Annotated in this window: 41 protein-coding genes, 2 tRNA genes and 2 pseudogenes; 14 read left to right on the top strand and 31 right to left on the bottom strand. The window is 71.6% G+C overall.

The window, feature by feature from the left end; translation table 11 throughout:
* The 13 genes and pseudogenes from ACZ514_RS30380 to folC all read right to left on the bottom strand — a co-directional run.
* A pseudogene (locus ACZ514_RS30380) lies at positions 1–489 on the bottom strand (hypothetical protein); the annotation flags it as partial.
* Between the two features lie 232 nt (positions 490–721).
* The gene (locus ACZ514_RS30375) at positions 722–1,501 is read right to left on the bottom strand and encodes a TIGR03936 family radical SAM-associated protein (protein WP_468172344.1); all 780 of its coding nucleotides are present in this window, start codon (positions 1,499–1,501) and stop codon (positions 722–724) included.
* Positions 1,502–1,610: 109 nt separating this feature from the next.
* Positions 1,611–2,105, bottom strand: a complete 495-nt coding sequence (locus ACZ514_RS30370; RefSeq protein WP_469126173.1) for a hypothetical protein — start codon at positions 2,103–2,105, stop codon at positions 1,611–1,613.
* A gap of 704 nt (positions 2,106–2,809) precedes the next feature.
* Positions 2,810–4,735, bottom strand: coding sequence for a TIGR03960 family B12-binding radical SAM protein (locus ACZ514_RS30365; RefSeq protein WP_388938936.1), 1,926 nt, complete (start codon positions 4,733–4,735; stop codon positions 2,810–2,812).
* A 120-nt stretch (positions 4,736–4,855) separates the two neighbouring features.
* Entirely contained in the window at positions 4,856–6,538 is a 1,683-nt protein-coding gene (locus ACZ514_RS30360; protein WP_469126172.1) for a CYTH and CHAD domain-containing protein, read from the bottom strand.
* An 80-nt stretch (positions 6,539–6,618) separates the two neighbouring features.
* Positions 6,619–7,818, bottom strand: a complete 1,200-nt coding sequence (gene rodA, locus ACZ514_RS30355) for a rod shape-determining protein RodA (RefSeq protein ID WP_468172451.1) — start codon at positions 7,816–7,818, stop codon at positions 6,619–6,621.
* Positions 7,819–7,827: 9 nt separating this feature from the next.
* Positions 7,828–9,993, bottom strand: a complete 2,166-nt coding sequence (gene mrdA, locus ACZ514_RS30350; RefSeq protein WP_468172353.1) for a penicillin-binding protein 2 — start codon at positions 9,991–9,993, stop codon at positions 7,828–7,830.
* A 16-nt stretch (positions 9,994–10,009) separates the two neighbouring features.
* Positions 10,010–10,705: a rod shape-determining protein MreD gene (gene mreD / locus ACZ514_RS30345; RefSeq protein ID WP_468172356.1), complete on the bottom strand. Its 696-nt coding sequence runs from the start codon at positions 10,703–10,705 to the stop codon at positions 10,010–10,012.
* Positions 10,706–10,708: 3 nt separating this feature from the next.
* Positions 10,709–11,659, bottom strand: coding sequence for a rod shape-determining protein MreC (mreC, locus tag ACZ514_RS30340; protein WP_468172359.1), 951 nt, complete (start codon positions 11,657–11,659; stop codon positions 10,709–10,711).
* 167 nt (positions 11,660–11,826) lie between these two features.
* Complete coding sequence (locus ACZ514_RS30335) at positions 11,827–12,846, bottom strand: rod shape-determining protein (RefSeq protein ID WP_030008578.1); 1,020 nt, start codon at positions 12,844–12,846, stop codon at positions 11,827–11,829.
* Positions 12,847–13,151: 305 nt separating this feature from the next.
* Positions 13,152–13,562 (bottom strand): nucleoside-diphosphate kinase, encoded by a 411-nt coding sequence (gene ndk / locus ACZ514_RS30330; protein ID WP_468172362.1) that lies wholly within the window; start codon positions 13,560–13,562, stop codon positions 13,152–13,154.
* A 64-nt stretch (positions 13,563–13,626) separates the two neighbouring features.
* Positions 13,627–13,986, bottom strand: a complete 360-nt coding sequence (locus ACZ514_RS30325) for a DUF4233 domain-containing protein (RefSeq protein ID WP_468172365.1) — start codon at positions 13,984–13,986, stop codon at positions 13,627–13,629.
* Between the two features lie 7 nt (positions 13,987–13,993).
* Positions 13,994–15,520 (bottom strand): bifunctional tetrahydrofolate synthase/dihydrofolate synthase, encoded by a 1,527-nt coding sequence (folC, locus tag ACZ514_RS30320; protein WP_468172368.1) that lies wholly within the window; start codon positions 15,518–15,520, stop codon positions 13,994–13,996.
* A gap of 117 nt (positions 15,521–15,637) precedes the next feature.
* On the opposite strand from folC, the pseudogene ACZ514_RS30315 reads away from it, so the two are divergent.
* A pseudogene (locus ACZ514_RS30315) lies at positions 15,638–15,931 on the top strand (rod shape-determining protein); the annotation flags it as partial.
* A 30-nt stretch (positions 15,932–15,961) separates the two neighbouring features.
* Here the strand turns inward: ACZ514_RS30315 and ACZ514_RS30310 are convergent.
* Both ACZ514_RS30310 and ACZ514_RS30305 read right to left on the bottom strand, forming a co-directional pair.
* Positions 15,962–17,110, bottom strand: a complete 1,149-nt coding sequence (locus ACZ514_RS30310; RefSeq protein ID WP_469126171.1) for a sensor histidine kinase — start codon at positions 17,108–17,110, stop codon at positions 15,962–15,964.
* 159 nt (positions 17,111–17,269) lie between these two features.
* On the bottom strand, positions 17,270–19,918 hold the full coding sequence (locus ACZ514_RS30305; protein ID WP_468701528.1) for a valine--tRNA ligase: 2,649 nt from the start codon (positions 19,916–19,918) through the stop codon (positions 17,270–17,272).
* Positions 19,919–20,045: 127 nt separating this feature from the next.
* On the opposite strand from ACZ514_RS30305, the gene ACZ514_RS30300 reads away from it, so the two are divergent.
* Entirely contained in the window at positions 20,046–21,002 is a 957-nt protein-coding gene (locus ACZ514_RS30300) for a hypothetical protein (protein ID WP_469126170.1), read from the top strand.
* A 66-nt stretch (positions 21,003–21,068) separates the two neighbouring features.
* Here the strand turns inward: ACZ514_RS30300 and clpX are convergent, their stop codons facing one another.
* The 5 genes from clpX to ACZ514_RS30275 all read right to left on the bottom strand — a co-directional run bounded on the left by clpX (position 21,069) and on the right by ACZ514_RS30275 (position 25,815).
* A complete protein-coding gene (gene clpX, locus ACZ514_RS30295; RefSeq protein WP_388938919.1) occupies positions 21,069–22,355 on the bottom strand; it encodes an ATP-dependent Clp protease ATP-binding subunit ClpX in 1,287 nt (428 codons plus the stop codon).
* Positions 22,356–22,508: 153 nt separating this feature from the next.
* A complete protein-coding gene (locus ACZ514_RS30290) occupies positions 22,509–23,162 on the bottom strand; it encodes an ATP-dependent Clp protease proteolytic subunit (RefSeq protein ID WP_361601710.1) in 654 nt (217 codons plus the stop codon).
* A gap of 103 nt (positions 23,163–23,265) precedes the next feature.
* Positions 23,266–23,883 carry an ATP-dependent Clp protease proteolytic subunit gene (locus ACZ514_RS30285; protein WP_388938917.1) on the bottom strand — a complete coding sequence of 206 codons (618 nt, stop codon included), beginning with the start codon at positions 23,881–23,883 and terminating at the stop codon, positions 23,266–23,268.
* Between the two features lie 285 nt (positions 23,884–24,168).
* Positions 24,169–25,563: a trigger factor gene (tig, locus tag ACZ514_RS30280; protein ID WP_468172383.1), complete on the bottom strand. Its 1,395-nt coding sequence runs from the start codon at positions 25,561–25,563 to the stop codon at positions 24,169–24,171.
* A 175-nt stretch (positions 25,564–25,738) separates the two neighbouring features.
* A tRNA-Pro gene (locus ACZ514_RS30275) sits at positions 25,739–25,815 on the bottom strand.
* Positions 25,816–25,992: 177 nt separating this feature from the next.
* Here ACZ514_RS30275 and ACZ514_RS30270 point away from each other — a divergent pair.
* A tRNA-Gly gene (locus ACZ514_RS30270) sits at positions 25,993–26,063 on the top strand.
* A gap of 100 nt (positions 26,064–26,163) precedes the next feature.
* Here the strand turns inward: ACZ514_RS30270 and ACZ514_RS30265 are convergent.
* The 5 genes from ACZ514_RS30265 to ACZ514_RS30245 form a co-directional block, all read right to left on the bottom strand.
* Positions 26,164–26,358: a hypothetical protein gene (locus ACZ514_RS30265; protein ID WP_388938914.1), complete on the bottom strand. Its 195-nt coding sequence runs from the start codon at positions 26,356–26,358 to the stop codon at positions 26,164–26,166.
* 185 nt (positions 26,359–26,543) lie between these two features.
* Complete coding sequence (locus ACZ514_RS30260) at positions 26,544–26,999, bottom strand: HD domain-containing protein (RefSeq protein WP_468172385.1); 456 nt, start codon at positions 26,997–26,999, stop codon at positions 26,544–26,546.
* Positions 26,996–28,381 carry a pyridoxal phosphate-dependent decarboxylase family protein gene (locus ACZ514_RS30255; RefSeq protein WP_468172388.1) on the bottom strand — a complete coding sequence of 462 codons (1,386 nt, stop codon included), beginning with the start codon at positions 28,379–28,381 and terminating at the stop codon, positions 26,996–26,998. Before ACZ514_RS30255 ends, ACZ514_RS30260 begins: the two co-directional genes overlap by 4 nt.
* A 255-nt stretch (positions 28,382–28,636) precedes the next feature.
* Positions 28,637–29,419: an ABC transporter ATP-binding protein gene (locus ACZ514_RS30250; RefSeq protein WP_469126169.1), complete on the bottom strand. Its 783-nt coding sequence runs from the start codon at positions 29,417–29,419 to the stop codon at positions 28,637–28,639.
* A gap of 114 nt (positions 29,420–29,533) precedes the next feature.
* Positions 29,534–30,676 (bottom strand): SpoIIE family protein phosphatase, encoded by a 1,143-nt coding sequence (locus tag ACZ514_RS30245; protein WP_468172394.1) that lies wholly within the window; start codon positions 30,674–30,676, stop codon positions 29,534–29,536.
* Positions 30,677–30,793: 117 nt separating this feature from the next.
* On the opposite strand from ACZ514_RS30245, the gene ACZ514_RS30240 reads away from it, so the two are divergent.
* Positions 30,794–32,029, top strand: coding sequence for a GNAT family N-acetyltransferase (locus ACZ514_RS30240; protein WP_469126168.1), 1,236 nt, complete (start codon positions 30,794–30,796; stop codon positions 32,027–32,029).
* A gap of 14 nt (positions 32,030–32,043) precedes the next feature.
* Here the strand turns inward: ACZ514_RS30240 and ACZ514_RS30235 are convergent, their stop codons facing one another.
* Complete coding sequence (locus ACZ514_RS30235) at positions 32,044–32,850, bottom strand: Fpg/Nei family DNA glycosylase (RefSeq protein WP_468172400.1); 807 nt, start codon at positions 32,848–32,850, stop codon at positions 32,044–32,046.
* Between the two features lie 58 nt (positions 32,851–32,908).
* Positions 32,909–33,397: a ribose-5-phosphate isomerase gene (locus tag ACZ514_RS30230; RefSeq protein ID WP_468172403.1), complete on the bottom strand. Its 489-nt coding sequence runs from the start codon at positions 33,395–33,397 to the stop codon at positions 32,909–32,911.
* A 219-nt stretch (positions 33,398–33,616) separates the two neighbouring features.
* On the opposite strand from ACZ514_RS30230, the gene ACZ514_RS30225 reads away from it, so the two are divergent.
* Positions 33,617–35,050, top strand: a complete 1,434-nt coding sequence (locus ACZ514_RS30225) for an amino acid permease (protein ID WP_468172406.1) — start codon at positions 33,617–33,619, stop codon at positions 35,048–35,050.
* A 74-nt stretch (positions 35,051–35,124) separates the two neighbouring features.
* Here ACZ514_RS30225 and ACZ514_RS30220 read toward each other — a convergent pair whose 3' ends face one another.
* Positions 35,125–35,709 carry a biotin transporter BioY gene (locus tag ACZ514_RS30220; RefSeq protein ID WP_468172409.1) on the bottom strand — a complete coding sequence of 195 codons (585 nt, stop codon included), beginning with the start codon at positions 35,707–35,709 and terminating at the stop codon, positions 35,125–35,127.
* A gap of 314 nt (positions 35,710–36,023) precedes the next feature.
* Between ACZ514_RS30220 and ACZ514_RS30215 the strand changes: the two genes are divergently transcribed.
* The 3 genes from ACZ514_RS30215 (at position 36,024) to ACZ514_RS30205 (ending at position 39,827) form a co-directional block, all read left to right on the top strand.
* A complete protein-coding gene (locus tag ACZ514_RS30215; RefSeq protein ID WP_469126167.1) occupies positions 36,024–37,412 on the top strand; it encodes an amino acid permease in 1,389 nt (462 codons plus the stop codon).
* A gap of 145 nt (positions 37,413–37,557) precedes the next feature.
* Entirely contained in the window at positions 37,558–38,985 is a 1,428-nt protein-coding gene (locus tag ACZ514_RS30210) for an amino acid permease (RefSeq protein WP_469126166.1), read from the top strand.
* A gap of 185 nt (positions 38,986–39,170) precedes the next feature.
* Positions 39,171–39,827, top strand: a complete 657-nt coding sequence (locus ACZ514_RS30205) for a superoxide dismutase (protein ID WP_125597991.1) — start codon at positions 39,171–39,173, stop codon at positions 39,825–39,827.
* A gap of 145 nt (positions 39,828–39,972) precedes the next feature.
* Here ACZ514_RS30205 and ACZ514_RS30200 read toward each other — a convergent pair whose 3' ends face one another.
* Complete coding sequence (locus ACZ514_RS30200) at positions 39,973–40,620, bottom strand: mycothiol-dependent nitroreductase Rv2466c family protein (protein ID WP_469126165.1); 648 nt, start codon at positions 40,618–40,620, stop codon at positions 39,973–39,975.
* Positions 40,621–40,743: 123 nt separating this feature from the next.
* Between ACZ514_RS30200 and pepN (ACZ514_RS30195) the strand changes: the two genes are divergently transcribed.
* Complete coding sequence (gene pepN, locus ACZ514_RS30195) at positions 40,744–43,299, top strand: aminopeptidase N (protein WP_468172421.1); 2,556 nt, start codon at positions 40,744–40,746, stop codon at positions 43,297–43,299.
* Positions 43,300–43,527: 228 nt separating this feature from the next.
* Positions 43,528–44,490, top strand: a complete 963-nt coding sequence (locus tag ACZ514_RS30190) for a hypothetical protein (protein ID WP_468172424.1) — start codon at positions 43,528–43,530, stop codon at positions 44,488–44,490.
* Here ACZ514_RS30190 and ACZ514_RS30185 read toward each other — a convergent pair.
* Positions 44,466–45,362: a pyridoxamine 5'-phosphate oxidase family protein gene (locus ACZ514_RS30185; protein ID WP_468701542.1), complete on the bottom strand. Its 897-nt coding sequence runs from the start codon at positions 45,360–45,362 to the stop codon at positions 44,466–44,468. The two genes, ACZ514_RS30190 and ACZ514_RS30185, sit on opposite strands and share 25 nt — an antisense overlap.
* Before the next feature lie 67 nt (positions 45,363–45,429).
* Positions 45,430–45,888 (bottom strand): VOC family protein, encoded by a 459-nt coding sequence (locus ACZ514_RS30180; RefSeq protein ID WP_468172430.1) that lies wholly within the window; start codon positions 45,886–45,888, stop codon positions 45,430–45,432.
* A gap of 127 nt (positions 45,889–46,015) precedes the next feature.
* Here ACZ514_RS30180 and ACZ514_RS30175 point away from each other — a divergent pair, with 127 nt between their 5' ends.
* The 4 genes from ACZ514_RS30175 to pepN (ACZ514_RS30160) all read left to right on the top strand — a co-directional run bounded on the left by ACZ514_RS30175 (position 46,016) and on the right by pepN (ACZ514_RS30160) (position 54,254).
* Positions 46,016–46,582 carry a CGNR zinc finger domain-containing protein gene (locus tag ACZ514_RS30175; RefSeq protein WP_468701544.1) on the top strand — a complete coding sequence of 189 codons (567 nt, stop codon included), beginning with the start codon at positions 46,016–46,018 and terminating at the stop codon, positions 46,580–46,582.
* Positions 46,583–46,856: 274 nt separating this feature from the next.
* Complete coding sequence (locus tag ACZ514_RS30170; RefSeq protein WP_468172436.1) at positions 46,857–50,195, top strand: S8 family serine peptidase; 3,339 nt, start codon at positions 46,857–46,859, stop codon at positions 50,193–50,195.
* A 293-nt stretch (positions 50,196–50,488) separates the two neighbouring features.
* A complete protein-coding gene (locus ACZ514_RS30165; RefSeq protein ID WP_468172439.1) occupies positions 50,489–51,517 on the top strand; it encodes an aspartate-semialdehyde dehydrogenase in 1,029 nt (342 codons plus the stop codon).
* Between the two features lie 145 nt (positions 51,518–51,662).
* Positions 51,663–54,254: an aminopeptidase N gene (pepN, locus tag ACZ514_RS30160; protein WP_468172442.1), complete on the top strand. Its 2,592-nt coding sequence runs from the start codon at positions 51,663–51,665 to the stop codon at positions 54,252–54,254.
* Positions 54,255–54,424 lie beyond the last annotated feature (170 nt).

The following is a 54,424-nucleotide window of genomic DNA, read 5'->3' as shown; positions in this document are numbered from 1 at the left end:
GGCGGGCGCGGCCACGGCGCGGGTCGCACGGCGACGGGCACGCGGCGCCGGAGCGGCCGGAGCCTCCTCGACGGCCGGAGCCGGAGCGGCGGCGGGAGCGGTCTCGGCGGCGGCCTCCGGAGCGGCCTCGGCGACCGGAGCGGTGGTGGCGCGGGTGGCACGGCGGCGGGTGCGCGGGGCCGGGGCGGCCACGGGCTCCTCGGTGACCGGCGCCGGAGCCGCCGGCTCCACGACGACCTCGGCGGCTTCGGCGGCGGGCGCGGCCACGGCGCGGGTCGCACGGCGACGGGCACGCGGCGCCGGAGCGGCCGGAGCCTCCTCGACGGCCGGAGCCGGAGCGGCGGCGGCCTCCACGGGTGTTTCGGCGGCGACGCCGCCGGGCGGGCCGGCCGGCCGGGAAGCCGCGCGGCGACGCCTGCGCGGGGGCAGGTTGTCGCTGGGGCTGCCACTGTCGGCGGCGGGGGTGTTCTCGGTTTCGTTGTTGAGCATGCGGGGTTCTCCCGTCACGCTCCCGGGCGCCGCGGCTGACGTCCGGTCCGGCGCGGCTCCGCGCGAAGGGCGCGGAGCCGGCCTCCGGGGCGCGTTCGCCACACGGGAGCTGTAGTCCATGGCCGCCGGTTCCGTACGTCTTGTCCGTACGGCCTGGCGGAAGTCTTCAGGTCTGTGCGCTGCCCGACCCAGGTGGCTCCCGAGTGCCAGGGCGGCGCGACGACGACGTTCCTTACGCGGCGGGACCTTCCGGCGCCTTCGCGTCGGCATTCACGGCGGCCGTGGGTGGGGCGGCCGTGACGGCTTCGCGGTCGGGCGCGAGCGGGTCGGTCACCGTGCCGGACTCCTCGTCGAAGAGCCCCTGCGCCAGCCTGGTCACCGCTGCGGGGACCGGCGGCGCCAGGTCGGCCACAGCGTGGAGACCGGACAGGACGTCGTCGGGTCGCACGGCAGGTGTCAAATGCCGAACAACCAGCCGCAGTATCGCACAGGCATTGTCCAGCGGCCTATCAGCCGGGGCGGGAAGGGCCTCCAGACTGACGACGGCGCCTCGGGTGTCGAAGGTCCGCATGCCGTTCTTGGTCCGGCGCTGCACCTCGACCGTCTCGGCGGCGAGGAAGCCCTCCACCGCCCGCGCCGCGTCCGCGGGCTCCACGCCCTCCAGGCGCAGCTCCCAGACGGAGGCCGTCAGACGGTCCGCGAGCCCGGAGGTGCGGGCCTCGACGGCGTCGACGATGTCGAGGCCGGCCGGCATGGACTCGTCGAGCAGCTCGCGGAGCTTCTCGGGGTCACGGGCCTCGGCGAGGCCGATCTCGAGGTACTCGGCCTCGCTGCCGGTCCCGGTGGGGGCGGCGTTCGCGTACGAGACACGGGGGTGGGGGGTGAAGCCGGCCGAGTACGCCATGGGCACCTCGGCGCGGCGCAGGGCGCGCTCGAAGGCGCGCTGGAAGTCTCGGTGGCTGGTGAACCGGAGGCGGCCACGCTTGGTGTAGCGCAGTCGGATGCGCTGCACCACCGGTGCGGGAGGCGGGCCTTCGGGCTGTCGCTTGCCCAGTGGTTCTTCTCCTTGTGCGGGGCGGCGCGGCTCGCGCGCCGCCCTGAGGTCTGTCGACCCGTCCGGCTCACCCCCGCCGTTCGCGCAGGGAGATCTCGGGAGCGGGTGCCGCGTCGGCGGCTGTCGTACTACCCAGAGTACGCGCCCGTGACCTCGCCGGTTCCCGGGGCGGTCCCCCGAACAGCGCGCGCCGGACCTCGGCCCGCGCCTCGCGCACCGCGGCACGGGAGGTGCGCCACACCTCGCGCAGGGCGTGGCCGAGGGGTGTGGCCACCTGCCGGTACACCCACGCGGCGGGCCGGGCGACCCAGCCGCGCCACAGCCGCCGCAGGCCGCGGCCGAGTGCGCGGGTGATCCGCCCGGCGAGGTGCCAGGCGCTGACGAGGAGGCGCCCGAGGGGGGCGAGCAGGTACCGGTAGAGGAGGGAGAGCGGCGGCAGGAGCACGTACCGCCCGGCCCAGGCCAGCCCGTGGCCGGCCGGCTGGAGGACGTACCGCCACAGCCCCACCCAAGGCCACACGAACAACAGCCGCCAGAACCAGCCCACCAGCCCACCAGCCACCGCAGCCCGTGGCCGGCCGGCTGGAGGACGTACCGCCACAACCCCACCCAGGGCCACACGAACAACAGCCGCCAGAGCCCGCGCCCCAGCCACCGCAGCCCGTGGCCGATCGGCGTGAGCACCTCGCGGTAGAGCCGGCCGGACGGCAGCACCACCCCGTGCCGCACCACCCAGGCGATCCCGGTCCCGAGCGGCACCAGCACGTACCGCCCGAAGGAGAGGCACAGCCAGGCGGTGCCCAGCCCGAGGGGGCGCAGCAGCCAGGTGTACGCGGCGCCGGAGACGGGCACGACCAGGTAGCGCCACAGTCCGGCCCAGGGCCAGTAGAAGAGGAGGAGCAGCAGCGGCCTCAGCGCGTACCGCCACACCCGCGCGAGCACCCACCCGGCGGCCCGCCCCAGCGGCGCCAGCACGCGGCGCCGCGCGGCCCGCGCGCCGAGCACGAGCAGGTCCCACACGGCCCGCACCGGCAGCACCACCAGCACGGCCACGATCTTCACCGGCACCCTGACCACCCCGGTCAGGCACCCGTCCGCACCCGGCGCCGCCTGCTGCTTTTCCATCCGCATGCCGCTAAGGACACCAGAACCCGCGGTTCCGTTCCGACCCGGCTCCGAAGCCCGGACGGCCGGCGCACGAACGCGCCGTGCCCCCGCCGTCGGACGGCGGGGGCACGGCGCGGGAGGCTCAGCCGCAGGCCGGGGTCACTTCACGACCGACAGGGGCAGCAGCTTCTTGCCGGTCGGGCCGATCTGGATCTCCGTCTGCATCTGGGGGCACACGCCGCAGTCGAAGCAGGGCGTCCAGCGGCAGTCCTCGACCTCGGTCTCGTCGAGGGCGTCCTGCCAGTCCTCCCAGAGCCAGTCCTTGTCCAGGCCGGAGTCCAGGTGGTCCCAGGGCAGCACTTCCTCGTACGTGCGCTCACGGGTCGTGTACCAGGCCACGTCCACGCCGTACGCCGGCAGGGTCTTCTCCGCCGCCCGCATCCAGCGGTCGTACGAGAAGTGCTCGCGCCAGCCGTCGAAGCGGCCGCCGTCCTCGTAGACCGCTCGGATGACGTCGCCGACGCGGCGGTCGCCGCGCGAGAGGAGGCCCTCGACGATGCCGGGCTTGCCGTCGTGGTAGCGGAAGCCGATGGAGCGGCCGTACTTCTTGTCGCCGCGGATCTTGTCACGGAGCTTGCCGAGGCGGGCGTCCGTCTCCTCGGCCGACAGCTGCGGGGCCCACTGGAAGGGGGTGTGCGGCTTGGGCACGAACCCGCCGATGGACACGGTGCAGCGGATGTCGTTCTGGCCGGAGACCTCGCGGCCCTTGGCGATGACGTTGACGGCCATGTCGCCGATCTGGAGGACGTCCTCGTCGGTCTCGGTCGGCAGGCCGCACATGAAGTACAGCTTCACCTGGCGCCAGCCGTTGCCGTAGGCGGTGGCGACGGTGCGGATCAGGTCCTCTTCCGAGACCATCTTGTTGATGACCTTGCGCATGCGCTCGGAGCCGCCCTCGGGGGCGAAGGTCAGGCCCGAGCGGCGGCCGTTGCGGGTCAGCTCGTTCGCCAGGTCCACGTTGAAGGCGTCCACGCGGGTGGACGGCAGCGACAGGCCGACCTTGTCGTCGCTGTAGCGGTCGGCGAGGCCCTTGGCGATGTCGGCGATCTCGGTGTGGTCCGCGGAGGACAGGGAGAGGAGGCCGACCTCCTCGAAGCCCGTCGCCTTGAGGCCCTTTTCGACCATCTCGCCGATGCCGGTGATGCTTCGCTCCCGCACGGGGCGCGTGATCATGCCGGCCTGGCAGAAACGGCAGCCGCGGGTGCAGCCGCGGAAGATCTCCACCGACATGCGCTCGTGGACGGTCTCGGCGAGCGGGACCAGGGGCTGCTTGGGGTACGGCCACTCGTCGAGGTCCATGACGGTGTGCTTGGAGACGCGCCACGGCACGCCCGAGCGGTTCGGGACGACACGGCCGATGCGGCCGTCCTCGAGGTACTCGACGTCGTAGAAGCCCGGCACGTACACGTTGCCGGTCTTCGCGAGGCGCAGCAGGACCTCCTCGCGTCCGCCCGGGCGGCCCTCGGCCTTCCAGGTGCGGATGATCTCGGTCATGTCGAGGACGGCCTGCTCGCCGTCGCCGATGACCGCGCAGTCGATGAACTCCGCGATCGGCTCTGGGTTGAAGGCCGCGTGCCCGCCCGCGAGGACGATGGGGTGGTCGACCGTCCGGTCCTTGGACTCCAGCGGGATGCCGGCGAGGTCCAGCGCCGTGAGCATGTTGGTGTAGCCCAGCTCCGTGGAGAAGGACAGGCCGAACACGTCGAAGGCGGAGACGGGGCGGTGGCTGTCCACGGTGAACTGGGGCACCTGGTGCTCGCGCATCAGGGCTTCCAGGTCGGGCCACACCGAGTACGTGCGCTCGGCGAGGACGCCCTCGCGCTCGTTCAGCACCTCGTAGAGGATCATGACGCCCTGGTTGGGCAGACCCACCTCGTAGGCGTCCGGGTACATGAGTGCCCAGCGGACGTCACAGGCGTCCCAGTCCTTGACGGTGGAGTTCAGCTCACCACCGACGTACTGGATCGGCTTCTGAACGTGCGGAAGCAGGGCCTCGAGCTGAGGGAAGACTGACTCGGCGGGCATAGCAACCTTCGTGAGCGGGCAGGGGGGCGACTCTCAAGCGTAACCCCCTCGGGGCCGCCCCCTGAATCCCAGCGGACATCAGGGCGGGGAACACCGCACCGGACGTCGTCCGCCCCGCGGTCACAGGGAGGAGCGGAGCTGCGGTTCCGACGCCCGGGCCCAGACGGCCGGGAGGTCGCGTGCGGCGCGTTCGGCCCTGGCCTCCTCACGGCCGTGCAGGAGGCCCCAGGTGAAGGAGGGCTCGCCGGCGCCGTGGGCCTGGTGGGCCAGGTCGCGCAGGACGGTGCGGGTGACCACGCTGTCCTGGTGTTCGCCGAGCACGTCCTGGACCGCTTCCATGGCCCGGGCGAACTTCCTGGCGGGCTTCCCGAGGGCGGGTTCGGCGGCCTCGGCGCCGTAGCGGGCGCGTTTGGCCGCCTTGCGGGCCTCGTGGAGGGCGCGGTCGCGTTCCGGGCCGGGGTCGAGGGAGAGGGCGCGGTCGACCCGCCGGGCGAGCCTGCGGTAGTCGCGCAGGATCGCCTTCGGAAGGGCCTTGGCCGCGGGTTTCGCGGCCCCGGGCAGCAGCGGCGGCTCGGCGAGCAGGGCCTCCAGGGTGTCGAGGAGGGTGAGGTGCCGGGCGTGGTCGAGGGCGGCGAGGGCGCGGCCGCGCGTCACGGAGCGGCTGGTGCCGTTCCAGGTGCGCAGCCGCTTGTGGACGGGGCCGGCGAGGAGGGGGTGGGGGAGGCCGGCGACCGCTTCCCGGAGGTGGTCGTGGAGGACCTCCCGGTCGCGGTCGGCGCCGAGTTCCGTGCCGAGCCGGCGCAGCTCTTCGCCGATGGGGTCGGTGACCTCGCGGTCGAGGATCTTGCGGTAGGTCTTGAACGCGCTGCGCAGGCGCCGGGAGGCGACCCGCATCCGGTGCACGGAGTCGGGCTGGTCGCGCCGTACGGCCGGGTCGTTGCTGATGAGGGTGTCGACCTGCCGGCGCAGGTACGCGAGGACGTACGCGCCGGCGGTTCCGTCGGCCGGGCCGGGCGCGGGGCGGGCGGGGGCCCCGCTGCCGGTCTCGGCGAGGGCGCGGGCGAGTTTCGAGGGGGCGTCGGAGACCTTCAGCCCGGCCTTGCGGAAGGTCCGTTCGACGGCGTCGAGGAGCGCGGGTCCGGTGCCGTCGGCGAGTTCGACCTCGACCTCGGTCCAGTGGGCGGTGGCCCCGTCCCGTTCTGCGTGGACGGTGTCGGTGCTGAGCTGTGCGAGGAGGGTGCCGCCGGCGTCGAGGAGGTCGCTGGTGCGGCGTTCGGAGCGCAGCCGGACCTGGGGTTCGAGCCGGTGGTCGCGCACCCGGGAGCGGACCAGGGCGGCGAGGGCGGGCGGGACGGTGTCGGCGAGGGGGGCGTGGACCTCGTCGCGGACCCCGGGGGCGACGGGGAGTTTGAGGTGCCAGCCGGAGTCCCCGCCGCCGGTGCGGCGGCGCAGGGTGAGGCCGTCGGCGGCGAGCCGCTGGTCGGGGGTGTCGTAGTAGACGGCGTCGAGGTGGTCGGTGCCCCGGTCGTGGACGGCCGCGATGGCGGCGGTGCCGGTGAGGTCGGGGAGTTCGGGGAGTTCGGGGAGGTCGTTCCGGGCGCCGGGCCGGGGTCCGTCGCGCCGGGCGGCCTTGCCGTGCCCGGCCGCGTCGCCGCCCGCACCGGCTTTCGCCGCCCGGCCGGTGTCTCCGGTGTTCCCGGTCGTGCCGGCGCCGCCTTCGGTGTCACCGGTGGTGCCGGAGCGCTTCCCGCCGGATCGCGGGAACTCGAATTTCCGCTCGATCTCGCGCTTGGTGTCCGCCATGAACCGAATCTAGTCCCGATCGGAGCACGGCGGGAGAGGGCCTCGGCGTTCGGCGGAACGGCCCCCTCCGCACGTGTGGCTCAGGCCGACAGGGGGCGTTGCACGCGGATGGACTGGAGCAGTCCGACGGCCACCCAGACGGCGAACATCGACGATCCCCCGTAGGACACGAAGGGCAGCGGCAGGCCGGCCACCGGCATGATGCCCAGGTTCATCCCGATGTTCTCGAAGGCCTGGAAGGCGAACCAGGCGATGATCCCGGCGGCCACGATGGTCCCGTACAGCTCGGTGGTGGCGCGGGCGATCATGCAGGCGCGCCACAGGACGAAGCCGAGCAGGCCGATGATGAGGATGCCCCCGATGAAGCCCAGCTCCTCCCCCGCGACCGTGAACACGAAGTCGGTCTGCTGTTCGGGCACGAACTGGCCCGTGGTCTGGGGGCCCTTGAACAGTCCGGAGCCGGTCAGGCCGCCGCCGCCGATCGCGATGCGCGCCTGGTTGGTGTTGTAGCCGGCGCCGGCGGGGTCGAGCTCGGGGTTGGCGAAGGCGGCGAAGCGGTTGATCTGGTACTGGTCGAGGACGCCCAGCTGCCAGATCAGAATGGCTCCGGCGGTTCCGGCGCCGATCAGGCCGACCACCCAGCGGTTGGAGGCGCCGGAGGCCAGCAGCACTCCCAGCACGATCACGACCATCACCATGACCGACCCGAGGTCGGGCATCAGCATGACGATGCCCATGGGCGCGGCGGCCAGGCACAGCGCCTTGACCACGGTGCGGTGCTCGGGATGTTCCAGGTCTCCGGCGTCGACCCGGGCCGCCAGCAGCATCGCCATCACCAGGATGATCGTGACCTTCACGAACTCCGAGGGCTGGAGCGAGAAGCCGCCGCCGATGACGATCCAGGCGTGCGCGCCGTTGATGGTGGCGCCCAGCGGGGTGAGCACGGCCGTGACGAGCAGGAGCGAGAGCCCGTAGAGGACCGGGACGGCCCCGCGCAGGTTGCGGTGGCCCAGCAGGACCGTCCCGATCATCAGGAGGAAGCCGATGCCGGTGTTGAGCAGGTGGCGCCAGAGGAAGTACTGCGGGTCGCCCTGGTTGAGGGTGTCCCGGTGGCGGGTCGCCGACCACACCAGCAGGGCGCCGATCAGGGACAGGGCGAGCGCCGACAGCAGTATCGGCCAGTCGAGGCGGCGCAGGACCGAGTCACGGGCCGTCAGCCGGGCGAGCGGGCCCTTCCGGGGGGCGTACCGGGATACGGAGAAGTTGTTGGCGGTCTGCATCATCACGTCTCAGTCATGCCGCAGGGGCGGCGGGCCGGCGAGCGCGGGCGGCGCCAGCTCCTCCGGGGACGGGGGCACGTACGGCCGGATCTCGGGGGCGTCGATGGTGCCGTCGGGGTTGACGGTGGGCAGCTGGGCCTGCGGCTTGGGCAGGAGGGCCTTGCCGGTGTCCTTGCCGTCCATGGTGAGGCCGTACATCGCGTTGTAGATGTTGCGCACGGCGGGACCCGAGGCTCCGGAGCCGGTGCCGCCCTGGGAGATCGTCATCACGATGGTGAAGTCGTCGGTGTAGGTCGCCAGCCAGGAGGTGGTCTGCTTGCCGTAGACCTGGGCGGTGCCCGTCTTGGCGCGCAGCGGGATCCTGTCCAGCGGCCAGCCGCCGAACCGCCAGGCGGCGGTGCCGCCGGGTTCGACGACCATGCGCAGGCCCTTGTCGAGGTCGGCGATGGTCTTGGCGTCGACCGGCAGCTTGCCGTGGGGCGTGGGCCTGATCTCCTGGACCTTGCCGTCGGGGCTGATCACGGCTTTGCCGACGGTCGGGTTGTAGAGGGTGCCGCCGTTGCTGATGGCGGCGTAGGCGGTGGCCATCTGGATGGGGGTGACGAGGACGTCGCCCTGGCCGATGGCGAAGTTGATGCTGTCGTAGGCCTTGAGCTGGTTGCCTTCGAGGCAGCTCTCGTAGGCGATCTGCTCGACGTAGGTGCCGCCCTTCTTGCCCTGCTTGCACCAGGAGTCCTTGTTGGCCGCCCAGAAGTTCTGCTTCCACTGGCGGTCGGGGATCCGGCCGGTGACCTCGTTGGGCAGGTCGATGCCGGTCTCGGAGCCGAGGCCGAACTCACGGGCGGTCCGGTAGAACCAGTCGTGGGCGTCCTTCTTGGGTTCGAGGCCGCCGTCGCGCTGCCACTCCTTGTGGCCGAGGGCGTAGAAGACGGTGTTGCAGGAGAACTTGAGGGCTTCGCCGAGGGTGATGGGGCCGTGGCCCTTGGACTCGAAGTTCGCGAAACTGCGGCCGCCCATGTTGTAGGAGGCGCTGCAGTTGTACTTGTCGTTGAAGTCGTAGCCGGCGCGGACGGCGGCGCTCGCGGAGACCACCTTGAAGATGGAGCCGGCCGGGGCCTGGCCCTGGATGGCCCGGTTGAGCAGCGGGTAGTTGGAGTTCTTGCTGGTGAGGTTGGCGTAGTCCTGGCCGGAAATGCCGCCGACCCAGGCGTTGGGGTCGTAGTCGGGCTGGGAGGCCATGGCGACGACGCGGCCGGTCTTGGTCTCCATGACGACGACGGCGCCCGAGTCGGCCTCGTACTTGCGTCCGGTGATGTTGTCGGTCTCCTTGCGGACGACCTTCATCGCCTGGGCGAGCTCGTACTCGGCGACGGACTGGACCCGGGCGTCGATGCTGGTGACGAGGGTGGATCCGGCGACACCGGGGTCGGACTTGGTCTGGTCCATGACGCGTCCGAGGTTGTCGACCTCGTACGAGGTGACCTGCGCCTTGCCGCGCAGCTCCTTGTCGTACGTGCGCTCGAGCCCGGAGCGGCCGACCTGGTCGGAGCGCAGGTGGGGCGAGTCGGTGTCCTTGGCCTTCTGGATCTCGTCGTCGGTGACGGGCGAGAGGTAGCCGAGGACCTGGGCGGTGCGGGCGGCGCCGGGCGCCGGGTAGCGGCGCACCGCGGTCGGTTCGGCGGTGATGCCGGGGAAGTCCTCGGGGCGTTCGCGGATCTGGAGGGCCTGCTGGGTGGTGGCCTCCATGGTGACCGGGATCGGCTGGTACGGAGAGCCGTTCCAGCAGGGCTTGGGGGTCTGGGAGTCGCAGAGCCGGATCTTGTCCATGACGTCCTGCGGCTTCATGTCCAGGACCCCGGCGAGGCGGGTCAGGACGGCCTTGCCCCGGTCCTTTATCCGCATCAGCTCGGTGCGGGAGGCGGAGACGACCAGGCGGGTCTCGTTGTCGGCGAGGGGGACGCCGCGGGCGTCCAGGATGGAGCCGCGCACGGCGGGCTGCACCACGCGCTGGACGTGGTTGCTCCTGGCCTCGTCGGCGTACTCGTGGCCGTTGCGGATCTGGAGGTACCAGAGCCGGCCGCCGAGGGTGCAGAGCAGGGAGAAGACGAGGATCTGGATGATGACGAGCCGGATCTGCACCCGGGGGGTGCGGCCGGTCTCGGGAATGTTGGTCATGCCTCGTGCTCCCCCGTCACAGCTTCTTGACGTTCTTCACGCCCTTGACGCCCTTTATCCGGCCGGCCCGGTTCGCGCGGCCGCGGGCGGAGCGCAGCCGCAGGCCGCCGCGCTGGCTGCCGATGCTGAGGCCGGTGCCGCCGGCGAGCCAGCCGGAGGACACGTCGGCGCCCTGCGGCGGGCCGCCGTTGGCTTCGACGGCCATCGGGTCGTTCTCGGCCCGGCGGGCGAGGGCCATGATCCACGGCACCGTGAAGGGGGCCAGCAGCAGGTCGTAGAGGACGGCCGTGAACAGCAGCCCGCCGAGGCCGACGTGGCGTTCGGCGGTGTCGCCGACCAGGGCGCCCACGGCGACGTAGAGCAGGATCGAGCCGACGGCGGCGGCGAGCACGGTGAGCATCGGGCCCCAGGCGGAGCGGAACCGGCCGTTGTCGGGGCGGGCCAGGCCCACGAGGTAGCCGATGATGCACAGGACGAGGGCGTAGCGGCCCGCCGCGTGGTCGGCGGGCGGGGCCAGGTCGGCGAGGAGTCCGGCGCCGAAGCCGAGGAGGGCGCCGGAGGTCGGCCCGTACACCAGGGACAGGGCGACGACCGTGAGCAGCATCAGGTCCGGGACGGCGCCGGGAAGCTGGAGCCGCCCCAGGACGGTGACCTGGATGACGAGGGCCACCACGACGAGGGTGGCGGAGAGCAGGATCCGGTTGAAGCGCATGGCTCAGCGTTCCTCCTCGTCCGCGGGCCGGCCGGAGACGCTCGGGGAGGGCGTGACCGTGACGGTGACCGTCGGTGTGGGCTTGGGGGGCTCGGGCTTGGGCGGCAGGACGGCGTCACGCGGGTCGTCGCGGGGCGGCACGACGACCACGCCGACGATGTCGAGGCGGGAGAAGCCGACGAAGGGGCGGACGTGGATGGTGCGGGTGAGGCCGCCGTTGGAGGGGTCGACGCGGACGACCTCGCCGAGCGGGACGCCGGGTACGAAGGGCTTGTTGGCGCGGGAGCCGAAGGTGACGAGGCGGTCGCCGGGGCTGACCTTGGCGCGGCCGTTGAGCATCTGGACCGACAGGGCGCGGTCGCCCTGGCCGGTGGCGAAGCCCAGTTCGCCGCTCTGCTCCAGACGGGTGCCGACGGTGAAGTCGGGGTCGTTGGCGAGCAGGACGGTGGAGGTGTCGGGGCCGACGGTGGTGACCCGGCCGACGAGGCCGTCGCCGTTGAGGACGGTCATGTCGCGCTCGATGCCGTCCTTGCTGCCGGCGTCGATGGTGACGGTCCAGGAGAAGCCCTGGGCGGACCCTATGGCGATGACTTCGGCCCCCTTGATGCCGTACTGGCCGGCGCCGGCGCGCTTGAGCATCTCGTCGAGCTCGTGGATGCGGCTCTTGGCCCGCTCGTCGCTGCCCATCCTGGTCTTCAGGAGGGCGTTCTCGCGTTCCAGCCGGGTGATGCGGTTGTGGCGCTCGTCGGAGTCGCGTACGGCCCCTATGGCGTTGGCGACCGGGCCCACCGCGGTGGCGACGCCCTTCTCGACCGGGCCGAAGACCGCTGCCGCGGCCTTGCGGGCACCGTCGACCGGTGACTCCTCGCCCGCTCTGATGTCCACCGTGATCAATGCGAACGCGATGGCGATCAGCAGCACCAGGAGCAGCCGGCTCTCTCGTGTGTCCCTCACGTGCGGCGGCCGTGCCTTCCTCGTAGAAAACCCGTGCGGCGGAGCCGCTCCGGCGGAGCCGGGGCTGCGCCGGACTGTGCCTGTATATCAACGATCCGCCGTACCGGCGCGGTAGCACCCGTACGGCGGATCCTTGTGTTCCGCATGTCCCGTTGGAGGGGGTTCGATCACCGCCGGGGCTGGGCGTCCAGAACCTGCTGGAGGGCTTCGAACTCCTCTACGCACTTGCCGGAGCCGAGGGCCACGGAGTCGAGGGGGTCCTCGGCGATGTGGATCGGCATGCCCGTCTCGCGGCGCAGCCGCTCGTCGAGGCCGCGCAGCAGGGCTCCGCCGCCGGTGAGGACGATGCCGCGGTCCATGATGTCGCCGGACAGCTCCGGCGGGCACTTGTCGAGGGTGGTCTTGACGGCGTCCACGATGGAGTTGACCGGCTCCTCGATGGCCTTGCGCACCTCCGCGGCGGAGATGACGACGGTCTTCGGGAGGCCGGAGACCAGGTCGCGGCCGCGGATCTCGGTGTGCTCGTCCTTGTCGAGGTCGTACGCCGACCCGATGGTGATCTTGATCTGCTCGGCGGTGCGCTCGCCGAGGAGGAGCGAGTACTCCTTCTTGATGTGCTGGATGATCGCGTTGTCCAGCTCGTCGCCGGCCACCCGGATGGACTGTGCCGTGACGATTCCGCCGAGGGAGATGACCGCGACCTCCGTGGTGCCGCCGCCGATGTCCACGACCATGTTGCCGGTGGCCTCGTGGACGGGCAGACCCGAGCCGATGGCGGCGGCCATGGGCTCCTCGATGATGTGCACCTGGCGGGCGCCGGCCTGCGTGGACGCCTCGATGACGGCGCGGCGCTCCACTCCGGTGATGCCGGAGGGCACGCAGACCACGACGCGCGGGCGCGCCAGGTAGCGGCGCTTGTGGATCTTGAGGATGAAGTACCGGAGCATGCGCTCGGTGATCTCGAAGTCGGCGATCACGCCGTCCTTGAGGGGCCGTACGGCGACGATGTTGCCGGGCGTCCGGCCGATCATCTTCTTCGCCTCGGAGCCGACCGCCAGGATTCCACCGGTGTTCGTGTTGATGGCGACCACGGACGGCTCGTTCAGAACGATTCCCCGGCCCCTCACGTACACCAGCGTGTTGGCGGTCCCGAGGTCGATCGCCATGTCACGGCCGATGAACGACATGTTGTTCCCCTTGTTCCCCATGAGGAGCGTCTGGCCTTCCAGTTGATAGCGGCTGCTGTCAGGTCGGCGAGGTGGGTGTGTGGGTGGAGGCCCCATCGTAGTGCCGCGAGTACCGGTACCGCGCGACGGGACTCCGGCGATCGCGCCGGAACGGAAACCCGCCCCCTGATTGGTGACGTCGTGTCCTTGCCATGCGTTCCCGGCCGGTCCCCGCAATACCGAAGGGCGACCGAAATTACTTCGGTCGCCCCAGGTCGTGAGCGCTATTCGGCTGATGTCTCGTCAGGAAGGACTGTTCCCGGGAATCAGAGCGCGGGGAAGAAGAGCTTCAGCTCGCGCTCCGCGGACTCCTCGGAATCCGAGGCGTGGATCAGGTTCTCCCGGACGATGGTGCCGAAGTCCCCGCGGATGGAACCGGGCGCCGCGGCGATCGGGTCGGTGGGTCCGGCCAGCATGCGGACGCCCTCGATCGCACGTTCCCCTTCCACGACCAGGACGACGACCGGGCCGCTCGCCATGAAGCCCATCAGGGGCTCGTAGAAGGGCTTGCCCTTGTGCTCGCCGTAGTGGGCCTCCAGGGTCTCCGCGTCGAGCGTGCGCAGCTCCATCGCCGGGATGGTCCAGCCGGCCTTCCGCTCGATGCGGCCGATGATCTCGCCGACCAGCCCGCGACGGACGGCGTCGGGCTTGAGGATGACGAGCGTGCGCTGGGTCATGTGGGTGCTCCTTGCGGCAAACGGGTGCGGTGCGACGAATCTACAGGGCCGAAACGGTGAACCGTCACGCAGCGTCAGGAGAGGCGGCTTCCGCCTGATGGGCGGCCCAGCTCGCCTTGATCGCGTCGATCTTGCGGCCGTAGTGCACCGAGCACCACCACAGGCCCGCGAAGACCGCGCCCAGGAAGAACATCGTCGGGACCACGAAACCGCTCGCGATCAGCCCGATCTGCAGCGCCCAGCCGATCTGCACCGCACCGGGGCGCGAGAGCATCCCGCACAGCAGCACCGACAGCAGCATCGTCACACCGCAGACGGTCCACACCTCGGCCTGGGTCAGGTCCGGGTTCTTCATGGCCACCAGGCCCGCGAAGCCGACGATGAAGAATTCACCGATCAGCGTGCTCGCGCAGAGCGTGCGCATCGATCCCTCAGCCCTTCTTGAACAGCAGGCGGGCCTCGCCCACCGTGATCACGGAACCGGTCACCAGGACACCGGCCCCTCCGTATTCGGCCTCTTCCTCCGCGAGGGTGACGGCCGCCTCCAGCGCGTCGTCCAGCCGCGGCTCCACCTGCACCCGGTCCGGGCCGAAGACCTCGACCGCGATCGCCGCCAGCTCGTCCGCGCCCATCGCCCGGTGGCTGGTGTTCTCCGTGACCACGACCTCCGCGAAGATCGGCTCGAAGGCCTCGAAGACGCCCTTGACGTCCTTGCCCTCGCTCGCGGCCACGACACCGATCAGCCGGCTGAAGCCGAACGCCTCGGTGACGGCCTCCGCGGTCACCTGCGCGCCCGCCGGGTTGTGCGCGGCGTCCAGGATCACCGTCGGGCTGCGGCGCACGACCTCCATGCGGCCCGGCGAGGTCACCGAGGCGAAGGCCTGCCGCACGGTGTCCGCGTCCAGCTCCCGGGCGTGCTCCCCGCCGACGCCGAAGAAGGCCTCGACGGCGGCCAGCGCGACCGCCGCGTTGTGCGCCATGTGCGCGCCGTACAGCGGCAGGAAGATGCCGTCGTACTCGCCGCCCATGCCGCGCAGGGTCAGCATCTGGCCGCCGACCGCCACCTCGCGGGAGACGATGCCGAACTCCATGCCCTCGCGGGCCACCGTCGCGTCGACCTCCACGGCCTTCTTCAGCAGCACCTGCGCCGCGTCCACCGGCTGCTGCGCCAGGATCACGGTGGCGTCCTGCTTGATGATGCCGCCCTTCTCCTGGGCGATCTCGCCGGGCGTGGAGCCGAGCCGGTCCGTGTGGTCCAGGCTGATCGGGGTGATCACCGCGACCGTCCCGTCGATCACGTTGGTGGCGTCCCAGCTGCCGCCCATGCCGACCTCGACCACGGCCACGTCGACCGGCGCGTCCGCGAAGGCCGCGTACGCCATGCCGGTGAGCACCTCGAAGAACGACAGCCGGTACTCCTCGGCGGCGTCGACCATCTCCACGTACGGCTTCACGTCGTGGTACGTCTCGACGAAGCGCTCGGCGCTGATCGGCGCCCCGTCCAGGCTGATCCGCTCGGTCACGGACTGGACGTGCGGGCTGGTGTAACGGCCCGTGCGCAGGTCGAAGGCGTTCAGCAGGGCCTCGATCATGCGGGCCGTGCTGGTCTTGCCGTTGGTGCCGGTGACGTGGATGGACGGGTACGCGCGCTGCGGCTCGCCCAGTACGTCCATCAGGGCGGCGATCCGGCTGACGGACGGCTCCAGCTTGGTCTCGCCCCACCGGGTGGCCAGTTCCTGCTCCACCTCCAGCAACGCCTTCGCCACCTCCGGGTCCTCGGGGCGGGACGGCACGGGGTCGCCCGACGGCGGTCCGGCCTGGGCGCGCAGGGTACGGCTGCCGGCCTCGATCACCGCCAGGTCGGGGTCGCGGTCGGACTCTTCCGCCACGATCTGGTCGAACTCGTCGAAGGTACCGTCGCGGTCGCGGTCGTGGCTCTCGGGCTGCTGCTCACTCACGGGGACCAGTCTACGGACGGGGACCCGCAGGACTTCCGGCCCGGGCCTTTCGGGACCCACGGCCGCGAAGGCGGCCCGATCGTCGTGCAAGCCTTGCGGCAGGTGAGAGGGGACCGAATGCCGCAGGCCAGCACCACCACGACCGCCTCCAGCCGCGACATGGGGATGGACCTGGGGACCGCGAACACCCTCGTCCACGCCCGCGGCCACGGGATCGTCCTCAATGAGCCGTCCGTGGTGGCGGTCGGGGCCGGCACCACCACCGCCCCGGCCGTCGGGACCGAGGCCAGGGAGACCACCGGCCGCACCCCGGGCTCCATCACCGCCGTCCGCCCCCTCAAGGACGGGGTGATCCGCGTACCGTCCGGCGTGACCCCCGTCGAGCGGCGGGCCATCGTCCACGCCTCCACGCCCCCGCGCGGGGCTGAGCGCCGCCTCCGGTCAGCCCCGCGGCAGCGTCGCCACCACCTCGTACGACTCCGGCGTCCGCGTCGCCGTCAGCGTGCCCCCCAGGCTGCGGACCCGCTCGGCCATGCTCGCCGTACCCGAGCCCGCCGAGACCGGGGTCCGGTCCGGGGCGCCGTCCGGCAGTCCGTTGCTGACGGCGATCCGCACGTGCGGGCCGTCCGCCCGGACCGACACGTCGATGGTCTCGCCGCGGGCGTGCTTGGCCGCGTTGGTCAGGCACTCCTGCACCACCCGGTAGACCGCGGCCTGCCGCAGCGGCGACAGCCCGTGCGCCCGCGGGTCCAGCGCCAGCCTCACCGGCGAACCGGCCCGGCCGCTCTGCTCCGCCAGCGCCGCCAGCCCGTCCACACCGGGGGTGGCCGCCCGCTCCCCGCGCTGCACGATGATCTCGTTGAGGACCAGGTGCGCCCGGCGGGCGGTGTCCGACAGCTCCTCGAAGTCCTTCGCGTACGGCGTCTCCCGCGCTCGCATCGACAGCACCTCCGAGCGCACCGTCAGCAGGGTCAGCTCCCGCCCGACGAAGTCGTGGACGTCCCGGGCGACCGAGGTCCGTTCCTGCTGCACGGCGTTCAGCACCGCCGACTCGGCCCGCCGGGCCTCCAGCTCGCGCACCAGGTCGTGCCGGCAGGCGGCGATCCCGACGGCGCAGGCGAGCACCCCGATCGGCACGACCAGGCCCAGGAAGGAGCTGAGCGTCGCCACCTTCGGCTCGGGCCAGCCCGGCAGGCAGAACACCGAGACCGCGAAGGCCACGTACCCGAGGGTGGCCAGGACCGCGGCGCGGCGCCCCCGGTACCGGCCGACGGAGTACAGCGCGAACTGGATCAGGGTCAGTTCGTGCAGCCAGCCGATGAACAGCAGGGCCGTGAGGTACGCCGCCCACGGCATCCGGCGGCGCGCCAGCAGCGTCGAGCAGCCCGCGGTGAGCACGGCGGCGGCCCCCGCCCCGCTGAGGGAGTTGTCGGCGGCGGCGAGGCCGGGCAGGTCCAGCGCCATCAGGGCCAGGCAGCTCAGCGCGGCGAGGACGTCCTGCGCCCGGGGCGAGGCGGCCCAGCCCTCGGCCGTCCGGCGGCCGGAGGCCACGGCCCGGTGGAACGCCGACGGGGCGGGCTTGACGTGCATCCCCCCATCATCCGTGGTCGGTCCGGGGGGACGGATCGAGGGGGGCCGCCCATGCAGTGGAATGCGGCACTCCGGGCATCTCCGGGCACGGCGTACGCGAAGGCCCCCGCACCGTCCGGAGACGGTGCGGGGGCCTTCGTACGCGGCGGGGACGCGCGGCTACGCGGCGGGCAGCGCTGCCAGCTGCGCCTGGATCCGGGCGATGTCCGCCTCGGCCTTGGCGAGCCGGCCCTTGATCTTGTCCACGACGTTGTCGGGGGCCTTGGCGATGAACGCCTCGTTCGCCAGCTTCGCCTCGGCCTGCTGCTTCTCCTTCTCGGCGGCGCCCAGGTCCTTCGTCAGGCGCTTGCGCTCGGCCTCGACGTCGATGGTGCCCGACAGGTCGAGCGCGACCGTGGCGCCGGCGACCGGCAGGGTCGCGGAGGCGCTGAAGGCCTCGCCCTCCGGCTGGAGGCGCAGCACCTGGCGGATGGCCGCCTCGTGCGCGGCGAGCGCCGTACCGGACAGGTCGAGACGGGCCGGCACCTTCTGCTTGTCGTCGAGACCCTGCTCCTTGCGGAACCGGCGGACCTCGCGGACGAGGTTCTGGACGCTCTCGATCTCGGCCTCGGCGGCCTCGTCGCGGAAGCCGCCCGGGGCGTCGGCCCCGGGGACGGACACGGGCTTCGGCCAGTCGGCGATCACGAGGGACTCACCGCCGGTCAGCGTGGTCCACAGCGTCTCGGTGACGAAGGGGACCACCGGGTGCAGCAGGCGCAGCATCACGTCGATGACCTCGCCGAGGACCCGGCCGGAGACCTTCGCCTGCTCGCCGCCCGCGAAGAAGGTCGTCTTCGACAGCTCGACGTACCAGTCGAAGACCTCGTCCCACGCGAAGTGGTAGAGCGCCTCGCTGAGCTTCGAGAACTGGAAGTCGTCGTAGTACGCGTCGACCTGCGCGACCGTCTCGTTCAGGCGGGACAGGATCCAGCGGTCGGTGGCCGACAGCCGCTCGGCCGGCGGCAGCTCGCCCTCGATCGTGGCGCCGTTCATCAGCGCGAAGCGGGTGGCGTTCCAGATCTTGTTGGCGAACTTGCTGGACGCCTGGACCCAGTCCTCGCCGATCGGGACGTCCGTGCCCGGGTTGGCGCCCTTGGCCAGGGTGAAGCGGACGGCGTCGGAGCCGTACTTGTCCATCCAGTCGAGCGGGTCGACGACGTTGCCGAAGGACTTCGACATCTTCTTGCCGCGCTCGTCGCGGACCAGGCCGGTCAGCGCGATCGTCTTGAAGGGGACCTCGCCGTCCATGGCGTACAGGCCGAACATCATCATCCGGGCGACCCAGAAGAAGATGATGTCGTGGCCGGTGACCAGGACGTCGGTGGAATAGAACTTCGCCAGGTCCGGGGTCTTCTCCGGCCAGCCCAGCGTGGAGAACGGCCACAGGCCGGAGGAGAACCAGGTGTCCAGGACGTCCGTGTCCTGGGTCCAGCCCTCGCCCGTCGGCGCCTGCTCGTCGGGGCCGACGCAGACGACCTCGCCGTCGGGGCCGTACCAGACCGGGATGCGGTGGCCCCACCACAGCTGGCGCGAGATGCACCAGTCGTTGAGGTTGTCGACCCAGTCGAAGTACCGCTTCTCCATCTCCCGCGGGTGGATCGCGACCCGGCCGTCGCGGACCGCGTCACCGGCGGCCTTGGCCAGGGTCTCGACCTTGACCCACCACTGGAGGGACAGACGGGGCTCGACGGTGGTCGAACAGCGCGAGCAGTGCCCGACGGAGTGCAGGTAGGGGCGCTTCTCGGCGACGATCCGGCCCTGCTGGCGCAGCGCGCCGACGACCGCGGAACGCGCCTCGAAGCGGTCCAGGCCGAGGAAGGGGCCGTGGACGGTGATGACACCGTGCTCGTCCATGATCGTCATGTTGGGCAGGTCGTGGCGCTGCCCGATGGCGAAGTCGTTCGGGTCGTGGGCGGGGGTCACCTTGACGCAGCCCGTGCCGAACTCGGGGTCGACGTGCGCGTCGGCGACGACCGGGATCGAGCGGTCGGTGAGCGGCAGCTTGATCAGCCGGCCGACGAGGTGCTTGTAGCGCTCGTCGTCGGGGTGGACGGCGATGGCCGTGTCACCGAGCATCGTCTCGGCGCGGGTCGTGGCGACGACGAGGCTGTCCTCGCCCTCGCCGTACCGGATGGAGACGAGCTCGCCCGCGTCCTCCTGGTACTCCACCTCGATGTCGGAGATGGCCGTCAGGCAGCGGGGGCACCAGTTGATGATGCGCTCGGCGCGGTAGATCAGGCCGTCGTCGTAGAGCTTCTTGAAGATGGTCTGGACGGCCCTGGACAGGCCCTCGTCCATGGTGAAGCGCTCGCGCGACCAGTCGACGCCGTCGCCGAGGCGGCGCATCTGGCCGAGGATCTTGCCGCCGTACTCTTCCTTCCACTGCCAGACGCGCTCGACGAACTCCTCGCGGCCCAGGTCGTGGCGGGACTTGCCCTCCTCGGCGAGCTGCTGCTCGACCTTGTTCTGGGTGGCGATGCCGGCGTGGTCCATGCCGGGCAGCCACAGGGACTCGTAGCCCTGCATGCGCTTGCGGCGGGTCAGGGCGTCCATGAGGGTGTGCTGGAAGGCGTGGCCCAGGTGGAGCGAGCCGGTGACGTTCGGCGGCGGGATGACGATGGTGTACGCGGGCTTCTCGCTCGCGGGGTCGGCCGTGAAGTACCCACGCTCTACCCAGCTCTCGTAGAGCTTCCCCTCTACCTCGGCCGGCGCGTAGGCGGTCGGCAGTTCGGAGTTGGGTGCGCTGGGTGTCTGCGTGTTCTCGGTCACGGGCACAGTTTAGGGCCGTAACGGTCCGGTACTGAAACCCGTAATCCGGGGGCCCGCCGCCCCGGGCGCCCATGCCTTCCGCCAGGATGTGTGAAACGGATAAGCAAACCTCACAGGGGGACGCGGGATGAGTTACAACCAGCCGGGGCCGTACGGCCAGCAGCCACAGCAGCCCGGCCCCTACGGGCAGCAGCCGCCGCAGCCGTACGGCCAGCCCGCCCAGCAGCCCGGCTACGGTTACCCCCAGCAGGCCCCGCCGCCCCCGCCGGCCTACCCGCAGCAGGGCGGCTACCCGACCCCTCCCCCGCCGCCGCAGCCCCCGTACGGCCAGCAGCCCCAGCCGCCGGCGTACGGCTACCCGACGCCGCAGCAGCCCCAGCCCGCGTACGCGCCCCCGCCGCAGCCCCCGAAGAAGTCGAAGGCGGGCCCGATCATCGCGGTCGTCGTGGCCGTGGCCGTGATCGCCGGAGCCGGCTGGTGGTTCCTGGGCGGCGCGGGCGGCCCGGTCTCCGACGCCACGAAGGGCTACAAGCTGGTCGCGCCGGAGTCGGTGGGCGAGTTCCAGAAGGACCCGAAGTACCAGCCTAAGCAGCTCAGCGACACGGACAAGCAGCAGATCGAGGCCGCGGGCGTCAAGAACCCCACCCAGGTGGGCATGGACTACTACACCGGCGACCCGAAGAACCCGCTCACGTTCAAGGGAATCTCCTTCACCGGCTTCTACGGCGCAATCGCCGACCCGGAGAAGACCGTTGACGGGTACTTCGCCATGGCCCAGCTGAAGATCACCAAGGACGGTAAGTCTGACGCCCAGCTCGTCGGCAGCCCGAAGGAGATGACCCCCGCCGGGTTCAAGGGCGCCGTCATGAAGTGCCAGGAAATCAAGGCCACCAGCAAGGACCCTTCCGCCAAGGGACCCAAGGAGGTGACGCTTCCGGTGTGCATCTGGGCCGACTACAGCACCCTGGCCACGGTCACCGCCAGTGAGGCGGCTTCCATCCTCGCGGGCAAGCCGGGCTACACCCTCGAGCAGAACGCCGACTTCGCCGCGAAGCTCTACAACACCGCCCGCGTCAAGAAGTAACCGCGGCCGCCCACGCGGAAGGGGGCGCTCCCGGTCGGGAGCGCCCCCTTCTGTATGCCCTCGCCGCTACGCCGACTTCTCGTGCGGGCCCTGGTCCTTCGGGACGATGCGGGGGACCAGCGTCGGGTTGACGTTGGAGCGGACCACGTCGGCGCTGATGACCACGCGGGCCACGTCCTTGCGGGACGGGACCTCGTACATCACCGACATCAGCACCTCCTCCATGATGGCGCGCAGGCCGCGCGCGCCCGTCTGGCGGAGGATCGCCTGGTCGGCGATGGCCTCGAGGGCCTCGCGCTCGAAGTCCAGCTCGACGCCGTCGAGTTCGAACAGGCGCTGGTACTGCTTCACCAGGGCGTTGCGCGGCTCGACCAGGATCTGGAGGAGCGCTTCCCGGTCCAGGTTGTGCACCGAGGTGATGACGGGGAGGCGGCCGATGAACTCGGGGATCATCCCGAACTTCACCAGGTCCTCCGGCATGACCTCCTGGAACTGGTCGCTCGCCTCGATCTCGCGCTTCGAGCGGATCGTCGCCCCGAAGCCGATGCCCTTGGCGCCCGCGCGCGACTCGATGATCTTCTCCAGGCCGGCGAAGGCGCCGCCCACGATGAAGAGCACGTTCGTCGTGTCGATCTGGATGAACTCCTGGTGCGGGTGCTTGCGGCCGCCCTGCGGCGGGACCGACGCCGTGGTGCCTTCCAGGATCTTCAGGAGGGCCTGCTGGACGCCCTCGCCCGAAACGTCGCGGGTGATCGACGGGTTCTCGCTCTTGCGGGCGACCTTGTCGATCTCGTCGATGTAGATGATCCCGGTCTCGGCCTTCTTGACGTCGTAGTCCGCCGCCTGGATCAGCTTGAGCAGGATGTTCTCGACGTCCTCGCCGACATAGCCGGCCTCCGTCAGCGCCGTCGCGTCGGCGATGGCGAACGGGACGTTCAGCATGCGGGCCAGCGTCTGGGCCAGCAGGGTCTTGCCGGAACCCGTGGGGCCCAGCAGGAGGATGTTGGACTTCGCGAGCTCGATCGCGTCGTCACGGCCCTGCGCGCCGCCGTTCTCGCCGGCCTGGACGCGCTTGTAGTGGTTGTACACCGCTACCGAGAGCGCCTTCTTCGCCGGCTCCTGGCCGACGACGTAGCTCTCCAGGAACTCGTAGATCTCACGGGGCTTGGGGAGTTCCTCCCACCGGACCTCGGAGGTCTCCGCGAGTTCCTCTTCGATGATCTCGTTGCAGAGGTCGATGCACTCGTCGCAGATGTACACACCGGGTCCTGCGATGAGCTTCTTCACCTGCTTCTGGCTCTTTCCGCAGAACGAGCACTTGAGCAGGTCGCCGCCGTCACCGATGCGTGCCACGAGGTGCTTCCCCTTCGCCTGGGAGACGCCTGGTTCAGCGCTCCTGGTGCCTCATATCCGACGGTACCTTGCCGGGGGCCCCGTTCGGGGCCCCCTTGACGCGGTTCACATCGCAGAATCCTGCGGTGCGGCCACGCCGAGTGGCGGCAAGGATCAGACCGCGTTCATCTTGCGGGTCGAGACGATCTGGTCGATCAGCCCGTACGCCAGCGCGTCCTCGGCCGTGAGGATCTTGTCGCGCTCGATGTCCTCGCGGATCTTCTCGATCGGCGTGGACGAGTGCTTGGCCAGCATGGTCTCCAGCTGGTCGCGCATGCGCAGGATCTCGTTGGCCGCGATCTCCAGGTCGGAGAGCTGCTCGCGGCCGGTGCCGCCGGAGGGCTGGTGGATCAGCACACGGGCGTTCGGCAGGGCCATGCGCTTGCCCGGGGTGCCGGCGGCGAGCAGGACCGCGGCGGCGGAGGCCGCCTGGCCCATGCAGACCGTCTGGATGTCCGGCTTCACGAACTGCATCGTGTCGTAGATGGCCGTCAGCGCGGTGAAGGAGCCACCGGGGCTGTTGATGTAGATCGAGATGTCGCGGTCCGGGTCCATCGACTCCAGGCACAGCAGCTGCGCCATGACGTCGTTGGCCGACGCGTCGTCGATCTGCACGCCGAGGAAGATCACGCGCTCCTCGAAGAGCTTCGCGTACGGGTCGTACTCGCGCACGCCCTGCGAGGTGCGCTCGACGAAGCGCGGGATGACGTAGCGGTTGTCGACCTGCGGGCCGGAGTAGAGGCCGCTCGCGGAGAAGTTGTTCTGCATCTGGGTGTTCACCGTCCTGGTGGCGTTCTGCGGGCTGGGGGTGCCTGGCTCGGGCGGGCTGGCGTACGGGGCCCCGTACGGGCCCCGGCGCGCCGGGCCGGGATCAGGCCCCGGTGCCGCCGCCGCCCGGGACCAGGGACGCGGCGGAGATGATCTCGTCGATGAGGCCGTACTCCTTGGCCTCCTCCGCCGTGAACCAGCGGTCGCGGTCGCCGTCGCGGATGATCGCCTCCACGGTCTGGCCCGAGTGGTGCGCGGTGATCTCAGCCATGCGCTGCTTGGTGCGCAGCAGGTACTGGGCCTGGATCTTGATGTCCGAGGCGGTGCCGCCGATACCGGCGGAACCCTGGTGCATCAGGATGTCGGTGTTCGGCAGCGCGAAGCGCTTGCCCGTCGCGCCGCCGGTGAGGAGGAACTGGCCCATGGAGGCCGCCATGCCCATGCCGATGGTGACGACGTCGTTCGGGATGTACTGCATGGTGTCGTAGACCGCCATGCCCGCCGTCACGGAGCCACCGGGGCTGTTGATGTACAGGTAGATGTCCTTGTCCGGCTCGGCCGCCAGGAGCAGGAGCTGCGCCGTGATCTTGTTCGCGATCTCGTCGTCGACCTGCTGGCCGAGGAAGATGATGCGTTCGCCGAGCAGCCGGTTGTAGACATGGTCGCCGAGGCCGCCACCGATGGACGGCTCACCCGCGGCGTAAGGCTTCAGATTCGTCACGTATCCACCTGCTCGTCTCCGACGGCCACATGCCGTCTCAGCGTCTCGTTCTGGGGCGCGGACCTACCGGGGGGCGATGCCGCCGGCTTCGGGTACTCCCGTGCCCTCGTATTCATGGACCCTAACGCGCAGGTAGGACAACGCCATCCCGCTTCCCGAACTGTTCGCTCGGAGCGCAAGGTCCGGAGCCCTTCGCGAGGGCACGGGGAAGGGCCCGGACGCGGCTGCGTCCGGGCCCTTCGGGGCACTGCTCAGGGGGCTCCGCCGGGGCGTCGCCCGGAGGTGTTACTTGGCCTCGTCGGCCTGCGCCTCGGAGTCGCCCTCGGCGGCGGCCTCGACGGCCTCGGCGGCCGTCTCGGCCTCGTCCTCGTCGTCGGAGAGGTCGACGACCTCACCCTTGGTGTCGACGACCTTGGCGGCCTCGACGACGACCGCGAGGGCCTTGCCGCGGGCGACCTCGCCGACCAGCATCGGGACCTGGCCGCCCTCGACGACGGCCTGGGCGAACTGGTCCGGGGACATGCCGGAGGACTGCGCGCGGCGCATGAGGTGCTCGGTGAGCTCCTCCTGGTTGACGCCCAGCTTCTCCTTGTTGACCAGCGCGTCGAGGACGAACTGCGTCTTGATGCCCTTGACGGCCTGCTCGGAGGTCTCGGCGTCGAACTCCTCGGCCGTCTTGCCCTGGATCTCGAGGAACTTCTCGAGGTTCAGGCCCATCTGGCCGAGCTGGTGGTGCTCCAGGTTGTGCTTGCGGGTCTGGACCTCGTCCGCGAGGAGCTTCTCGGGGATCGGGACCTCGACGAGCTCCAGCAGCTTCTCCAGGACGCGCTCCTGGGCCTGCGTGGCCTGGTCGTACTGCTTCATGTTCTCGAGGCGCTTGCGGCTGTCCGCCTTCAGCTCCTCCAGGGTGTCGAACTCGCTCGCCATCTGGGCGAACTCGTCGTCCAGCTCCGGCAGCTCGCGGGCGGAGACCTTGGTGACCTTGACGGTGACCTCGGCGTCCTTGCCCTCGGCGGAGCCGCCCTTCAGCTGCGAGGTGAAGGTGGCCTCGCCGCCGGCCTCGAGGCCCTTGACGGCCTCGTCGATGCCGTCGAGGAGCTCGCCCGAGCCGATGGTGTAGGAGACGTCGGTGGCGACACCGTCCGCGAGGACCTCGCCGTCGACCTTGGCCTCGAGGTCGATGGTGACGACGTCACCCTCGGCGGCGGCGCGCTCGACGTCCTTGGTGGACGCGAAGCGGTTGCGCAGCTGCTCGACCGACTTCTCGACGTCCTCGTCCGAGACCTCGACCGCGTCGACCTCGACCTCGATGCCGGAGTAGTCCGGGATCTCGATCTCGGGGCGGACGTCCACCTCGGCGGTGAAGGCCAGCAGCTCGCCGTCCTTCAGCTCGGTGATGTCGACCTCGGGCTGGCCCAGCGGGTTCAGGTCGGCCTCGTTGACCGCCTCGGTGTAGAACTTCGGGAGGGCGTCGTTGACGGCCTCCTCCAGCACCGCACCGCGGCCGAAGCGCTGGTCGATGACCCGGTTCGGGATCTTGCCCTTGCGGAAGCCCTTCACCGTGACCTGCTGGTTGATCTTCTTGTACGCCGCGTCGAGGCTGTCCTTGAGCTCCTCGAAGGGCACCTCGACAGTGAGCCGAACCCGAGTCGGGTTCAGGGTCTCCACGGCGCTCTTCACGGTTCGGTCTCCTTGTGGCTGACTGCTTGGGGTTCTGCCGGCCCGCTGTGATTCAGCGGCCTCGGCGGATTTCGGCCCGGCATCAGACACACGGGCACGCAGCTTGCATAGTAACCGCAAGCGGCAATCAGCCCACAACGCGATCTTCGGAGATCCCGGTGGCGGGCGGTACTGGTGGTCGGGGTGGCCGGATTCGAACCGACGACCTTCCGCTCCCAAAGCGGACGCGCTACCAAGCTGCGCCACACCCCGTCGGTGCGACACGTAGGGTACATGCCCGGAGACCCTCCGACGCCCCGGTTTTCCCCGGCGGGCGCACGCGCGCGCGGAGCGGGCCGGACACGGCGGGAAAAGCGGTGTGCACTCCCCCCGCGCGACCCGCTAGGATGCTGTCCGTGCCGCGGTCCCCGGACCTGCGGCGCGCATGTTGCGGGTGTAGCTCAATGGTAGAGCCCTAGTCTTCCAAACTAGCTACGCGGGTTCGATTCCCGTCACCCGCTCTCCATGACTCGGGGCCAGGCGCCGGAGATTCCTCTCCGCCCTGGCCCCGAGGCGTTTTCCGGGCCGGACGGACGGTGGAAGTCCCGCGTAGGGCCCGCGTCAGAGCTTGATGCCCGCGATGGTGTCCGCGAGGGAGTTCAGGAAGCGGTTGACGTCCGGGGCGATGGAGCTGGACGCCAGGAAGAAGCCGAAGAGGACCGCGACGATGGCGGGGCCGGCCTTGATGTGGCCGCCGCGGATCAGGATCACCAGGATGATCGCCAACAGAACCACCACTGACAGCGAAATGGCCACTACTGATCACACCTTCGGTCGTCCCCTGGCCGGCCCGGTGCGCGCGGTCGCGCGCGCACCACTCGCACCATCCTCCCACCAACCGGCCCCCACTACCCGCCTCGTGACGAATCGCCATCATGTCTTTCCCGTCGGGCGGGCGCGGATCCGGCACATATGGGGCGCGGCGGGACGGAGGGCCGGGTTCAGGGCGCGGTGATGCCGAGGAGGGAGCGGACGCGGGCGTACTTCGCGGTCAGCCGGTCCCGGGTCGGCGCGTCCAGTACGGACAGGCGTACCGGGTCGGCGTTGTGCGCGAGGTCGGCCTCCTTGACGAGGAGGGCGCCGGGGGTGGCGAGGACGCGGGCGGCGTACTCCTCCAGTGGTTCCCCGGGGCGTTTGGTGAGCGCCAGCACCATGTCCTTGACCTCCTGCGGGAGGGCGGCCTCCGCGAGCCGCTCGGGGGTGAGCGCGTCGTCCTCCACCGCGTCGTGGAGCCAGGCCGCGGCCTGCTGGGCGGGGGTGCCGCCACGCAGGCGGACGCCTTCGGCCACGGCGGCCAGGTGCTCGGCGTAGGGCCGGCCGGCCTTGTCGGTCTGGCCCTCGTGCGCGGAGCGGGCGAGGGCCTCCACCTCGGCGAGGGTCAGGGAGCGGTCCGTCATGCGATCTCCTTCGCTGCCGTGCGCAGGGCCACGGCGACGCGGTGGACGTCCGCCGGCGTGGTGCGCCAGTTGGAGAACGCGGCGCGCAGGGCCGCGGTTCCCCCGTGGACGGTGGGGGTGACGAACACGTCGGCGGCGACGGCCTCGCGCAGCGCGGTCAGCCGCTCGGGGGTGGGGGCTTCGGCGAGGGTGAAGCAGACGACGTTGAGGCGGACCGGGGACAGGAGCCGGAAGGCAGGGTCCCGGTCGAGGTGCTCGCCGAGGGAGCGGGCGCAGGCGATGTCCCGTTCGACGATCTCCCGGTGGCCGTCGCGGCCGTACGCGCGGAGGGTGAACCAGGCGGCGAGGGCCCGCAGCCGGTGGGAGTTCTCGGGGGTGAGGTGGACCAGGTCGGGGTCGGGGCCGAGGGGGCCCAGGTACGCGGCGGCGTTGGCGAAGACCCGGGACTGGAGGTCGCGGCGGCGGGTGAACTGGACGGCGCTGTCGTAGGGGACGTTGAGCCACTTGTGCAGGTCGGCGCAGACGGAGTCCGAGGCGTCGAGGCCGGCGACGAGGTGCGCGTGCCCGGGGGTGAGGGCCGCGAAGGCGCCGAAGGCCGCGTCGGTGTGGAGCCAGAAGCGGTGACGGTCCTTGAGGGCGGCGACGGCGCGGAGGTCGTCGAAGTCGGCGGTGTTGACGGTGCCGGCGTTGGCGACGACGACCGCCGGGCCGGGCGTGTCGGCCAGGGCCCGGTCGAGGGCGGCGGGGTCCACGGCCTCCCGGCCGGGGAGGGTGGGCACCCGGACGAGGGCGGAGCGGCCGAGGCCGAGGACGGACAGGGCCTTGGCGATGGAGGAGTGCGGGGCGCCGGAGAGGACGCGGACGGGGCCGAGGGCGGCGGCCCCGTCCTCGGCCGGGGAGACGCCGAGGCGTTCGCCGAGCCATTCGCGGGCGATGGCGAGGCCGGCGGTGTTGGACAGGGTGGCGCCGCTGACGAAGGTGCCGGTGTGGGCGGTGGAGAGGCCGAAGAGCTCGCGCAGCCAGCCGACGGTCTCGCGTTCGAGGTGCTGGCCGGCGCCGTCGAGTGCGGAGTTGGAGTTCTGGTCGTGGGCTGCGGTCAGCCAGTCCCCGGCCAGGGCCGCGGGGGTGGCGCCGCCGGTGACGAAGCCGAGGTAACGGGGTCCGGCGGAGGCCGAGAGGCGGGGTGCCCAGCGGGCCTGGAAATCGGCGAGGGCCGCTTCCGTGCCGGTGCCGTGCTCGGGCAGGGGCGCGGGCGGCGGCGCGTCCCCGGGCGGTACGACGGGGCGGCCGTCCAGGGCGGCGAGGGCCTCGGCGGCGGCGCGGCGGGTGGCGTCGAGGAGTTCGGGGAGGCGGGCGAGGTCGGCGGCGAGCGTGCGGTCCATGGGCGGGACGGTAGACGCCGCCCGGGCGGGGCGACCGGGCCAATCGGCGGTGAGTGGCCCGGCGGGACCGGGGCGGCGCCGGGGGGCGTGCGTGCGCTCGGCGGGCGGCGGCCGTCCCCGGGCGGGCCCGGCGGCGGGCTCCGGTGCGGCGGGCGGCGGGCGCGGGGCGGCGTACGGGCGGGCGGCGTACGGGCGACGGCCACGGGACGGCGGGCGGCGCGGGGGGGGTGTGCGGGCCGTGCCGCCGGGGTTCGGCTACGCCGCCGCGGGTGCCGGGCGGGCCGTGAGGGTGGTCATGCGGACGGCGATCTGCTGCGCGGAGGTGCGGGGGAGGCGGTCCGCGATGAGCCCGTCGGCGAGGAAGAGCACCTGGTCGGCGTGGGCGGCGGCGGACGGGTCGTGGGTGACCATGACGACGGTGGCGCCGAGCGAGTCCACGGCGTCGCGGAGCAGGCCGAGCACCTCGGCGGCGGTGGTGGTGTCGAGGGCGCCGGTCGGTTCGTCGGCGAAGACCACGTCGGGCCGGGTGACCAGGGCCCGGGCGATGGCGACCCGCTGCTGCTGCCCGCCGGACAGTTCGGCGGGGCGGCGCCGGCCCTTGCCCTCCAGCCCGACCCGGGCGAGCAGTTCCGCGGCCCGTGCCCGGTCCTGGCGGCCGCCTCCCAGGCTCATCGGCAGCAGGACGTTCTGCTCGACGGTCAGCGAGGGCAGCAGGTTGAACGCCTGGAAGACGAAGCCGAGGCGGCTGCGGCGCAGCTCGGTGAGCTCGTTCTCGTTCATGGCGGTGATCTCGGTGCCGCCCAGCCGGACGGAGCCCTCGGTGGGGACGTCGAGTCCGGCGGCGCACTGGAGGAAGGTGGACTTGCCGGAGCCGGAGGGGCCCATGACGGCGGTGAAGCTGCCGCGCGGGAGGGTGAGGTCGATGCCGCGCAGGGCGTGGACGGTCGCGGCGCCGCGTCCGTAGACGCGTCGCACTCCGCGCAGTTCCACGGCGGGGCCGGTCTCCTCGCCGTGTCGCCTGGTCCGCCCGAACGCCATGGTGTGCCGCCTTCCGTACCGCTGTCCGCTGGTGTCCCCGACGCTACGCGGCGGCGTGCGGGGCGGCCATGGAGCGGCCCGGCGGACGGCTGGTGGGGTAAACCCCACCCCGGGTCAGGGCGAGCGGCGGATGAGGAGCAGGGCCCGGTCGTCGTTGACGTCCTTGGCGACCTTCTCGATGAGGTGCCAGGCGGCGCCCTCCCAGCCGGCGGCGACGTAGCGGTCGGCTTCGCCGGTGAGCCGGTCGATGCCCTCGCTGATCTCGCGGTCGGCGGTCTCGACGAGGCCGTCGGTGAAGAGCATGAGGACGTCTCCGCTGCGCAGGTTGCCGCGGGCGGGCGCGAATTCGGCGCCGTCGTAGACGCCGAGCAGCGGGCCCTCGCCGGTCACCTCCTGCCAGCGGCCGGTGCCGGCGGAGAGCTGGAGGGCGGGGAGGTGTCCGGCGGACAGGAGGTCGTAGTCGCCGGTCTCCAGGTCGAGGACGAGGTGGATGGAGGTGGCGAAGCCCTCCTCCCAGTCCTGGCGGAGGAGGTAGCCGTTGGCGGCGGGGAGGAACTCCTGGGACGGCAGGGCGCCGAGGAGGCCGCCGAAGGCACCGGAGAGGAGGAGGGCGCGGGAGCCGGCTTCCATGCCCTTGCCGGAGACGTCGGTGAGGACGACTTCCAGGGTGCGGCCGCCGTTGGTGCGGGCGGCGACGACGAAGTCGCCGGAGAAGGACTGGCCGCCGGCCGGGCGCAGGGCCATCTCGCGGTGCCAGCCGCGGGGCAGGGCGGGCAGCTTGCTCTGGACGCGGATGCGTTCGCGCAGGTCGAAGAGCATGGTGCCGCCGCGTCTCCACGGGACGCCGACGCGGCTGCGGAACTGGGCGATGACCAGTCCGAAGAAGCCGCAGGCGGCGACCACGAGCACGGTGCCGGGGGTGACCCGGGCGGGTCCCTGGGTGTAGGGGCCGAGGACGAGGGCCTCGACGATCAGGGCGGCCGCGGCGGCGGCGTACAACCCGAGCAGGCTGGCGGGGCGCAGCAGGAGGCCCCCGGCGACGATGGGCAGGACCAGGGCCGACGGGGAGAACCAGACGGGCATGAGCAGGGTGCCGCAGGCTATGGCGGGGACGGTCAGGAGGAGGCCGGCGAAGGCCAGCCAGTCGGAGGCGTCCCCGCGGAAGTAGTCGACGGCGGATTTGCGCAGGGCGGTGCGGGCCCGGTGCGACAGCATGCGCATCCGGGCCGTGAACGTCTCGACGCGTGCTCCGGCCATTGCTCCGGGACCCTATCCATCCTGGCTGTGGCCGCGCAGGGGGACCCCCGGACCGGGGGCGCTCCACGGGACGAAAACCCTTCGACCGCGGCGGAACGCGCGGGTGAGGATGACCGCATGGCACTTGAGATGCGGGTTTTGAAGCAGAATGAGTGGGATGTCTGGTTCCAGCATCTGGAACTGGCGTTCGGCGGCGTCTCCGAGCCCGCCCCGGCCCGGGAGCTCTTCCGGTCCCTGACGGAGCCCGGCCGCTCCCTCGGCGTCTGGGACGGCGAGGACTGCGTCGGCTCCGCCTCGGCCTTCGGCTTCCGCCTCTCGGTGCCGGGCGGGGCCCTGGTCCCGGCCTCGGGCGTCACCATGGTCGGGGTCGCGCCGACCCACCGCAGGCGCGGGGTGCTCACCTCCCTGATGCGGCGCCAACTGGACGACATCCGTACGGGTGAGGAGCCGGTCGCCGTGCTGACGGCGTCGGAGCCGGAGATCTACGGCCGCTTCGGATACGGGACCGCCGCGTACTCCACGGCCGTCGACATCGACACGACCCGGGTACGGCTCTCCGTGCCGCCGGGGACCGACGGGGTGCGGCTGCGGCTCGTGGATCCGGAGAAGGCCCTCCCGGACTGCGAGCGGGTCTACGCCGCCCTGGTCGCGGGGCGGCCGGGCATGCTCGCGCGGCAGCCGGGCTGGGAACGGCACGCGCTGCTGGACGTGCCGGAGCAGCGCGACGGGGCGTCGCCGCTGAAGTGCGTGGTGGCGGAGGGGCCGGACGGCGAGGTGACCGGGTACGCCCGGTACCGGGTCAGGCCGGACTGGGAACTGACCGGCTCGGACGGCAAGGTCGAGGTCGCCCAGGTGGACGCGCTGGACCCGGCGGCGTACGCGGCGCTGTGGCGCTACCTCTTCGAGATCGACCTCACCTGGCACGTACGGGCGTACGCGCGGCCCGTGGACGATCCGCTGCTGCACCTGGTGAGCGACGTCCGGCGGGTCCGGGCGAAGCAGCGCGACGCGCTGCACCTACGGCTGGTGGACCTCCCGGCGGCGCTGGAGGCGCGGGCGTACGCGGCCGACGTGGACGTGGTCATGGAGGTGGAGGACGCGTTCTGCCCGTGGAACGCGGGGCGGTGGCGGCTGACCGCCGGCGCGGACGGCGCGGCGCGGTGCGCCCGGACGCGGGACGAAGCCGACCTGGCCCTGTCGGTGCGGGAGCTGGGGGCGGCGTACCTGGGCGGGGTCACCCTGACCTCGCTGGCGGCGGCGGGCCGGGTGCGCGAGCTGCGCCCGGGCGCGCTGCGGCAGGCCTCGCGGGCCTTCGCCGGCGACGTCGCGCCCTGGCTCCCGCACTCGTTCTAGACCGCCCCCGGCAGCTAGCGCCGCTGGCAGGCGGGGCACCAGAAGAGGTTGCGGGCGGCGAGACCGGCGGTGCGGATCTCGCCCCCGCAGATGTGGCAGGGCATGTTCGCCCGTCGGTAGACGTACACCTCGCCGCCGTGGTCGTCCACCCTGGGCGGGCGGCCCATGGCCTCGGGGAGGTGCTCGTCGCGGACGGTGTCGATGCGGTTCTTGCGGACGCCCTCGCGCATCAGCACCACCAGGTCGGCCCACATCGCGTCCCACTCGGCTCGGGTGAGGTCCTTGCCGAGCCGGTAGGGGTCGATGCCGTGCCGGAAGAGGACCTCGGCGCGGTAGACGTTGCCGACGCCCGCGACGACCTTCTGGTCCATCAGGAGGGCGGCGATCGTGGTCCGGCTGCGGGAGATCCGGGCCCAGGCGCGGGCCGGGTCGTCGGCCGGGCGCAGCGGGTCGGGGCCGAGGCGGTCGTGTATCGCCTTCTTCTCGCCCTCGCCGATCAGGGCGCAGGCGGTGGGGCCGCGCAGGTCGGCGTAGTGGTCCTCGTTCAGCAGGCGCAGCCGGACCGTGTCGGTCGCCGGCGGGGCCGGGGCGGTGCCGAAGCCGAGCTTGCCGAAGAGGCCGAGGTGGATGTGGATCCAGGCGTCACCGAGCTCCAGGAAGAGGTGCTTGCCGTGGGCCTCGGCGCCCTCCAGCTCCCGCCCGTCGAGCAGGGCCGCGCTCTCGGCGAAGCGGCCCTGGGGGCTGCTCACCCGTACGGGGCGGGCGGCGAAGCGCTCGGTGTGGTCCTGGGCGAGGCGGTGGATCGTATGCCCCTCGGGCACGGCGGTGCTCCTCCATCGGGTGCGTGCCGCCGGACGGGACGTCCGGCGGCACGGGGTCCTACTGGTCCTGCGGGTGGTGGGCCGGGATCGGGGGGAGCTCGCCGGTGGTCTCGTACGCGGAGAGCATGTCGATGCGGCGCGTGTGGCGCTCCTCACCGGAGTACGGGGTCGCCAGGAAGGCCTCGACGAAGCGGGTGGCGTCCTCCTGGGAGTGCATCCGGCCGCCGACGGAGATGACGTTGGCGTTGTTGTGCTCGCGGCCGAGCTTCGCGGTCTCCACGCTCCAGGCGAGGATGGCGCGCACGCCCTTGACCTTGTTGGCGGCGATCTGCTCGCCGTTGCCGGAGCCGCCGATCACGATGCCGAGGCTGTCGGCGTCCGCGGCGGTCTTCTCCGCGGCGCGGAGGCAGAACGGCGGGTAGTCGTCGACGGCGTCGTAGATGTGGGGCCCGCAGTCGACGGGCTCGTGGCCGTTGTTCTTGAGCCAGTCCACCAGGTGGTTCTTGAGCTCAAAGCCGGCATGGTCGGATCCGAGATACACGCGCATGGGTCGAGTGTGGCATGCGCGGCCCGGCAGGACGCCGGAGGGGTGTCGCATAAATCACTTCTAAACCTCAAGTAAACCCAAAGAACGCAGACGGGAGGGGTCGGGACCCCGGTCCCGGGTTAGGGGCCTCGGGTAACTATCGGAAGAAGGTCTTCCGTACTGGCCGGAAATCGGGTTTGAATGCCGGAACTCTCCACCCGAGAACCTAAGGATTCGTCCATGAGCACCACGACGACCCTTCAGAAGGCAGGCGACCCGACCGGCGACCCCGGTTCCGTCCAGCCCTCCGACGGTCTCAAGGCCGGTCTCAAGAACCGCCACCTTTCCATGATCGCCATCGGCGGTGTCATCGGCGCCGGGCTCTTCGTCGGCTCCGGCGGCGGCATCGCCAAGGCCGGCCCCGCCATTCTGATCTCGTACGCCCTCGTCGGCGCGATGGTCGTCTTCGTGATGCGGATGCTGGGCGAGATGGCCGCCGCCAGCCCGAACTCGGGCTCCTTCTCCGCGTACGCCGACCGGGCGCTGGGCCGCTGGGCCGGTTTCTCCATCGGCTGGCTCTACTGGTTCTTCTGGGTCGTCGTCCTGGCCGTCGAGGCCACCGCCGGAGCCGTCATCCTCGAGAGCTGGATCCCGGCCGTCCCGCAGTGGGCGTGGGCCCTGATCGTGATGGCCGTGCTGACCGTCACCAACCTCGGCTCGGTCGCCTCCTACGGCGAGTTCGAGTTCTGGTTCGCCGGCATCAAGGTCGTCGCCATCGGCGCCTTCGTCATCGTCGGCATGCTCGCCGTCTTCGGCCTGCTGCCGGGCTCGGACAACCCGGGCGCCGGCTTCGCGCACCTGACCGACACCGGCGGGTTCATACCCAACGGCTGGGGCTCCATCCTCACCGGTGTGCTGATGGTCGTCTTCTCCTTCATGGGCAGCGAGATCGTCACCCTGGCCGCCGGCGAGTCCGAGGACCCGCGCCGCGCGGTCACCAAGGCCACCAACTCGGTGATCTGGCGCATCGGCGTCTTCTACCTGGGCTCGATCTTCATCGTCCTCACGCTGCTGCCCTGGAACGACGCCTCGATCGTCGAGAAGGGCTCGTACGTCGCCGCCCTCGACTCCATCGGCATCGCCCACGCCGGCCAGATCATGAACGTGATCGTCCTGACGGCCGTGCTGTCCTGCCTGAACTCCGGCCTCTACACCGCCTCCCGCATGGCGTTCTCGCTGGGCGAGCGCGGTGACGCCCCCAAGGCCTTCGCCAAGGTCAACAAGAAGGGCGTGCCGACCGCCGCCATCCTGGGCTCCGTGGTCTTCGGCTTCGTCGCCGTCTACTTCAACTACGCCTACAAGGACACGGTCTTCGACTTCCTGCTGAACGCGTCGGGTGCCATCGCGCTCTTCGTGTGGCTGGTCATCTGCCTGACGCAGCTGCGGATGCGCAAGATCCTGGTCCGCGAGGCGCCGGAGAAGCTCACCGTCAAGATGTGGCTCTTCCCGTACCTGACCTGGGCCACCGCCGCGATGATCACCTTCGTCCTCGGCTACATGGTCTACGACGAGGGCAACCGCAAGACGGTCATGCTGTCGCTGCTGGTCGCCGCCGTGGTGCTGGTCATCGGCGTGGTGCGCAACGCCCGCCGCAAGGCCACCGCCGACGCGTAGGTCCCCGTACCCCGGTACGAGAACGCCGCAGCCCCGGACCGCCACGCGCGGTCCGGGGCTGCGGTGCGACGGGGTCAGCCCCGGTTGCCGGCCAGCTTCCAGACGGCCGGCAGCGCGCCCATGGCCAGCGCGGCCTTGAGGGCGTCGCCGATGAGGAACGGGACGAGGCCCTTGGCGACGGCGGTCTCCAGGGACATCCCGGTGACGGCCATCAGGTACGGCACGCCCACCGCGTAGATCACCGCGGAGCCCAGCACCATCGTGCCGGCCGTGCGCAGCACCGAGCGGTCACCGCCGCGCCGGGCGAGGGCGCCGACGAGGGTGGCGGCGAGCAGCATGCCGAGGACGTAACCGAAGGTCGCGCCGCCCGCGCCGGAGCCGCCGTTCGCGAACCACGGCACGCCGGCCATGCCGACCAGGGTGTACAGCGCGAGCGAGAGGAAGCCGCGGCGGGCGCCGAACGCCGTGCCGACGAGCAGGGCCGCGAAGGTCTGCCCGGTGATCGGGGCGGCCAGGCCGTCGACCTGGACGGAGACCTGCGCGGCGAGACCGGTGAGCGCGGCTCCGCCGGCCACGAGCGCGGCGTCCTTGACGCGGCTCGCGGGCAGCAGATCGGCGAGGACGGCGCCGGGCCGGAAGGAAACGGAAGCGGTGCTCATCGAAGGCTCCGGAGGGTGGGTGGTCGGGCAGGGTCACCGCGACGTTAGCCGCCGGCCCACCGCCGCCCCACCATCGGCCGGGACAAAGCCGTACTGTCCGGTTTGGTGGAGACCGCACAAAGGCACGCTCCTACACTCGTGTTGGGGTGATCCCGGTCACGGGCCACATGCGACGGCACATCCTTTTTGCTCCCGGGGGGACCCTCCAGCCAGACTGTAGGTTCCCGCCAATCCCCCTGGATACCCCTGGATTCCCCGCCCATCCCTTGCGCAGCCCCCGGCGTCGCTTGCCTACCGAGAGTACGAATCTGCTCATGCGCGAAGACCTGTCCGTCACCGGGAGCGAGCTGCCCCCGGAACCCCTCAGCCACAGCCTCAAGCAGCGTCACCTGACCATGCTGGGCCTCGGCGGCGTGATCGGCGCCGGCCTCTTCGTCGGCTCCGGCGCCGGCATCGGGATCGCCGGTCCCGCGATCATCTGCTCGTACCTGCTCGCCGGCGTGCTCGCCATGCTGGTGATGCGGATGCTCGGCGAGATGTCCGCCGCGATGCCCGCCTCCGGTTCCTTCTCCGTGTACGCGGAGAAGGCCCTCGGGCGCTGGGCCGGCTTCTCGGCCGGCTGGCTGTACTGGTTCCTGCTGGTGGTGGTGCTGGCCGTGGAGGCGACCGGCGCCGCGAACATCGCGCACGGGTGGGTGCCCTCGGTCGACCAGTGGCTGTGGGTGCTGATCTTCATGGTGGTCTTCACCCTCAGCAATCTGGCGGCCGTGAGGAACTTCGGCGAGTTCGAGTTCTGGTTCGCCGCCCTCAAGGTCGGCGCGATCGTGCTCTTCCTGATCCTGGGCACCCTGGCGGTCTTCGGCCTGCTCCCCGACACCGAGCCGGTGGGCACGGCCAACCTGACCGGGCAGGGCGGCTTCTTCCCGGCCGGGGTCGGCGGGGTGATCGCCGGCATGCTGGCGGTGGTCTTCGCCTTCGGCGGCCTGGAGGTCGTCACCATCGCGGCCGCCGAGTCGGACGACCCGGCCAAGTCCGTGTCCCGCGCGGTGCGCAGCGCGGTGTGGCGCATCCTCTTCTTCTACGTCGGCTCGATGCTGGTCATCGTGAGCCTGCTGCCGTGGGACTCGCTGGAGCCCGGTGAGAGCCCGTACGTCGCCGTCCTCGACTCGATCGGGATCCCGGCGGCCGGCCAGATCATGAACATCGTGGTGTTCGTGGCGCTGCTGTCGGCGCTGAACGCCAATCTGTACGGCTCCTCGCGCATGGTGTTCTCGCTGGCCGAGCGGGGCGAGGCGCCGAAGTCGCTGCTGAAGGTGTCGGGCAGCGGGGTGCCGACGCGGGCGGTGCTGGCCTCGGTGGCCTTCGGCTTCGTCTCGGTGGTGCTGAACCTGCTGTGGCCGGACACGGTCTTCCTGTACATGCTGAACGCGGTCGGCGCGGTGCTGCTGTTCGTGTGGGCGCTGATCGCCGTCTCGCAGCTGCGGCTGCGGCCGCGGCTGGAGCGCGACATGCCGGAGCGGCTGACGCTGCCGATGTGGGCCTTCCCGTACCTGACGTGGGCGGCGCTGGCCGGCATGGCGGCGGTGCTGGTGCTGATGCTGTTCGACGACTCGGCGCGGCCGCAGTTGCTCTGGTCCTCCGGGGCGGCGGCCCTGGTGCTGCTGGTGGCGTGGTACCGGGAGGTGCGGAACCGGCGGTCCTGACGCCGCGACAGGCGCGCCGCGGGCCCGGGACTTCGGTCCCGGGCCCGTTCCGCTTTCCGGGGCGGGGCGGTCACGTCCGGTGAGAGCGGCGTCCGGATGATGGACGTACGGCGTCCGATAACCGGACGCTCGGCAGACTGGCCCCATGAGTCAGAGCACCACCACCGCACCTCCCGGACAGCGGGCCCCGGCGGCCGCGGGGGCCGGGTCGCCCCTCGGCAACGGCCTCAAGCAGCGCCACCTCTCGATGATCGCCCTCGGCGGGGTCATCGGCGCCGGCCTCTTCGTCGGCTCCGGGGCCGGCATCGCGGCCGCCGGCCCCTCGATCGTGCCGGCGTACGCCGCGTCCGGGCTGCTCGTCATGTTCGTGATGCGGATGCTCGGCGAGATGTCCGCCGCCCACCCGGCCTCCGGTTCCTTCTCGGTGCACGCCGAGCGGGCGGTCGGGCCCTGGGCCGGCTTCACCGCGGGCTGGATGTTCTGGACCCTGCTGGTCGTGGGCGTGGCCATCGAGGCGATCGGCGCGGCGCACATCCTGACGGGCTGGTTCCCCGGCACCCCGTCGTGGATGTGGGTGCTGGTCCTGATGGTGGTCTTCACCGCCGCCAACCTGGGCGCCGTCTCGCGCTTCGGCGAGTTCGAGTTCTGGTTCGCCGCCCTCAAGATCGGCGCCATCGCGCTCTTCCTCGGGCTGGGCGTGCTCGCCGTCCTCGGCCTGCTGCCCGGCACCTCCTCCCCCGGCGCGGACAACCTGCTGCGCGACGGCGGCTTCCTGCCCAACGGGACCGACGGCCTGCTGGTCGGTCTGCTCGCCTCGGTCGTCGCGTACGGCGGTCTGGAGACGGTGACCATCGCGGCCGCCGAGTCCGAGGACCCCGTCAGGGGCGTGGCCCGGGCCGTCAGGACCACCATGTGGCGGATCGCGATCGTCTACGTCGGCTCGATGCTGGTGATCGTGACCCTGCTGCCCTGGAACGACCCGGCCGTCACCGAGCAGGGCCCGTACGCGGCGACCCTGGACCGCCTGGGCGTCCCGGCCGCCGGCCAGATCATGAACGTGGTGATCCTGGTCGCCCTGCTGTCCGCCATGAACGCCAACATCTACGGCTCCTCGCGCATGGCCCACTCCCTGGTCGCGCGCGGCCAGGGCCCCCGGGCGCTGGGCAAGGTCTCGGGCGGCGTGCCGCGCCGGGCGGTGCTCGCCTCCGCGGGCTTCGGCTTCGTCACCGTCCTGCTGTCCTACTGGTACCCGGACACCCTCTTCGCCTGGCTGCTGAACATGGTCGGCGGGGTCATCCTGGTCGTCTGGGGCTTCATCGCCGTCTCGCAGTACGTGCTGCGCCGGCGCCTGGAGCGCGGGGCCCCCGGGCGGCTGGTCGTGCGGATGTGGGGCTTCCCGTACCTGACCTGGGTGGCGCTGGCGGGCGTCGCGGGCGTGCTGGTGCTGATGGCCGTGGGCGAGGACACCCGGGTGCAGGTCGTCTTCACCGGCGGGCTGACCGCGGCCCTGGCGGCGACGGGGTACGTGCTGCAGCGGCGGCGGGCCGCAGCCGGGGAGTCCGCCCCGAGGTGACACCCGCGTCCGACGGCACGTCAGGGGCCGGGTCCGTGCGGGAGCACGGGCCCGGCCTCCGGCGTTCCGGCGGTGCGCGCAGGAGAGGTGACCCTTACTCGTCGGCCGGAATAGATGCTGCTAGCGTGCAGTTGCGCATTAATTGCAATTAGCGATTGGCACGCCGAGGGGACCGGACAACACGCATGGCGATCTACACGCTTCCTGAGCTTCCTTACGACTACGCGGCGCTCGAGCCGGTGATCAACCCGCAGATCATCGAACTGCACCACGACAAGCACCACGCGGCCTACGTCACGGGCGCCAACACCACGCTCGAACAGCTGGAGGAGGCGCGCGACAAGGAGAACTGGGGCGCGCTCAACGGGCTGGAGAAGAACCTGGCGTTCCACCTCTCCGGCCACATCCTGCACAGCATCTACTGGAACAACATGGCCAGCCCCAAGACCGGGGAGGGCGGCGGCGAGCCGACCGCGGCCGACGGGGTGGGCGACCTCGCGGACGCCATCACCGAGTCCTTCGGCTCCTTCGCCAAGTTCAAGAAGCAGCTGACCTTCGCGTCCTCCGCGACGCAGGGCTCCGGCTGGGGCGTGCTCGCGTACGAGCCCGTCAGCGGCCGCCTGGTCGTCGAGCAGGTCTACGACCACCAGGGCAACGTGGGCGTCGCCAGCACGCCGATCCTGGTCTTCGACGCCTGGGAGCACGCCTTCTACCTCCAGTACAAGAACCAGAAGGTCGACTTCATCGAGGCCATGTGGAACGTCGTCAACTGGCAGGACGTGGCCCGTCGCTACGCCGACGCCAAGGCGAACACCCCGCTGCTGATCCCCGTCAAGGGCTGATCCGCACCCCGTAGACCCGTCCGCCTCGTGATCGTCTTCTCAGCCTTCGCGTGCGGACGTGTTCAGCGGAAGACCCCCGTGAGGACGTGACTCACGGGGGTCTTCTGCGCGTACCTGGGCCGGACGCGGCCGGGCCGGGGCCGGACTACTCGAAGCTGGGGCCCTTGGTGCGGGTGCGCTTGATCTCGTAGAAGCCGGGCGTCGAGGCGACCAGCAGGGTGCCGTCCCACAGTCGGGCGGCGGCCTCGCCGCGCGGGGCGGGCGTGACGACCGGACCGAAGAAGGCCACCTCCTCGCCGTCGGCGCCGGGCACGGAGATGACCGGGGTGCCGACCTCCTGGCCGACGCGCTCGATGCCGTCGTTGTGTGAGTCGCGCAGGACCTCGTCGTACTCGTCGGAGTCGGCGTACGCGAGCAGTTCGGCCGGCAGGCCGACCTCCTCCAGGGCGTCGGCGATGACCTCGCGGGTCGCACCGCGGTCCTCGTTGTGGATCCTGGTGCCGAGGGCGGTGTACAGCTTGCCGGTGACCTCGTCGCCGAACTTCTGCTGCGCCGCGACCACCACGCGCACCGGAGCCCAGCCCTTGGGGCCGAGCAGTTCGCGGTAGCGCTCGGGCAGCTCGTCGAGCTTGCCCTCGTTGAGCACGGCGAGGCTCATCACGTGCCAGCGGACTTCCACGTCACGGACCTTCTCGACCTCGAGCATCCACCGCGAGGTCATCCAGGCCCAGGGGCAGAGCGGGTCGAACCAGAAGTCGACCGGCGTCTTCTCGCGCACCTGGGTGTCGGTCATGGCTCTCCTCAAGTCATAGGGCGTCACGGGGCACGTTCCCTCTCGCCAACCGGGCCGGGACCGCGCGCATTCCCCGTGGGAGGATTCCAGCGAAGACCGCGATCACGCACGAAGGAGTGCAACGTGCCCGGAGAGAATCTGTCCCGCGACGAGGCCCGCGAGCGGGCCGAGCTGCTGTCCGTCGACGGGTACGAGGTGGTCCTCGACCTGAGGTCCGCGGTGGACGAGGCCGAACCGGCCGAGGGCCCCCGCACCTTCCGCTCGGTGACCACCGTGCGTTTCCGGGCCGCCGTCCCGGGCGCCTCCTCCTTCGCGGACCTGATCGCCCCCTCGGTGAACTCCGTCACCCTCAACGGGCGCGCCCTGGACCCGGCCGCCGTCTTCGACGGGGCGCGGATCGCGCTGGAGGGGCTCGACTCCGAGAACGTCCTGGTCGTCGACGCGAACTGCGCCTACAGCCGCACGGGCGAGGGAATGCACCGCTTCGTGGACCCGGAGGACGGCGAGGTCTACCTCTACACCCAGTACGAGCCGGCGGACGCCCGCCGGGTCTACGCCAACTTCGAGCAGCCCGACCTGAAGGCGCCGTACCGCTTCGAGGTGACCGCGCCCGAGGGCTGGCAGGTGTGGAGCAACGGCGCGGAGGAGTCCCGGGAGGGGCAGACCCGGCGCTTCGCCGAGACCGCGCCCATCTCCACGTACATCACCTGTGTGGTGGCCGGGCCGTACCACTACGTCACCGACACCTACACGCGCGGGGACCTGACCATCCCGCTGGGCGCGATGTGCCGCAAGGGGCTGGCGAAGCACTTCGACGCCGACGACGTCTTCCGGGTCACCAAGCAGGGCTTCGACCTCTTCCACGAGATCTTCGACTACCCGTACCCCTTCGGGAAGTACGACCAGGCCTTCGTGCCGGAGTACAACCTGGGCGCGATGGAGAACCCGGGGATGGTGACCTTCCGCGAGGAGTACATCTTCCGCGGGAAGGTCACGCAGGCCTCCTACGAGCGGCGCGCGAACGTCATCCTGCACGAGATGGCGCACATGTGGTTCGGCGACCTGGTCACCATGAAGTGGTGGGACGACCTGTGGCTGAAGGAGTCCTTCGCCGACTTCATGGGCTCCTTCGGGCTGGTCGAGGCCACCCGTTTCGACCAGGCCTGGGTCACCTTCGCCAACAGCCGCAAGGCGTGGGCGTACCGGGCCGACCAGCTGCCGTCCACGCACCCGATCACGGCCGACATCCGTGACCTGGAGGACGCGAAGCTGAACTTCGACGGCATCACGTACGCCAAGGGCGCCGCCGTCCTCAAGCAGCTGGTCGCGTACGTGGGCCGGGAGGCGTTCCTCGACGGCGCCCGGCGCTACTTCAAGGCGCACGCCTACGGGAACACCACCCTGGACGACCTGCTGTCGGTGCTCGGGGAGGTCTCCGGGCGGGACATGGCCGAGTGGTCGCGGGCCTGGCTCCAGACGGCGGGCGTGAACGCGCTGACGCCGGTGGTGACCTCCGACGCGGCCGGGCGGCTGACGGAGCTGGCGGTGGTACAGGACGGCGACGAGCCGAGGCCCCACCGGGTGGCGGTGGGCCTGTACCGGCTGGAGGCCGACGGTTCCCTGGTGCGCTACGCCCGGGCCGAGGCGGACGTGGCGGGCTCCCGGACGGTGGTGGCGGAGCTGGCCGGACTGGAGCGGCCCGACCTGGTCCTGGTCAACGACGATGACCTCACGTACTGCAAGATCCGCTTCGACGAGGTCTCGCTGGCGACGCTGCGCGGCCACCTCGGCGACCTGACGGACCCGCTCGCCCGGGCGCTGTGCTGGTCGGCGCTGTGGAACCTGACGCGGGACGCCCTCATGCCCGCGCGGGACTTCCTCTCGCTGGTCCTGGCCCACGCGGGCCGGGAGACCGACGTGGGCGTGCTCCAGCAGCTGCACGCGCAGGCGCTCAGCGCGGTGACCCACTACACGCCGACGGAGCGCCGCGAGCAGAGCGGGCGCGACCTGGCGGCGGGCGCGCTGCACGAACTGCGGCTGGCCGAACCGGGGTCGGAGCACCAGCTGACCTGGGCCCGGTTCTTCGCGGCGAGCGCGGCGACCGAGGGCGACTTCCAGCTGCTGCTGGGGCTGCTGGACGGCACGGCGCGGATCGACGGGCTGGAGGTCGACCAGGAGCTCCGCTGGGACTTCCTGCTGCCGCTGGTGGCGCACGGGGCCCTGGGCGAGGCGGCGGTCGAGGCGGAGCTGACCCGGGACGACACGGCCTCGGGCAAGCGGCACGAGGTGCGCTGCCTGGCCGCCCGGCCGTCGGCGGCGGTCAAGGACCAGGCGTGGGCGGCGGTGGTGGAGTCCGACGCGCTGTCCAACGCGCTGGTGGAGGCCACCATCGACGGGATGCAGCGGGCCTCGCAGCGCGACCTGCTGGCGGGTTACACCGGGCGCTACTTCGAGGTGATCGAGCGGGTCTGGGCGCAGCGCTCGATCCAGATCGGCATCGACGTGGTGAAGGGGCTCTACCCGATGCTCCAGGACTCGCAGGCCACGGTGGACGCCACCGACGCGTGGCTCGCCGCCCACCCGGACGCGGCGCCCGCGCTGCGCCGGCTGGTCCTGGAGTCCCGCGACGACCTGGCCCGTGCGCTGCGCGGCCAGGCGTGCGACGCGGCCGCGGGCTGAGACCGCGTACGGCGGGGTGCGGGCCGGGGGTCCGGTCCGCACCCCGCCCCCGGGGGCCCGTACGGTGATGAGGTCGTGTGGTCATGCGGTCATGCGGTCATGGGCTCATCGGGGCAGCGGTCCTTTTCGGCACTCGAACGCCCGTACTTTAGCCCCGGCTTGTCCGGATTTGTCGACGGGCGTGTAACAGGGGTTAGCAAGGCCATGGCCTGAGGGAATCACCGCGTCATGAACCAGAACGCACCCCTCCCCCTCGCCCACCTCAGCGCCAGCCGCCCCCGCGTGCTGACCCTCGCCCAGCTGCGCGAGCACGGCGTCAGCGCCTCCGACGCCGCCGGGCGGCCCTGGCAGCAGGTGCTGCCCGGGGTGTTCCTGCTCCACTCCGGGCCCGCGACCAGCGAGGAGCGGCTGCACGCCGCCCTGCTGTACGCCGGCCGGCGCGGCAGCGGCGAGGTCATGATCACCGGGCTGGCCGCCCTCGCGCTCTACCGGTTCTCCTCGACGCCCGCCCTGCTCGCCCTCCCCCACATCGACGTCCTCGTACCGAACACCCGCCGGCTGCGCTCCACCGGCGACGTCCGCGTCGTCCGCGCCCACACCCCGCCCCGTCCCGTGGAGGTGACCGGGCTGCCGGTGGCCCCGGTGGCACGGGCCGTCGCCGACGCCGTCGCGCAGGTCTCCGACGCCGGTACGGTGCGCGGCATCCTCAGCGAGGCCGTCCGCGGCGGGCACTGCGAACCGGCGGCCGTGGTGCGCGAGCTGACGGTGGCCCGGCTGCTGAACCGGCCGCACGTGGTCGACGCCGTCGAGTCCCTCCTCGCGGAGGGCCGGGCCATCGCCGAGGACCGGCTCTACCAGCTCGTACGGGGCTACGAGCTCCCCGAGCCCGTCTGGAACGTGGACCTGCGGCTGCCCGGCGGCCCGCACCTGGGCGGTGTCGACGCGTACTGGCCCGAGCAGGCCGTCGCCATCGAGATCGACACCCGCGCACCCCGCCAGGGCGAGGACGAGGACTGGTCGGAGGCGGTCCGCAAGCGGGAGACCCTGGAGCGCCTCGGGGTGACCGTCCTGTACCTGACGCCCCGCAAGCTGCGCGACTGGCCCGAGCAGCAGGCGGCGGTCGTCCGGACCGCCCTGACGGCGTCCGGCGACCGCGAGCCCGCCGCCTACCTGGTCGTACTGCCCCGGTGAGGCGGGTTGGCCGGGGAGTACTCGGGAGTGCTCCACCGCAGCCGCCCCGGATGCAGGCTCTCCACGACCGCCTCCACCCGGAAGCGCACGGCGCGGCCGCCGCCGGGGCCGTACTCGGTCCGCGCCCGGCCGCTCAGCTGGAGCAGCCCGCCGCCCTCCCAGTCGGGGAAGAGCAGCCCGGCCCGCTCGTCGGCGACCAGGTTGCCCAGGGTCAGGAACATCGCGTTGCCCGCGTAGTCCGGCCAGAGCAGTTCCGTCGGCGAGAGCACCTCCACGAAGCCCGGCATGCCGCCCCGGTGACTGGCGTCGGCCCCGTCCGCCTCGGCGGTGGTGGCGACGAAGAAGGTGTCCGCGGCGCGGACGGCCCGCGCCTGGCCGGGGGTGAGCGCGTCACCGCGCCGCACCACACCGGCCCCTTCGGCGACCAGCTCCAGCGGCTGCCGCTTCTGGAGGTACTTGGGGCAGTTGGAGAACACCTGCTCGGCCTCCACCGCGAAACCGCCGGGCGTCACGGCGAGGGTCCCGTTGAGCCGCATCCGGCGCCGGGTCCGCGGGTCCAGGGAGATCGTGCCCGTCCGGGTGCCGCCGGTGGCCAGCGCCCCGGCCAGCGGGTCGCCCTCCGGGAGGCCCCCCGAGACCTCGATGCGGCGCGGCCCGGTGGCCCGTACGAAACCGGGCGCGCCGGTGAGCAGCGAGGCCCACAGCCGCCCCGTGCCGTCGGCGGCGCCGACGACGAGGTGGGGCTGCTGGGCGAGGAAGGCCGCCGCGACGTCGCGGATGTCCGCGCCGATGGAGCGGCCGACGTGTTCGGCGAGCTCGCGCACGCCGACCCGTTCCTGCACGGCCAGCGAGCCCTGGTGGTACCGGCCCATCACGATCCCCGTCCTCGAGTTCCCGGTCCTTGACTTGCCCGTCCTTGCCTTCCCGACCCTTGGCTTCCTAGAAGAAGCCGCAGGTCGGAGCACCCGCCGTCGGGGCGGGAGCACCCTCGGCCCCGGTGGGCACGGAGATCTCCAGGCGGGTGCCGTCGGGGTCGTGGAAGAAGATGCCGCCGGAGGCGGTGCCCTCGCCGTGGGCGACGACGCCGTCGTAGGCGAAGGCGACGCCGAGGCCGCGCAGCCGCTCCTCGTACGCCCGGACCTCCTCGATCGCGCCGGCCGAGAACGCGAGGTGGTGCAGTCCGGCGGCCTGCGGCTCGTAGCCGCCCCCCGCCTGCTCCCAGAGGGTCAGGACGAGTGCGCCGTCCTGACCGAGGAAGGCGAACCTGCGGCCCTCCTCCTTGCCCTCGCGCAGCAGGGCGAATCCGAGGGCGTCGCGGTAGAAGGCGAGCGAGCGGTCCAGATCGGTGACGTTGAGGCCGATGTGCCCGGTGCTGAGCGTGCCGGTGGCGGTCGTCATGAGGGTTCCCTTCCCCGAGGTTCCAGAAGTCCTGGAGTTCTAACCTTCTAAATTGAGATTAGAGGTTAGAGCGGGAGGCGTCAACCGGTCACGTATTCTTGAGGGGTTAGCAGCGCGAGGAGGCGACATGACGGCACCGAGCACGGACCCGCGTCCGCTCACCGGAGAGCCGGTCTCCCTGGACCTGCTGAACACGCGCTGGATGATGGACGGCGAGATCGCCGACCTCTTCGCGGGGGCCTTCGGGCTGACCCGGATGGAGGGACTGGCGCTCTGGCTGGCGAGCACCGGCCTGGCCGGCCGCTTCCGCGCCGACGCCTCGACCCTCGTGCACCTGCTGACCGCGCGCGAGGCCATCGCCCGTGCCGTCGCGGACCCCGCGGACGAGGGCGCCCGCTCCCTGGTCGACTCCGTGCTGGAGCACGGCCGGATCCGCGCCACCCTCACCGCCGAAGGCCCCGGCGAGCGCGCCGAGTTCGCCGACCCCTCCTGGGGCCCGGCGTGGACGGCGGCCCGCGACTACCTCGGCCTGCTGGCCACCGCGCCCGACCGGATCCGCAAGTGCGCCTCGGAAACCTGCGTGCTGCACTTCCACGACACCTCGCGCAACGGCACCCGGCGCTGGTGCTCCATGGCCGCCTGCGGCAACCGCGCCAAGGCGTCCCGGCACTACGCGCGCACGCGCGAGCGCTGAACGGTCGGAATCTGTCACACCCGTCCTGAGACGGACGTCCGATCCGCCTCCGCGAGACGGTCGGAGAGTCGACAAATCAACTCATCGGGCGTTTCAAGTCGCCCCGGATCGCCCCGGCTTGTCCTCACTGGCGGACACTGCGCACTGACGGGAACCCGCCATGTCAGGTCTCGGTCAATGACAGCCCTCCCCAAACAGCTGTCACTTGCGCAAAGCTGACCGGTCATCCGGCACCGAATTCCGGACCGTATCTTTCACTTAGCCAGGGATGCTGATGACCCTCGACTCCCCCAGCTCCACCACCGGGGCCATACCCGGCACCAGGCGCGCGGCCCGCGTCGCGGCGGCCGCGGGCCTGGTGGCCGCCCTCTGCGCCACCGGCGCGGTGCCCGCGTTCGCCGCGGGCGACGGCGACGCCCCGTGGACGACCGCACCGGTCAAGTCCGCGGACCAGAAGCTCGGTTCGGCCGACGCCGAACTGCTCCAGGAGGCCAAGGCCAAGGGTGACGCGACCGTCACCGTCATGGTCGCGACCGCCCCCGGCCAGACCAAGCAGGTCGCCGACCAGCTCGACGCCGTCCAGGGCGCCTCGGTCGGCCGGACGTACGACAAGCTCGGCTACGTCCGCGCCACCCTGCCGACCGACAAGGCGGAGGCCGCGCTGAAGGCGGCCGCCAAGCTGGAGTCCGTCCACGGCATGGACCTGCGGCACGAGATCCGGCTCCCGGACCCGCGCCCCGAGGTGAGCAAGGAGGGCTCGGCCAAGAAGACCGCCGCCGAGACCTACCCGGCGCCGGACAGGAACACCCCGGCCAAGAACCCGTACAACCCGTCGTTCGAGACCGGCTCCGTGGACTTCGTCAAGGCGAACCCGCAGGCCGACGGCCGTGGCGTGACCATCGGCATCATGGACTCGGGCGTCGACGTCAGCCACCCCGCGCTCCAGAAGACCACCACCGGCGAGCGCAAGATCGTCGACTGGGTGACCGCGACCGACCCGATCACGGACAACGACGGGACCTGGCGCGCCCAGATCACCCCGGTCACCTCCGCGGGCGGCGCCTTCACCGCCGGCGGCCAGAGCTGGAAGGCCCCCGAGGGCACCTTCCAGTGGAGCCGCTTCAGCGAATCCATCACCGCCAACGGCGACATGAAGGGCGACGTCAACCGGGACGGGGACACCACCGACCGGTTCGGCATGCTCTACGACCCGGCCGCCGGCACCGTCCGCGTCGACACCGACCAGAACGGCGACTTCACCGACAACGAGCCGATGAAGCCGTACAAGGACGGCTTCCAGATCGGCTACTTCGGTACGGACAACCCGGCGACCGACGTGGCGGAGCGCATCCCGTTCACCATCGAGATCCGCAAGGACGTCCCGATGGACCCGCTCGGCGGTGACTGGGTCGGCAAGAAGGCCGACTTCGTCAACATCGGCATCATCGAGTCCGAGCACGGCTCGCACGTCGCCGGCATCACCGCCGCCAACGGCCTGTTCGGCGGCCAGATGAACGGCCAGGCGCCCGGTGCCAAGCTCGTCTCCTCCCGCGCCTGCTCGTGGTCCGGCGGCTGCACCAACGTCGCCCTGACCGAGGGCATGATCGACCTCGTGGTCAACCGCGGCGTCGACATCGTCAACATGTCGATCGGCGGCCTGCCGGCGCTGAACGACGGCAACAACGCCCGCTCGGAGCTCTACAAGAACCTCATCGACACCTACGGTGTCCAGCTCGTCATCTCGGCGGGCAACGAGGGTCCGGGCGTCAACACCATCGGCGACCCCGCCCTCGCGGACAAGGTCATCTCCGTGGGCGCCGCCGTCTCCAAGGAGACCTGGGCCGCCAACTACGGCTCCGGCGTGGCCAAGAAGTACAACATGTTCCCCTTCTCCTCGCGCGGTCCGCGTGAGGACGGCGGGTTCACGCCGACCGTCACCGCTCCCGGCGCGGCCATCAACACCATCCAGACCTGGCTGCCCGGCGCGCCCGTGAAGGAGGCCGGCTACGGCCTGCCCGCCGGCTACGGCATGCTCCAGGGCACCTCGATGTCCTCGCCGCAGGCCGCGGGCGCCAGCGCCCTGCTGATCTCGGCCGCCAAGCAGCAGAAGATCGCGCTGTCCCCGGCGAACCTGCGCGTGGCGCTGACCAGCACCGCGAAGAAGATCGACGACGTCCCGGCCCACGCACAGGGTGCCGGGCTCATCGACATCCCCCAGGCCTGGGAGTCCATCCAGCGCGGCGCCAAGGCCAACGAGTTCACCGTCAAGGCCCCCGTCGACACCGCGCTCGACCAGTTCCTGAAGACCCCGGGCTCCGGCACCGGCCTCTACGACCGCGAGGGCGGCCTCAAGGTCGGCCAGAAGAAGGTCTACGACGTCGTCGTCACCCGCACCACCGGCGTCAAGTACGGCACCCGCCACAACATCGGCTGGCGCAACAACGACGGCACCTTCAAGGTGGTCGGCGGTGGCGGCTACGACTACGTCACCCTGCCCCTGAACAAGCCCGTCACCATCAAGGTCGAGGCCAACGCCAAGTCGGCCGGCGTCCACAGCGGCATCCTGCAGCTCGACGACCCCACCACCGAGGGCGTCGACAAGCAGATCCTCGCCACGGTCGTCGCCGCCACCCCGCTGGCGAAGCCCTCCTTCACGCTGTCGGACAGCTCCACCGTCCAGCGCAACAGCCACAAGTCGTACTTCGTGACCGTCCCGCAGGGCGCCAAGACCCTCGAGGTCGCCCTCGGCGGGCTCGCGGCGGGCAGCCAGACGCGCTTCATCTCGATCCACCCGTACGGCACGGGCGTCGAGGACAGCGCGACCACCCAGTGCTACCCGAACTACGACAACCCGGCGAACCAGTGCCGCCCCGACCTGCGCTCGTACGAGAACCCGCAGCCGGGCGTCTGGGAGATCGAGGTCGAGTCGCGCCGTACGTCGCCGCTGCTCGACAACCCGTTCAAGCTGGACGTCTCCGTGCTCGGCGCGGCCTTCGACCCGGCCGTCAAGGTCCTCCCCGAGGTCAAGCAGGGCACCCCGGCGCCGGTCCAGTGGACCGTGAAGAACGACGCCGCCGCCATCTCCGGCGGCAAGCTGGCGGGCGGCCCGCTCGGCTCCGCCAAGGTCGACAAGCCGACCATCGCGACCGGTGAGACCAAGACCACCGAGGTCACCGTCGGCGAGGGCGCCTCCCGCCTCGACGTGGCGATCAACAAGCCCTCGGACACCGCCGCGGACCTCGACCTCGAGGTCTACAAGGACGGCGTCAAGGTCGGCTCCTCCGCCGACGGCGACTCCGACGAGTCCGTGAGCCTGGTCAAGCCCGCCGCCGGCACCTACACCATCAAGGTCATCGGCTACGCGATCCCGGCCGGCACCACCACGTACGACTACCGCGACGTGTACTTCTCGGCCGCCCTGGGCTCCGTCCAGGTCGACGAGGCCACCCCGGTCAACCTCGCCAACGGTGCCTCGGCCCCCGTCTCGGCGCAGGTCCTGGTCTCCGGCGCGGCCCCCGAGGGCCGCCAGTTCTTCGGCCAGGTCCAGCTGCTCAACGCCCGCGGCACCGCCGCCGGCACCGGCAGCGTGCAGATCGACAAGGTCACCCCGTAACGGCGTGACCGGCTGAACGCGTGACGAGGGGCGGTGCTCGGCCGAGCACCGCCCCTCCGGCGTGCCGCCCCGCACCCGCTCCCCGGACGATCACGGTCGAACCGCGGCAAACCCCCTCCGACCAGGCAGAACGGCCCTTCGAGGGGCCCGGGGCACGCCGTCCGCTCACCCGTCGCGGGAAGGTGGGCGTCCGACACTGTCCGCACCTCGGACAATGGATTGGACAAGCCTCGTGGGTTCGAACGCATGATGGCTTCACGCGCGCCCGCGTCCACGTAATCGAAGGAGTCACCGTGAGGGTCGGAATCGTCGGAGCCACCGGACAGGTCGGCGGAGTCATGCGCGGCATCCTCGCCGAACGGAAGTTCCCGGTGGACGAGCTCCGGCTCTTCGCCTCGGCCCGCTCCGCCGGCTCGACCGTCGAGTGGCAGGGCCGGGAGATCACCATCGAGGACGCCTCCACGGCGGACTACTCCGGCCTCGACATCGTGCTCTTCTCCGCGGGCGGCACCACCTCCAAGGCCCTCGCCGAGAAGGTCGCCTCCCAGGGCGCCGTCGTGATCGACAACTCCTCCGCCTGGCGCAGGGACCCCGAGGTCCCCCTCGTCGTCTCCGAGGTCAACCCGCACGCGATCAAGAACCGCCCCAAGGGCATCATCGCGAACCCGAACTGCACCACCATGGCCGCCATGCCGGTGCTGCGCCCCCTCCATGAGGAGGCGGGGCTGGTCGCGCTGGTCGCCACCACCTACCAGGCCGTCTCCGGCTCCGGCCTGGCCGGCGTCGCCGAGCTCAAGGGCCAGGCCTGCGCGGTCTCCGAGGCCGCCGACCAGCTGACCTTCGACGGCGGCGCGGTGGAGTTCCCCGAGCCGGCCGTCTACAAGCGCCCCATCGCGTACAACGTGGTCCCGCTCGCCGGCAACCTGGTCGACGACGGCTCCTTCGAGACCGACGAGGAGCAGAAGCTCCGCAACGAGTCCCGCAAGATCCTGGAGATCCCGCAGCTCAAGGTCTCCGGCACCTGCGTGCGCGTCCCCGTGTTCTCCGGCCACTCGCTCCAGGTCAACGCCCGCTTCGAGCGTCCGATCAGCGTCGAGCGCGCCTACGAGCTCCTCAAGGACGCCCCCGGCGTCGAGCTCTCCGAGATCCCCACCCCCCTCCAGGCCGCCGGCAAGGACGCCTCGTACGTGGGCCGCATCCGCGTGGACGAGACGGTCGACAACGGCCTCGCGCTGTTCCTCTCCAACGACAACCTCCGCAAGGGCGCCGCGCTGAACGCCGTCCAGATCGCCGAGCTCGTCGCCGAGGAACTCCGCGGCTGACGACCCCGGGGACGGAGGGGCGGTGCCGCCGGCACCGCCCCTCCGTCGTGCCCCCGCCGTGTTCGCCCGTGGATTAGTCCTGCCCGGCGGCCCGGCCCGCGTGGAAGGATGGCCCGGCAACGTCACCATCAAAGGAGATGAACGCGTGCCTGGCACGAATCTCACCCGTGAAGAGGCTCAGCAGCGGGCGAAGCTGCTCACCGTCGACTCGTACGAGATCGCACTCGATCTCAGCGGCGCGCAGGAGGGCGGTACCTTCCCCTCCGTGACCACCGTGCGCTTCCAGTCGGCCGAGGCAGGCGCCGGGACCTTCATCGACCTGGTCGCGCCGGCCGTGCACGAGGTCGTCCTGAACGGCAAGTCGCTCGACGTGGCCGCCGTCTTCCGCGACTCGCGGATCGCGCTGGACCACCTGGCCGCCGGCGCCAACGAGCTGCGGGTCGTCGCGGACTGCGCCTACACCAACACCGGCGAGGGCCTGCACCGCTTCGTCGACCCGGTCGACCAGCAGGCCTACCTGTACACCCAGTTCGAGGTGCCGGACGCGCGGCGGGTCTTCGCCAGCTTCGAGCAGCCCGACCTGAAGGCGACGTTCCAGTTCACCGTGACCGCCCCCGAGGGCTGGACGGTCATCTCGAACTCCCCGCGCGACCTCTCGCAGGGTGCCGACGCCAAGGACCGGGTGTGGGTCTTCGAGCCGACCCCGCGCATCTCCTCGTACATCACCGCGCTGATCGCCGGCCCGTACCACGCGGTGCACAGCTCGTACGAGGGCCCGGACGGGCAGTCCGTGCCGCTCGGCATCTACTGCCGGCCCTCCCTCGCCGAGTTCCTCGACGCGGACGCGATCTTCGACGTGACCCGGCAGGGCTTCGACTGGTTCCAGGAGAAGTTCGCGTACGACTACCCCTTCGCGAAGTACGACCAGCTCTTCGTGCCGGAGTTCAACGCGGGCGCGATGGAGAACGCGGGCGCGGTCACCATCCGTGACCAGTACGTCTTCCGCTCCAAGGTGACGGACGCGGCGTACGAGGTGCGCGCCGAGACCATCCTGCACGAGCTCGCGCACATGTGGTTCGGCGACCTGGTCACCATGGAGTGGTGGAACGACCTGTGGCTGAACGAGTCGTTCGCCACCTACACCTCGATCGCCTGCCAGGCCTACGCCGAGGGCTCGAAGTGGCCGCACGCGTGGACGACCTTCGCCAACTCCATGAAGACCTGGGCGTACCGCCAGGACCAGCTGCCGTCCACGCACCCGATCATGGCCGACATCCGTGACCTGGACGACGTCCTGGTCAACTTCGACGGCATCACGTACGCCAAGGGCGCCTCGGTGCTCAAGCAGCTCGTCGCGTACGTCGGCATGGACGCTTTCTTCAAGGGCGTGCAGGCGTACTTCAAGGCGCACGCGTTCGGGAACACCCGCCTGTCTGACCTGCTCGGCGCCCTGGAGGAGACCTCCGGCCGCGACCTGACCGCCTGGTCGAAGGCGTGGCTGGAGACGGCCGGCATCAACGTCCTGCGCCCGGAGATCGAGCTGGACGCGGACGGCCTCGTCTCGTCGTTCGCCGTCCGCCAGGAGGCCCCCGCCCTGCCGGCGGGCGCCAAGGGCGAGCCGGTGCTGCGCCCGCACCGCATCGCGGTGGGCCTGTACGACCTGCGTGACGGCAAGATGGTCCGCACGGACCGCCTCGAGCTGGACATCGACGGCGAGCTGACGGCCGTCCCCGAGCTGGTGGGCCGGACCCGCCCGGCGGTCGTGCTGCTCAACGACGACGACCTGTCGTACGCCAAGGTCCGCCTGGACGAGGTCTCGCTGGCCAACGTCACCGCGCACCTGGGCGACTTCACGGAGTCCCTGCCGCGCGCCCTGTGCTGGGCCTCGGCGTGGGACATGACCCGCGACGGCGAGCTGGCGACGCGCGACTACCTGGCCCTGGTGCTGTCCGGCATCGGCAAGGAGTCGGACATCGGCGTGGTGCAGTCGCTGCACCGCCAGGTGAAGCTGGCCATCGACCTGTACGCCGACCCGGCGTGGCGGGAGCAGGGCCTGGAGCTGTGGACCGAGGCCACGCTCGAGCACCTGCGTGCGGCCGAGCCGGGCGGCGACCACCAGCTGGCGTGGGCCCGCGCCTTCGCGGCGACGGCCCGCACCGAGGAACAGCTGACCCACCTGGCGGCGCTGCTGGACGGCTCGGCGGAGGTCGAGGGCCTGGTCGTGGACACGGAGCTGCGCTGGGCGTTCCTGGAGCGCCTGGCCGCCACGGGCCGCGCCGACGAGGCGGCGATCGAGGCGGAGCTGAAGCGGGACGCGACGGCCGCGGGCGAGCGCCACGCGGCGACGGCGCGGGCCGCGCGTCCCACGGCGGAGGCCAAGGCCGCGGCGTGGGCCTCGGTGGTGGAGTCGGGCGACCTGCCGAACGCGGTGCAGGAGGCCGTGATCGGCGGCTTCGTCCAGACCGACCAGCGGGAGCTGCTCGCGCCGTACACGGAGAAGTACTTCGCGGTGCTGAAGGACATCTGGGAGAGCCGCAGCCACGAGATCGCGCAGCAGATCGCGGTCGGGCTGTACCCGACGCTCCAGGTCTCGCGGGCGACCCTGGACGCGACGGACGCGTGGCTGGCCTCGGCCGGGCCGAACGCGGCGCTGCGCCGCCTGGTCTCGGAATCCCGCGCCGGCGTCGAGCGTGCCCTGAAGGCCCAGGCGGCGGACGCGGCGGCGGCCCGCGCCTGACGGCTACGGCCCCGGGGGCCGGGTCCGGGTCCGGGCCCGGGCCCGGGGCCCGGGGCCCGGGGCCCGGGGCCCGGGGCCCGGCCTCGCCGCCCCGTCTGCGGGGCCGCGGGGCGGGGGCGGGGGGTCTGCGGGGCGCTATCAGGGCTGGTTTGGGGGTTTCCCGTCAGTCC

It is taken from the genome of Streptomyces sp. NPDC034086 (genome assembly GCF_055575515.1).
Note: the sequence above shows the minus strand (reverse complement) of the source record. Positions and strands in the feature narration are given on the sequence as shown.

What these genes read in the sequence shown, in the direction of transcription:
- ACZ514_RS30300 (WP_469126170.1), top strand. Translation starts at nt 20,046, where the DNA reads ATGAGTTACAACCAGCCGGGGCCGTACGGCCAGCAGCCACAGCAGCCC.
- ACZ514_RS30220 (WP_468172409.1), bottom strand. Translation starts at nt 35,709, where the DNA reads ATGAGCACCGCTTCCGTTTCCTTCCGGCCCGGCGCCGTCCTCGCCGAT.
- rodA (WP_468172451.1), bottom strand. Translation starts at nt 7,818, where the DNA reads ATGCAGACCGCCAACAACTTCTCCGTATCCCGGTACGCCCCCCGGAAG.
- ndk (WP_468172362.1), bottom strand. Translation starts at nt 13,562, where the DNA reads ATGACCCAGCGCACGCTCGTCATCCTCAAGCCCGACGCCGTCCGTCGC.
- ACZ514_RS30180 (WP_468172430.1), bottom strand. Translation starts at nt 45,888, where the DNA reads ATGACGACCGCCACCGGCACGCTCAGCACCGGGCACATCGGCCTCAAC.
- ACZ514_RS30250 (WP_469126169.1), bottom strand. Translation starts at nt 29,419, where the DNA reads ATGGCGTTCGGGCGGACCAGGCGACACGGCGAGGAGACCGGCCCCGCC.
- mrdA (WP_468172353.1), bottom strand. Translation starts at nt 9,993, where the DNA reads ATGACCAACATTCCCGAGACCGGCCGCACCCCCCGGGTGCAGATCCGG.
- ACZ514_RS30240 (WP_469126168.1), top strand. Translation starts at nt 30,794, where the DNA reads ATGGCACTTGAGATGCGGGTTTTGAAGCAGAATGAGTGGGATGTCTGG.
- ACZ514_RS30335 (WP_030008578.1), bottom strand. Translation starts at nt 12,846, where the DNA reads ATGTCGTTCATCGGCCGTGACATGGCGATCGACCTCGGGACCGCCAAC.
- ACZ514_RS30325 (WP_468172365.1), bottom strand. Translation starts at nt 13,986, where the DNA reads ATGCGCACGCTCTGCGCGAGCACGCTGATCGGTGAATTCTTCATCGTC.
- ACZ514_RS30210 (WP_469126166.1), top strand. Translation starts at nt 37,558, where the DNA reads ATGAGTCAGAGCACCACCACCGCACCTCCCGGACAGCGGGCCCCGGCG.
- ACZ514_RS30170 (WP_468172436.1), top strand. Translation starts at nt 46,857, where the DNA reads ATGACCCTCGACTCCCCCAGCTCCACCACCGGGGCCATACCCGGCACC.
- ACZ514_RS30255 (WP_468172388.1), bottom strand. Translation starts at nt 28,381, where the DNA reads ATGGACCGCACGCTCGCCGCCGACCTCGCCCGCCTCCCCGAACTCCTC.
- ACZ514_RS30185 (WP_468701542.1), bottom strand. Translation starts at nt 45,362, where the DNA reads ATGGGCCGGTACCACCAGGGCTCGCTGGCCGTGCAGGAACGGGTCGGC.
- mreD (WP_468172356.1), bottom strand. Translation starts at nt 10,705, where the DNA reads ATGCGCTTCAACCGGATCCTGCTCTCCGCCACCCTCGTCGTGGTGGCC.
- ACZ514_RS30175 (WP_468701544.1), top strand. Translation starts at nt 46,016, where the DNA reads ATGACGGCACCGAGCACGGACCCGCGTCCGCTCACCGGAGAGCCGGTC.
- ACZ514_RS30205 (WP_125597991.1), top strand. Translation starts at nt 39,171, where the DNA reads ATGGCGATCTACACGCTTCCTGAGCTTCCTTACGACTACGCGGCGCTC.
- ACZ514_RS30215 (WP_469126167.1), top strand. Translation starts at nt 36,024, where the DNA reads ATGCGCGAAGACCTGTCCGTCACCGGGAGCGAGCTGCCCCCGGAACCC.
- ACZ514_RS30245 (WP_468172394.1), bottom strand. Translation starts at nt 30,676, where the DNA reads ATGGCCGGAGCACGCGTCGAGACGTTCACGGCCCGGATGCGCATGCTG.
- ACZ514_RS30310 (WP_469126171.1), bottom strand. Translation starts at nt 17,110, where the DNA reads ATGCACGTCAAGCCCGCCCCGTCGGCGTTCCACCGGGCCGTGGCCTCC.
- ACZ514_RS30360 (WP_469126172.1), bottom strand. Translation starts at nt 6,538, where the DNA reads ATGGCGGACACCAAGCGCGAGATCGAGCGGAAATTCGAGTTCCCGCGA.
- ACZ514_RS30365 (WP_388938936.1), bottom strand. Translation starts at nt 4,735, where the DNA reads ATGCCCGCCGAGTCAGTCTTCCCTCAGCTCGAGGCCCTGCTTCCGCAC.
- ACZ514_RS30260 (WP_468172385.1), bottom strand. Translation starts at nt 26,999, where the DNA reads ATGACGGACCGCTCCCTGACCCTCGCCGAGGTGGAGGCCCTCGCCCGC.
- ACZ514_RS30200 (WP_469126165.1), bottom strand. Translation starts at nt 40,620, where the DNA reads ATGACCGACACCCAGGTGCGCGAGAAGACGCCGGTCGACTTCTGGTTC.
- ACZ514_RS30225 (WP_468172406.1), top strand. Translation starts at nt 33,617, where the DNA reads ATGAGCACCACGACGACCCTTCAGAAGGCAGGCGACCCGACCGGCGAC.
- ACZ514_RS30230 (WP_468172403.1), bottom strand. Translation starts at nt 33,397, where the DNA reads ATGCGCGTGTATCTCGGATCCGACCATGCCGGCTTTGAGCTCAAGAAC.
- ACZ514_RS30290 (WP_361601710.1), bottom strand. Translation starts at nt 23,162, where the DNA reads ATGCAGAACAACTTCTCCGCGAGCGGCCTCTACTCCGGCCCGCAGGTC.
- ACZ514_RS30190 (WP_468172424.1), top strand. Translation starts at nt 43,528, where the DNA reads ATGAACCAGAACGCACCCCTCCCCCTCGCCCACCTCAGCGCCAGCCGC.